Source organism: Novosphingobium sp. (genome assembly GCF_019748365.1).
Taxonomy (GTDB): domain Bacteria; phylum Pseudomonadota; class Alphaproteobacteria; order Sphingomonadales; family Sphingomonadaceae; genus Novosphingobium.
Window position 1 is genome coordinate 1 of sequence record NZ_JAIEPN010000089.1, and the last position, 47,022, is coordinate 47,022.

The window sequence follows — 47,022 nt, forward strand, 5'->3', positions numbered from 1 at the left end:
GATTTCGGGCGTCGGCATTCTTGCCGCGCTCGGCATCTCGCTCTTGCTCGCCGTGCTGTTCGGGCAAGGCAACGGCGTGGCGGATACCAAGGCTCTCGTGGCATTCGCGCTCTTCGTCACCGCCGTCGTCTTCGGCGTCGCCACCATTTCCAACGACAATCTGCAGGATCTGAAGACCGGCCAGCTCGTGGGCGCAACGCCGTGGAAACAGCAGATCGCGCTGGTGCTTGGCGTGGTGTTCGGCGCGATTGTCATCCCGCCGATCCTCGATCTGCTCAACCAGACCTTCGGTTTCGCCGGAGCACTGGGCGCGGGCAAGGACGCGCTCGCCGCACCGCAGGCCGCGCTGATCACGGCCATCGCGCAAGGCGTACTGGGAGGAAGCCTCGATTGGGGCCTGATCGGGATCGGCGCGGCCATCGGCCTCGCCACCGTCGCGCTCGATGCCGCCTTGCGCGCCGCCAAGCGCGGTTCCATGCCGCCGCTCGCTGTCGGCATGGGCATCTACTTGCCGATGCAGATCACACTGCTGATGATCGTCGGCGCTGTTCTCGGCCATTTCTACAACCGCTGGGCTGCGCGCCAGTCCTCTCCCGATTTCGCCGAACGGATGGGGGTGCTGACCGTGACCGGCTTGATCGTGGGCGACGGCCTGTTCAACATCGCCTATGCGGCCATGGTGGGGGCTACCAACAATCCCGATATCTTCGCCGTCATCCACGAAGGCCCCTGGACCATGCCGCTGGGCCTCGCGGTGTTCGCGGGTGTGGTCGCCTATGCCTATATGCGGATGCGGGCCAGCAGCGTGGCCGGGCCGGGCGGGGATGCGCTGCAAGATTAGCGCTGATGCTTGGCCTGATCGCATTCCCCTTTGCAGTGCCAGCCAAAACCACTTTCCTACATATCCCCGGTTCGGGCATGGTCCTCACAGCTCTTTGAACCGTGGTTCCCTATGGCCGCACCCGTCCCCCCTTCCGCGCGCGTCAGGCTGCATCACCAGTCGGCGCGAGGGCCGGGTTGGTGTGCTATACAGGCCGTTTCCAACACGCCGCTTTTTCCGCCGCTCGCCGACAGCGGCGCAACTCGGCCAAAAAGTCTTGAAATTCAAAGCAAAGGGCCGCCCAGTCCGGGGCTGAGACATTTCCCTCTGGACTGTGTCAACCGTGTCAACCTCTCAGCGGAACGGCGGCTCGTTGAACGCGCGCAGTTTGCGGCTGTGGAGGCGGGCACCTTCGGCGCGCAGCAGTTCGCAGGCGGTCGTGCCGATGGCGAGGTGGCTCGAGATCGCCTCCTCATAGAAGCGGTTGGCCTGGCCCGGCAGTTTCAGCTCGCCGTGGAGCGGCTTGTCCGAAACGCACAGCAGCGTCCCGTAGGGCACGCGGAAGCGGTAGCCCTGCGCGGCGATGGTGGCCGATTCCATGTCGATGCCCACCGCGCGGCTGAGGCTGAGGCGCTTGGCGGAGTGCGAGTACCTGAGCTCCCAGTTGCGGTCGTCGGTCGTCACGACGGTGCCCGTGCGCATGCGCCGCTTGAGGTCCGAGCCGCCCGCGCCGCTGACGAGCTCTGCCGCGCGGGCGAGCGCGACCTGCACTTCGGCGATCGCCGGGATCGGGATTTCGGGTGGCAGCACCGGATCGAGCACGTGGTCATCGCGCAAGTAGGCATGCGCCAGCACATAGTCGCCGATCTTCTGCGTGGGCCTGAGGCCGCCGCAGTGGCCGATCATCAGCCACGCCTCGGGCCTGAGCACGGCGAGGTGGTCGCAGATCGTCTTGGCGTTGGAGGGGCCGACGCCGATGTTGACGAGCGTGATCCCGCTGCGGTCCGGCGCGACGAGGTGATAGGCCGGCATCTGGTGCCGCCGCCACGCGGTGTCCGACATACGTTCGCGGGCGTTTTCGGTCGGCTCGGTCAGGTGCAGCCCGCCTGCACCCGAAAGCGCGACATATTCGCCCTTGCCCAGCTGCCCCGCCGCCCAGTCGACGAACTCGTCGACATAGCGGTGGTAGTTGGTGAAGAGGATATAGCGCTGGAAATCCTCCGCCGGGGTGCCGGTGTAGTGGACGAGGCGCGCGAGGCTGAAATCGGTGCGCAGCCCGTCGAACAGCGAGAGCGGGAGGGGGCCGCCCTCCGCGTTGTACTCGCCGTCCGCGATCTCGTCGCCGATATGGGCCAGATCGGCGTTCGGGAAGTACCGCGCCAGTTCCTGCGGGGTGACGCCCCCCATCTGCGCGCCGAGGCTGCCGTCGAGCACATAGGCAAACGGGATTTCCTGGCGCGAGACGGCGGCTTCCACGGTCACGTCGAAGCCGTGCAGGATGATCGCGAGCTGCTCGGCAAGGTAGTCGGCAAACAGCGCCGGGCGCGTGACCGTGCAGGCATAAGTGCCCTTCTGGCTCAGCCGGCCGAACGAATGCCCCGTCGGCTCGATGCTCGGCTCGCCGCCGAAGTGGATGCGCAGCTCGGGATAGCAATAGCTGCCATCATGCCGCCGTTCCTCGGGGGGCAGGGTGCCGGTCGCGGCAAAGGTCATGACATCCTCGCGCAGCCGGGCGACCGAGGCGGTGTAGATGCGCGAAAGCTCGTCGAGCACGGAGGCGATATGATCCATGCGTCAGGTGTACCTGCGCGGCGTGACCTTTGGAAGTCGGGTGATCAGCGCATTCGTCTGAGCACTTTGGTCGATACGACGTGGGCCTTCACGTCCTCGGGATAGAACCACACGTCGCGCAAGTCGCCGCGGGCATAGCGGTCCACCTGATCGGCGAAGTGGGGCGAGGCGGGATCGGCGCTGGTCCCGCCGATGCTCACCGCGCGGGCGCGGACTTTGGGGCCGAATTCGACCACCGCGACGAAGCTGTTGCCGCTGGTGCCGTACATCCGCTTGGTGCCCGGATAGCGCGCCGCGCCGAACGAGGCGAGGCTGCCCCAGTTGCCGCTGGCGAACGCGATCGGCGTGCTCGGCCTTGCATCGTCGAACACCTGGCCGATCGCGCCGTCGTTGCGCTGGTAGCGGTTGAGCGTGCCCCACTGCACCTGCCACGAGCCGAAATCGCCGACGAGCCGGTTCACCGCATCATCGAGCGCGGCGAGGCGCTGGGGATCGGTGATGCGATTGTTCAGCTGCTCCCACAGGCTTTCCTCGTCGCCATCGCTCATCGCGGAAACCCGCGCCCACAGTGCTTCGGCATAGCCGACCGCGAGGCTGGTGGCGGTGGAGGACAGCGCCCACTTGCGGTCCCACCCCTTGAGCAGCGCGATGGGCCCGTCGCGCCGGGCATCGGGCGCCGCCGCATGCGCGGCAAAGAGCGCGGGCAGCAGGCGGTCGAAGGCGGGGAGGGCGGGATCATAGGCGGCGGCCATCAGGCTTTCGAGCGTGAAGTCGCGCTTGTTTCCCAGCACGGCCCGTGCATGGGCTTCGCGGGCATTCTGGCCCACTTCGTCCATGTACCGCGGGAAGGCGTCCTGCTTGGGGCTGTCCGCTCCGGCAGCGGTCCATGGCGCGTTGTTGACGTTGAACACCCAGCCATTGGCGGGATTGAGTACGTTCGGCAGGCTGGCGATGGGGTGGATACCCTGCCACCGCGCGGCCGGATTGCTGCCGTCGACGGCCTTGCGCCAATCAAGGCTGTTGTCGCGGATCGGAACGAACTGCGGGTGGAGATAGGCGATCTCGCCCTTGGTATCGGCGAACAAGGTGTTGTTGCTGGAATTGGCCTGCAGGGCGGCCACCTTGAGGAAGCGCGCAAGATCGCCGGACTTGGTGCGCAGGAAGCTCTGCTCGAGCGCCGGGACCGGCCGGTTCATCAGGGCATAAGTGATCCACTTGCCGCCTTCCTCGCGCACCACGGGGCCGTGCTCGCTCGCCCAGGTGGTGAAGCTGTGCTGGCTCATCGTGCCATCGCCCTGTCGTACCGCAAGGGTCACGGTCCGGCTCCGAAAGGGCTTCACGGCATCGCCCACCTTGTAGGCGGGTGTCTGGCCGGGCAATTGCACCACGGTCTCGGCGAATTCGTCGACCCGGTCGGACCCGGTGGTGGTGTGCATCCACCCGGCGTGCTGGTTGAACCCCTGATAGATGAAGAACTGGCCCCAGGTCGCTGCGCCATAGGCGTTTAGCCCCTCGCCGCTGGTCACTTGCTGTTCGGCGCGGAAATAGAAGCTGGTGTGGGGGTTGATGAGGAGCAGCGCGTGGCCGTCCTTCGTGCGCGCCGGGGCGATGGCGATGCCGTTGGAGCCTTGCGGCTCCCGGAGGTGCCGCCCCAGCTCCTCATCGCTCATGGCGACCTTGCGGCTGCCGTAGAAGGCCTCGAGCTGCGACAACGGCACCCGCTCGATATCGCCGCCGATGCTGCCTTCGGTGAAGCTCAGCGCCATCCACGGCTCGAAATGCGTCAGGACTTTCGGCTTAACCTCGGGATGATCGGCAAGGTATGCATTGAGGCCGGAGGCCCAGGCATCCATCAGCCGCCGCAGCCAGGCGGGGCTCTTCGCATAGTCTGCCTTGAGCGCTGCGGGGTCGATCCAGAGGCGCTGGCGCAGGTCCTGCCACACCGCGCTTTCGCCCTCGGCTTCGGCCAGACGGCCGAGGCTGACGAGGTAGTTGCGCTCGATTCGGGGGAAATCATCCTCCGCCTGCGCGTAGATCATGCCGTAGATCGCATCGGCATCGGTCTTGCCCGAGACATGCGCGATACCCCATTCGTCGCGTTCGATTTTCGCCTCACCGATTATGTCAGACCTTTTCGCGGTGGCGTTAACGGGGACGGCTCCGATGAGGAGTGCCCCCACTGCGACGGCATGTGCACGCTTCATGATTTTCTCCCAACCAATCGTTCTCAGCATATGACTGCAAGTGCTTGGCATCAAATGCTGTTTCTTGAAACATTCAAAAAGTCCCACGCTCAGGCCAAAGAACAAGTCCTTAGAACATGGGTTAACTCCTTAGGGGCAATCCGCAGCCATTGTACTTAAAAGGTCCTTGGGCATGCTCTGCACATAAGGCGTCAAGCCAAGGGAGCAGCATGATGGGTATCACAGGGACTACCGGCACGGGACTCGACCGCGCCATCGATCTTGTTGCGGGCGATTACGGCCTGAACATGGGACTGTCCGGCGCGGCTATCCGCGAAGGGGCGGCCGCCGCCGATGCGATGAACGGATTGATCGTGAACGCGATCAGGAGCCTTGGCCTCGCCAATGATGGCGAGATCACGGTTTCCGATATCTACTCGCTCAATTCCTACTTGCGCTCGACGAGCCTTGCCAAGTTCAGCCTGCTCTACGGCACCGACAAGAACGGCATCGAGACCGGCTTCCAGCAAGTATCCCGCGATGGCGCGGTCACGCGCCTGTTTGGCGAGGCCGGTGTGGACCGCGTGCTCGACGGCATTTACAGCCTTGCCTTCGAGATCAAGGACGGCCACCTCACGTCCCCCACCAACTACTGGGGCCCGGGTGTCGACGATGCGGCGCACTGGCTGAACAGCCTGCTCGCGCCCGAATTGGCAGCAGGCACGCTCAAGAACAGCGCTGCCGATCCGCAGGCGCACGGCACCACCGGCACGGGCCTCGATCTCATCACCGAGCGGCTGCTCGACGATATCGGCCTCAACCACCGCATCTCGCAAAAGCAGATCAACGATGCCGCCAGGGCCGCCGACGGCATGGCCAAGATCATGCTCCAGGCGATCAAGGAAACCGGCGTCGCCGACGACAACAAGCTCGACCCGATGGACATGGTCGACCTCAACCGCTGGATCATCGTCAACAAGCTCGACGAATGGACCAGGCTCCACGGCGATGACAACGGCGCCTTCGAGAGCGGCCTGCACTATGCCCAGGGCGACGGCGGGCGCGCTTACATCTACGGCGACCTTTCGGTCGATACCGTGGCCGACGGCATCTACCACATCGGCTTCAAGATCAGCGGCGATCGCTTCGAGAACGAGGACGGCAACGCCAACCAGCGCATCAGCGACACGTCGGACTGGATCAGCCTGCTGCTGGCGAAGGACCTTGCCTCAGGCTCGCTCCGTTCGAACCATGCACCGGTCGATGCCACGACGCTCAAGCCCAATCTCGTGTTCAGCAGGGCCGGCCTTGTCACCGACGATGGGACCAAGGGTGCGTTGGAACTGGGCAAGCTGCCCGCCACCAGCGTCGCTGAAGGCACGATTGCGCTCGATTTCATGGCCAACCATGCCGACGACGGCCGCACCCACGTGGTGTTCTCCAAGGACGGCGCCTCGAATGCGGACGGCGACATGACCGCCTTCGTCCGCGACGGCCACCTCTATGTGGTCCTGCAGGACGGCACGCGGGACTGGTGGCTCCAGGCCGAGGACGTGACGATCGAAAGCGGGCGCCAGTATTCGCTGGCGATCACGTTCGGGCAGGACGGCCTCGGGCTGTTCATCGATGGCAAGCGGGTTGCCGCGAATGTCGACGCAACCAGCGGCCTTGGTCCGAACTTGCGCAGCCTCGTGCTGGGCGCAGGGACCTGGGGCCGCGACGCGAGCCATCCCAACCAGGTGGATAGCCACCTCGACGGCAAGGTGGGCAATCTTGCCGTCTACGACCGTATCCTCGATCCCTTCGAGCTGCGTGCGATCAACCACTCCGGCGACTTGCCGGCAGAGTGGACCGGCACCGCTGCGATCGAGGGCGATCAGGCGGCCGTGCGCGCAGGCACCGGCCTTACCGGTGAGGTGTTCGACCGCGGCACCCGATTCAATTCGATCAGCGATCTCATCGCCCAGACTGCAACCACCTCCGCCAACTTCCACCTGACCGCCAAGACGGTGAACTTCGGCGGGTTCAAGGAAGTCGCGACGCTTGGCCAGTTCCTCGATGGCAAGGCGCAGCTCACCGACGGCGGCGACAATACCGCGATGAACACCATCGGTCTGAGATTGCAGGGCTATATCTGGCTCGACAAGGGCCAGCATCTGGTCAACGTGCGTTCGGACGATGGCTTCCTGCTCAAGCTCGGCGGGGACACGCTGTCGAGCTTTGCGGGCGACCGCGGCTTTACCGGCACGAGCGAGACGATCGATGTCGCGAAGTCCGGGCTCTATGCGGTCGATCTCTACTACTTCGACAACACCGGTGCCGAAGGCCTGCGGCTGGAGCTCGACGGCGATCCGGTCGGCGCGGACCGGCTCTATGCCTCGGTCGACGATTACAAGGCCGCGCTGGCCGCCAACGGGCCGATGCCCGCCGGCGGGCTGCCTTATGCCTATGATGGCCCGGCCGGAACAACCGGGACCGGGCTCGACCAGCTGATCCAGATCATCGGCGAGGATGTCGGCCTCAGGAACAATATCTCGGCAACCCAGATCCGCGAAGGAGCGGCGGCGGCCGACAAGCTCAACCACATCATCATCGATGCGATCAACGCCACGGGTGCGATGGACGACGGGCATCTGACCGTTGCCGAGACCTATGACCTGTCCGACTGGATCAAGACCAACGAGAAGGCGGCATTCCTTGCGGCCCACGGCAACGACGAGAACATGATCGAAACCGGCTTCCACCTGATCCAGGGCGATCATGGGGCCAGCTACCTGCTAGGCGACAGCGCCATCGATACGGTGATGGACGGCATCTACCACATCGGTTTCGATACGCAGTGGGACCGCTTTCTCAACGAGGACGGCAATGCCAATGCCCGCGTCGAGACGGTCACCTACTGGCTCAACGAATTGCTCGGCACCACTGCGCTGCCGCCTCCGGGGCCGGGAACGGCACCGCTGGTCGGCAGCGCGGCGCAGCCCAGCGTCACGGTCACCGAAGGTCTCAACGTCCGCCTTGCATCGCAGGCCCTGAACCTGACGCTGGCGGGAACCGCGATGAACGGCATGGGCAATGGCGCCAACAACACGCTGGTCGGCAACAGCCAGGCCAATGTGCTTGAGGGCGGCGCGGGGGACGATACGCTCGTCGGCGGAAACGGGAACGACACCCTGATCGGCGGCACCGGCAACGATGTCTTGACCGGCGGCACGGGCGACGACACCTACTGGATCGACAGCCTGCGCGATATTGTCCGGGAGGGTTCCGAACCCAATGGCGGCATCGATACGATCTACCTCGCCGGCAACAGCATCACCAAGCTGACGATGGTGGGCAATGTCGAGAACCTGATCGTCTATACCGGCCTTGGCGAGACAATCGTCGGCAACGGCCTCGACAACACCATCACCGGCAATACCGGCAATGACGCGCTCTATGGCGGCGATCGCAACGACACGCTCCTTGGCGGCGGCGGCGATGACAACCTGGGCGGCGGTGCGGGCAACGACTGGATGGAAGGCGGCCTTGGCACCAATGTCATGGCGGGCGGCACGGGCGATGATACCTACGTGGTCTGGTCCGCCACCGACCGGGTTGTCGAGCGGCCCGGCGAAGGCACCGATACCGTCCGCGCTGCCGTGAACTACACATTGTCGGACAACGTGGAGAACCTCGAACTGCAGGGCAGTGCGGCCAATGCGAGCGGCAATGCGCTGGCCAACCAGATCACCGGCAACAATGCGGCCAACTGGATCGATGGCAAGTTCGGGGCCGATACGTTGGCGGGCAAGGGCGGGAACGATACCTACATCGTCGACAATAGCGGCGACAAGGTGATCGAGGAGGCCGGCCAGGGTACGGACTCGGTCAAGTCGAGCGTGTCCTTCACGCTGGGCGCCAATGTCGAAAACCTGATGCTGACGGGTACTGCGGCCACCACCGGCATCGGCAATGCGCTCGCCAACTGGATGAGCGGCAACGATGCGGCGAACCGGATCTTCGGCCTCGAAGGCAATGACACGCTGCTGGGCCTTGGCGGCAATGACGTGCTGGGCGGCGGACTTGGTGCGGACAGGCTCACCGGCGGAGCGGGGGCAGACAGCTTCGCGTTCTACGGGGCGGCCGATTCGACCGTGGCTGCCGCCGGGCGGGACACGATCACCGACTTCGCGCACAGCGAAGGCGATCTCATCGACCTGTCGAAGATCGATGCCAATGGCAGCGCTGCAGGCGACGGCGCCTTTTCGCTGGTGACCGCCTTCGACGGTTCCCGCGGCGCGCTGACGGCGACGGCGCAGGGGGGCAGCCAGTGGCTGGTGCAGGGCGACATCAACGGCGACAAGGCGGCCGACTTCGCGATCCTGGTGAACAGCGCAAGTGCGCTGGTGGCAGCCGATTTCGTGATGTGACAGACTGGCGCGGCGGACCCTCGCGTCCGCTGCGCTTCAGGCACAAGAAAAAGGGGCGCCTCCTTGCGGAAGCGCCCCTTTTTTGTGGCCGTATGACTTGAGCCAGAGGCTCAGGCCTCGGCGCCCTCGGCGCGGTCCTCGAGGAGGTCCGCCGGGATTTCACCCGGTTCCGCGTTGGGGTCGTAGGCTTCGGTGAAGCCGCCGACTTCGGTATCGAACATCGCGTCGATGACGTCGACGCCCTGCGACTGCAGCGCGGCTTCGTCGGGCGAGCGGGCAACGTTGACCTTGACCGTCACGCTCACTTCGGGGTGGAGCGCAACCTTCACGGTCGAAATGCCGATGCTCTTGATCGGGCGTTCCAGCACCACCATCGCCTTGGTGACCTTGGCGCCCTGTTCGACCAGCGCGTCGACGATGTCGCGCACCGAAACCGAACCGTAGAGCTGGCCGGCGTTGGACGAAGCGCGGATCAGCACGACTTCCTTGCCCTCGACGTTGCCGGCTTCGCCTTGCGCGTCGGCACGGCGGGCAGCGTTGTCGGCCTCGATGCGGGCGCGGTTGGATTCGAAGACCTTGCGGTTGGCTTCGTTGGCGCGCAGCGCCTTCTTGTTGGGCAGCAGGAAGTTGCGCGCGTAGCCGTCCTTGACGGTGACGACGTCGCCGATGGAGCCGAGCTTCTCGATGCGCTCGAGCAGGATGATCTGCATGGGTTCGCGCTCCTTACTTGACGATGTAGGGAAGCAGGCCGATGTGCCGGGCGCGCTTGATCGCCTGGCCCAGCTCACGCTGCTTCTTTGCCGAAACGGCGGTGATGCGCGAAGGCACGATCTTGCCACGCTCGGACATGAAGCCCTGCAGCAGGCGCACGTCCTTGTAGTCGATGACAGGGGCGCCCTTGCCCGAGAACGGGCACGACTTGCGGCGGCGGAAAAACGGACGAGCCATGGCTTATTCCCCTTCGCGTTCGCGGCGGCGGGTCCGCTCGCGGTCGTTCTTGCGCATCATCACCGAGGGGCCGGCTTCGTGTTCGTCGACGCGAACAGTCATGAAGCGGATCACGTCCTCGTTGATCGCGGTCTGGCGCTCGAGCTCCGCCACGACGCCAGCGGGGGCATCGATGTCGAGCAGCACGAAGTGCGCCTTGCGGTTCTTCTGGATCTTGTAAGCCAGCGAACGAAGACCCCAGGTCTCGGTCTTCACGACCTTACCGTTGCCCTGTTCGACGATTTCGGTGGCGGTGGCGGCAAGCGCGTCAACCTGAGCCTGGCTCAGATCCTGACGCGCAAGGAAGACATGCTCGTAAAGCGGCATGGGCCTTGCGTCCTTCATCAATCTAACCGATCGCTGGCTGATCCGCGGTATTGCGGGGCCCCTCCGGCTTTCTTCGAGTTTCCGCAGACGAGGCCGTCACCCCGCCCGCGGAAGCGCTGGCTCTTAGCGGGATCTGACGAAGATGCAAGGTGAAAGTGGGTTTTCAGGCCGCGTGACGCGCTGGCGGTACTTCGGGCTTGGCGCGGACTTCGGCGTCGGCCTCGGGCCGGCCCATCTCCAGCCGCTGCAGATGGCCGATCGCGAAATCGGCGACGAGATTGGCGAACACGTTCTCGTGCAGCGGCAATTCGAATTCGAGGCCCGAGGTCTTGTCCTTCGACCACACGACAAAGGCGAGCTTGGGCGCGAGTTCGGGCAGGAACAGGATGACGGTATCGCCGATGCGCTGGCGCGGAATGCCCTCGATCCGCGCGCCGTGGGTCGTCATGTCCTTAAGCATGACCGTTGACCGCGTCAGCCCGTGCTTGCAACGCACCGGAAGCTCGAAACCGACGCGCCGGGTGCGCCGGTGGTTGATGTTCTCCACGCCTTCGAATTCGTCGAACATGGCCTGCTCCTGCCGCCGGGATTTACCACTTGCATTCAGAACGGCGGCAATGCGGCGGGCTTCAGGCCCTACGCAATGATGCGGGTGGCTCAGGCGAAAAAGCGCATCGCCACGTCGCAGCGGGCATAGCGCGCGCCGTATTCCGCCATGATCCCGGCATCGTGGCGGAAGCCCAGTTTCTCGTAGAGGTGGATCGCCGCCGCGCAGGTCCTGTTGGTCAGTAGATAGAGCGGCTCGGCCCCGATCCGCCGCGCCCGCGCGATGATCGCCGCCAGCAGGAACGCACCCGCACCCAGCCCGCGCGCGCTTTCGAGGACGCCCATCTTGGTCAACTCATAGCCGCCGCCACCGGTGGGCTTGAGCGCGCAAGTGCCGACCACGCCCAGGCCCTCCGCTTCCACGAAAAGGATCGTGCCGCCCGGCGCGATGATCTTCTCGCGCGGGTTCTCCAGAACCTCCCGGTCGAGCGGCTCGAGCACGAACATCGCCTCGATCCACTCCTTGTTGATGTCATGGAAGGCCTGCGCAAGGTCGTCGCGGTATTCGAGCAAGCGGAGCCGCGTGCTGCGGGCGGGACCGACGCGGGCAAGCAGGGGCTTGGCGGCGAGAGCGTCCTCGATAAGGCCCACTTCGCCGAGGAAATCGCCAGGAATGCTCTCCAGCAGCGATTCCACCGCGCGGCCCATGCGCGGCCAGACATCGGTCAGCGCCGCCGCATGCGCTTCCTCGCCTGCAGGGGTCAGTGAGACGAGGCGCTGGCGCTGGTCGCGTCCGGCGACCGTATCGACCAGCCCGAGCTTCGCCAGCTGGCCCACCGCGCGGGTGACGCCCGGTTGGCTGGTGCCGATGGCGGCGACCAGTTGCGTCACGCTCTGCGGGCCCTTCGCCAGCGCGGCGATGAGCGCCATGTGGCCGGGCTGGCAGGGGAGGCCAGCCTCGGTGATGGCAATGGCTGCCTCTGCCTGCATTCGCTCGGCAAGCCGCTTGAGCCGGCTGCCGAGAAACACGGGCCCGGCGTCGCGCAAGATATCGGTCATGGCACCCTCATTCTCATAACGCGTTATATATCGCGTTATGAGAACCAGACTGTCAAGCCCTGAGCTGCTTCTCGACCAGCGCAATCGCCGCCGCGATGGCCGCATCGATCGGAAGCGCCGAGGTATCGAGCAATGCCGCGCCTTCGGCCTGGCGCAGCGGCGCGGCGGCGCGGGTGCGGTCGCGTTCATCGCGCGCGGCAAGGTCGGCCTCGATTTCGCCGCGCGTCACATCCTCGCCGCGCTTTTGCATTTCCGCCCAGCGCCGCAGCGCGCGCGCCGCAACGCTGGCGGTGACGAAGAGCTTGGCCTCGGCCTCGGGCGCGATCACCGTCGCGATATCGCGGCCATCGAGCACTGCGCCGCCGGGCTGGCGCGCAAAGGCCTGCTGCCGCGCCAGCAGCGCGGCGCGCACCGGCGGATGGACCGAAACGCGGCTGGCCAGCGCGCCGGTCGCCTCGCTGCGCAGTTCGGGATCATCCAGCAGGCTCTCGGGGAAATCGGCCGCGGCCAGCGCATGGCCCGGATCGTCCGGGTTTCCACCCGACAGGAACACCTGCCGCCCCACAGCGCGATAGAGCAGCCCCGTATCGAGATGCGGCAGGCCGAAATGCGCGGCGAGGGCCTTGGCGATCGTGCCCTTGCCCGAAGCGGTCGGGCCGTCGATCGCGATGATCATGCGGCCCCGCTTGCCTTGGCCAGCAGCGCCTCGAACACCGGGAAGCTGGTGGCAATCGGGCGCGTGTCGTCCACTTCCACGCCGCCGTGGCTGGCAAGCCCCGCCACAGCCATGCTCATGGCGATCCGGTGGTCGAGATGCGTCGCAACCGCGCCGCCCTCGGGCGTGCCGCGCAGGGGCTCTGAGCCGGTTCCTTCGATAATCAGGCCATCCTCGGTTTCCGTGACCACTGCACCGGCCAGCTCGAGCGCTGCGCGCATCACGGCGATGCGGTCGCTTTCCTTGACGCGCAGTTCCTCAAGGCCGCTCGTCACCGTCCGTCCGCTGGCAAGCGCCGCCGCCACGAACAGCACTGGAAACTCGTCGACCATGCTCGGCACCACCGCCGGATCGACTTCGATGCCGGTCAGCGCGGAATGCCGCACACGCAGGTCCGCCACCGGTTCGCCGCCGACATCGCGGCGGTCCAGTTCCTCGATCTGCCCGCCCATGTCGCGCAGCACGCCGAACAGCGCGGCGCGGGTAGGGTTGAGGCCAACGTTCTCGACCACAAGGTCCGAGCCCGGCACGAGCAGCGCCGCCACGACGAAGAACGCGGCGGACGAAGGATCGCCCGGCACTTCGATGGTTTGCGGCCTGAGCTCCGCTTCGCCGACGATCTGGATCGTGCGGGTGCCGTCAGCCGCAATCTCGACAGTCAGCTCGGCGCCAAAGCCGCGCAGCATGCGCTCGGAATGGTCGCGCGTCGGGATCGGTTCGATCACCGTGGTCGTGCCCGGCGTATTCAGCCCCGCCAGCAGCACCGCGCTCTTCACCTGGGCCGAGGCGACCGGCAGCCGGTAGCTGATCGGCACGGCCGGGGCGATGCCGCGCAGCGTCAGCGGCAGGCGGCCACCCGGTGCAGCGGTGAAATCGGCGCCCATCTGCGAGAGCGGATCGATCACCCGGCCCATCGGACGCTTCGAAAGGCTGGCATCGCCGATAAACGTCGCGGTGATCGCATGGCTGGCAACGAGGCCCATGAGGAGCCGCGTCGAAGTGCCCGAATTGCCCATGTCGAGCGCCTGCTTCGGCTGGAGCAGCCCGCCCACGCCCACGCCGTCGATGATCCATTCGCCGCTGTCGAGCCGGTCGATTGTTGCGCCCATTGCGCGCATCGCGGCGGCGGTTGCCATCACGTCCTCGCCCTCAAGCAGCCCCGTCACCCGCGTGCGGCCCACTGCCAGCGCGCCGAGCATGATCGAGCGGTGGCTGATCGATTTGTCGCCGGGGACGCGGATCCGCCCGGTCAGCGGCCCGGCGGCGATGAAGCGGCGAGGGCGCGGGGCGGACGTATCGGCTGACTGCACGGGGGGAGGTTCTTTCGGGGTTCAGGTGCGGGTTGAAGCGGGCGCGCTTTTGACAGCGCCCCGCGCCTATGGCAAGGCGCGCGCCGCGCTTGATTCTAAGGACCCGTGTCCCCATCAAGCAATGCCATTGAGCCGTCCGCATCTGCCGCGGGCGCCAGATTTAAGGAATTCGCATGGTCAAGCCTGAATGGGGCGCAAAGCATGGCTGCCCGAAGTGCGGCACCCGCTTCTATGACATGGGCAAGGACGATCCGGTCACCTGCGTCGAGTGCAAGTATACCTGGACGCCCGAGCCGGTGCTCAAGTCCAAGCAGCCGATCCCTTATGAGGAGATCCAGAAGGAGAAGGCCGACGTCGTGCCCGACGTCGATCTGGCCGACGAGGATCTCGATATCGACGAGGATGCCGATTCGCCGGACAACGACGTCGATCTGGGCGGCGATGACGATCTTGGCGTCCCCGGCCACGACGGCGAGGACGAAGAAGTCTGATCTCTCCGCACGCCGGACCGCAGGCGGCATTGCGCCACATGCGGTCCGGCGGGGAATGCGCGCTGGTGCAAAAATGTGTTGCCAGCGCGCTGGGCCTCGCATAAAGGCGCGGTCCTCCGGCGCGACGCTGCCGGTGCAGGGTGCCTCCCGCGGCACCTCTGACAAGAATTGTGGGGCCTTAGCTCAGCTGGGAGAGCGCCTGCATGGCATGCAGGAGGTCAGCGGTTCGATCCCGCTAGGCTCCACCAATTCCCCCTGATATCGGGATATTTTTCATCCGCTTGGGATCAGCCGCACTTGCAGGCCGAAGCCGTTTCCGGCCGCCGCGCTGAACCGGATCACGCTTGAAGGGTGCCCCCTCCCTTCCGGCCTGTGCCGCTTTGCGAAAGCCTCTGGTCCCATGTCCGCCTCCGCTTCCCCGGTACCCGCTGTCGGGATCGATTTCGGCACGACCAACTCGGTTGTCGCGCGCACAGCCGGCGATGGCGCGGTCGATCTTGCCGAGTTCGCCGCCCCCGGCCAGACCGGGTCGGTGTTTCGCTCTGCCTTGTGCTTCTGGCAGGAAGATGCGGTTCGCGGCGGCCTGGCGCATGAAGCCGGGCCCTGGGCCATCGCCGAGTTCCTCGGCTTTCCGCAGGGCTCGCGCTTTATCCAGTCGTTCAAGTCGGTCGCCGCCAGCACCACTTTCGAACATGCGCAGATCTTCACCAAGCGGCTGCGCTTCGAGGATCTTGGCCGCACGTTCCTCGAGCATCTGACCGCGCACGCCGGAGACACGCTCAGGAATCTGCCCGAGCGCATCGTGGTCGGCCGCCCGGTGCGCTATGTCGGCGCGCGGCCCGATCCGGCGCTTGCGGCCACACGCTACGGCGCGATGTTTGCCGGGCTGGGGCGCGAAATCCATTACGTCTACGAACCGCTCGGCGCGGCCTACAGCTTTGCCTCGCGCCTCACCGATCCGGCGACCCTGCTCGTGGCCGATTTCGGCGGCGGCACGAGCGACTTCTCGATCGTCCGCGTGGAAGCGCCCGATGCGCCGCGCCGCTGCGTGCCGCTTGCTTCGGCGGGTGTCGGCATTGCAGGTGATCGCTTCGATTTCCGCATCATGGATCAGCTCGTGCTGCCGCTGCTTGGCAAAGGCGGCACCTACCGCTCGTTCGACAAGGTGCTTGAGATTCCGCCGGGGCACTTTGCCGATTTCAGCGATTGGTCGCGCCTTGCGCTCATGCGCAACAAGCGCACGCTCGATCAGCTTGCCAAGCTGCGCCACGCCGCGACCGATCCGGCGGCGATCGACCGCATGATCGCGGTGGTCGAACAGGAACTGGGTTACGGCCTCTACGAAGCGATCGGCGCGGTGAAGCGCGCGCTTTCCAGCCAGGCCCATGCCAGCTTCACGTTCGAGGGGGAGGGGCTCAGCGTCACCGCAGAGGTCAGCCGCGCCGATTTCGAACGCTGGATCGCGCCCGATCTCGCCGAGCTCGAGCGCGGCGTGGACCGCGTGCTGGCGCGCGCCGGACTGGCGGCAGACAATATCGACCATGTCTTCGTGACCGGCGGCTCCTCGCTGATCCCGGCGGTCCGCCAGCTGTTCGAGCGGCGCTTTGGCGAAAGCCGCATTGCCAGCGGCGATGAATTGACGTCCATTGCCCACGGCCTTGCGCTGATCGGCAGCGCGCCAGATCTCGCCGAATGGACGGTCGAGGAAGTGGAGGAAGCATGAGCGTCGCATTCCGCCGCGAAAGCGATGACGAACATCTCGAGCCGAAGTTCGAGCTGCCGATTCCGCCGGGACCCAACCTTGTCACCAAGCGCGGCCTTGCGCTCATCGCGGCGCGGGTCGAAGCGCTGGAAGCGGAGCTGGCTGGCCTCTCGGACGAAAACGAGATCAAGCGCGTGAAGCGGGACCTGCGCTACTGGCGCACCCGTCAAGCGACGGCGCAGCTCATGCCGGTGCCGGAGGTCGCTGCGGTCGCCTTCGGTTCCACCGTCACCTTCCGCATGGGCGGCAAGGAACGCACGGTGACGCTGGTCGGCGATGACGAGGCCGATCCGGCGGCGGGCCTGCTCTCGTTTACCGCGCCGCTCAGCCGCGCGCTGATGGAAGCCGAAGTGGGCGACGAGATCGATTTCGGCGGGAAAACAGCGGCAATCGTGGTGCTGGACATCGCCGGGTAGCACCGGATTTTCCTACAGCGGCCATTTCTGCGATACCGGTGCCGGTGGGAGGCGCGCTTCCCCCGGCTCCTTGAAATTGTCAGGCATCATGCGCAAGGCCCAAATGCATGCATATGTAACTTTGTCGCCATGACTTATTTTACTGTTATTTATCAGGTGTTTGAATCGCATTCTTGTAGGTGACACGGTGTCACTTGTGTCACCCTCGATCTGTCCCGCAGCGGGTCACACCTTCAGGCCGATCTCGCGCAGCCGCTCGTGGAGATAGTCGTCTGCGGTGATCGGCACCGGATAGCGGTCCGGGTTTTCCGCGCTCACGCAACCCGGCAGCGTGCGGATCGCGAAATCGCTGCGCAGGTGGAGGAAGAACGGCATCGAATAGCGGCTGTGCGCGGCGCGGGCGCCATCGGGGTTGCGCACGCGGTGCGTGGTCGAGGGCAGGACGTGGTTGGTCAGGCGCTGCAGCATGTCGCCGATATTGACCACCAGCGCGCCGGGCGGGGGTGAGGCGGGGATCCAGCGGCCTTCGCGCGTCAGCAGTTCGAGGCCCGCTTCCTCGGCGCCCAGCAGCAGCGTGATGAGGTTGATATCCTCATGCGCCCCGGCCCGGATCGCGCCGCCCGTCTCGCCGGGGATCGGCGGATAGTGCAGCAGCCGCAGGATCGAATTGCCGCCTGCGATAGCCGGATCGAACCAGTCGCGCGAAAGGCCCAGCCACACCGCGATGTGCGAGAGGATCTGCGCGCCGATCCGGTCGAACTCGGCAAACAGGGCCGTGAAGGTCTCGCGGAAACCTTCGGGCGAATCGGGCCAGACGTTGGCCGGCATCGTCGCCCCAAGCGGATCGCCTGCGGGCACTTCGCGTCCGACATGCCAGAATTCCTTGAGGTCGTGGTGCGCCGCGCCCTTGGCAATTTCGGTGCGGAACGGGGTGTAGCCGCGCTGCCCGCCGCCGCCGGCCACATGCCAGCGCCGCTTGGCTGCTTCGTCCTGCGCAAAGAACGCGGCGGTCAGGTCCCACCCGCGCGCCACCAGCGCCGGATCGAGCCCATGGTCCGAGACCAGCGCGAAGCCGAAGCGCTGGAAGCTGCTGCCCAGATCGTCCGAAAGCCTGCCCGAAGGGGCCGACAGCGAAAGCACGGGTAGGGTATCGAGGTTCATGGCTTGCACGTGTTCCATCAGCGATTATGAGCCTCCCATATCCCGATCCCGGAAGGCATGCATGACCAAAATCAAGGCGACCGAACAGGCTTGGCTGATGAAGTCGGAACCTGACGTCTACGGTTGGGATGACCTGATCGCAGAGGGCGAGGGCACCTGGGACGGCGTGCGCAACCACCTCGCCGCGCGCAATCTGCGCACCATGAACGTGGGCGATCTGGCCTTCTTCTATCACTCCAACATCGGCAAGGAGATCGTTGGAATCGTGGAGATCAGTGTCGCCGGCCTCACCGATCCGACCGATCCCGAAGGCAAGTGGGCGGCCGTGAAAGTCAAGCCGGTCGCCAAACTCAAGACGCCGGTCACACTGGCCGCGATCAAAGCCACGCCGACGCTGGCCGAGATGGAACTGTTGCGGCTCTCGCGCCTCTCGGTGTCGGCGGTGCGTGGTTCCGAATGGGATATCGTGCTGGAGATGGCGGGCGGCACGATCTGATCGCTTGCCCCTCCGGCTGTGCCGGATCGGAACAGTCCCGCTTTGATCCTGCATGGGGCGATTCGCAGCCTCCCTGCATAGTAAATAAAGCGTTACCACTGCCGCCATGCTCAGACGGCGTGCCCCGAATCCCGAACTTGCCGGCCATCCCTTTCGCCGCACCCTGCCCGCGCACGTGCTGCGTCCGCTTCCCGCGTTCGAGCCTGAAGTGGAAGCGGCGATGAAGGCATTGCAGCTGCCAGAAGGCGTGCGTTCGGCGCCGGTCGATCCCAGGCGGATCACGCGGCAGGATGTGATGGATTTCCTGCTGGCCTACTGCGCCTGCTTCCTGGCGGTCTCGGTCTTCATCTTCTGAGGCTTACGCCTACTCGAACGTGTGTTCGATTTCGCCAACGTGAGCCTTCTCGGCCTTGTGGAGCACGCGCGCCAGCCACGCGGCAATGAGGCACATGGCCGCGCCCAGCAGGAGCTGATCGGCGAGCGGTACGCCTCCGGCGCTGAGGCCCACGGCAATCAGCGAACCCACCACCATGGCGCCGGCATTGACGATATTGTTCGCCGCAATGGTCCGCGCGGTTTCCGCCTTGTCGACCACCGTCGTCAGGAACGCGTAGAGCGGCACGACGAACATGCCCCCCGAAATCGCGATGCCGAGCAAGGTCAGCAGCAGCGGCACCGCCAGCGGCTCCATCACGAACTGGGGGACGTTCAGCAGGGCAGTACCGGCTTCGTGCGGCCACATCTTGCACACCACATGGAAGGCCACGATGAACAGGCCCATCACGATCACCGACACCGGGCCGAAGCGCGCCGAAACAGTGCCCTTGAGCAAGTGATTGATCGAGACCGAGCCGATCGCGACGCCGATCGAGAAGACCACGAGGAACAGGCTCGCCACTTCCTTGCTCGCCGAAAGCACGTTCTTGGCAAGCGGCGGGAACTGGATGAACAGCACCGCGCCGATCGTCCAGAAGAAGCTGATCGCCGCGATGGCGAGGAACACGCGCGGGTGCCGCGTTGTCATCCGAACCAGCGTGATCGAGGAGCGGATCACGTTGAAATCGAGCGGGACGGGCTCCATCTGCGGCGGCGCGGGCGGCACGAACTGTGCGGTGCAGAAGCCGACGACCGCAGTGCCGATGCAGATGACGGCGGCCCATTCGACCGGGATCCAGCCCGCAAAGATCGTGCCCGCAAGGATCGAGATATAGGTCCCCGCCTCGACCAGGCCCGTGCCGGCCAGAACCTCTTCGGGATGCAGGTGCTGCGGCAGGATCGCGTACTTGATCGGGCCGAAGAACGTGGAATGCACCCCCATCGCGAGCAGCGCCGTCAGCATCAGCGGGATCGCCACGATCTGCACCGCCATGCCGCGCCAGGCCATGAACAGGCCAGCCGCGCCGACGAGCATAATCCCGATCTCCGCCGCCTTGACGATACGGATGATCCGCGCCTTGTCGCGCATGTCCGCCAGCTGGCCCGAAAGTGCGGAGAGCATGAAGAACGGCAGGATGAATACGGCCGAAGCAATCGCCGAGAAGCGCGCTTCGGCGGCCTCCGAATGGTATACGGTGTATACCACGTAGAGGATCATCGCGTTCTTGTAGAGGTTGTCGTTGAACGCGCCGAGCAGCTGTGTTGCAAACAGCGGCAGGAAGCGGCGTCTCCGGATGAGCAGCGCGGTTGTCGTCATGCAGGCGATGTCATTCGGGTTTTGCCAGCTTTCGCATCTTCGGACCTTCCCATAGCGCGGTGCACGGGGGGGACAAGGGGCATGGTGAACAACTTGCAGTTTCTTCGTATCGTCATCGTGCCTATGGTGACCCTACGATGCTGACACTTCCCAATCTGCTAACGCTGTCCCGCATTGTCACCGTGCCTTTGCTGGCGGGCCTGCTGTGGTGGCCCGAATGGCAAGCCGGCTATGCGATCGGCTTCGCGGTCTATGCACTGATGGGCGTGACCGACTATTTCGACGGCTACCTTGCGCGCGCGCAGGGCACGGTCTCCAAGCTCGGGATCTTCCTCGATCCGATTGCCGACAAGATCATGGTCGCTGCCGTGATTCTCGTCCTCACCGCGCAAGGCGTACTCACCGGCCCCTACGTAGGCGATCTCCACGTGATTGCAGGCCTCATCATCCTGATCCGCGAGATCGCGGTTTCGGGCTTGCGCGAATTTCTGGGCGGCATTCAGGTTTCGGTGCCTGTCTCCAAGCTCGCCAAGTGGAAGACGACCTTCCAGTTCATCGCGCTGGGCGCGCTGATCCTCGGGCAGGGCGCGCCGGGCTGGACCATGCTCATCGCCGGGATCGATGCGAACGTGCCGCATACGGTGGGCCTCGTCACGCTGTGGGCGGCCGCGGCGCTGACGGTGATCACCGGCTGGGATTATCTGCGCGTCGGCCTCAAGCACATGGACTGATCGGCCCTCAGCCCGCGCCAGCCTTCGAGAAAAGGTTGAGCACCAGAACGCCGGCCATGATCAGGCCGATCCCCGCCAGCGCTGGCAGATCGAGCTGCTGGCCATGCACAAGCCACGCCAGCGCCGTGATCAGCACGATGCCCACGCCCGACCAGATCGCATAGGCGACGCCGGTCGGAATGCGCTCCAGCGTCAGCGACAGGAAGAACAGCGCGATGGCATAGCCTGCCATGCTCACCGCCAGCGGCAGCAGCTTGCTGAATCCCGCCGATTGCTTGAGCGCGGTCGTCGCGATGACTTCGGCTACAATCGCGATGGCGAGCGAGAGATAGGGTGGTAGGTTCATGGGTCAGGGAACCTCGCTTGGTAGTCGGTAGCGCCGTGGAGGATATGGATCACGTAGATCGTATCCTCCTCGATCTTGAAGAATATCAGGTAGTTGCCGTGCAGGGCCTTGCGGATCTCGCCGCGCTTGTCGTGGTGCACCACCGGATATCGTCGCGGGAATGTGGTCAGTCGTTCGCAGGCTTCGCGCAATTCCGTGATAAACAGGAGCGCTTGCCGAGGGCTATCCCGCGCTATGAAATCGGCAACAGCTTCGAAATCGGCTTCGGCCTCTGCCGCAAATTCGAGCTTCACTTCGCGTTTTCGATCATCGCGCGATATTTGCGCTCCAGGCGGTCAAGCACCTCGGTTGCGGGTTTCGTATGCCCTGCATCGACATCGTCCAGTCCGCGCTGGATCGCCGCATCATAAGCAGCCAGCCGGGCTTCACGGTCCTGTATCAGCCGCACGCCTTCGCGCAGCACTTCGCTTTTCGAGTTGTAGCGACCGGTCGCGACGAGGGCGGTCACGAATTCCTCGAGCTTTGGTCCCAGATCGGCGCTGATCATGTCTGCCTCGGAGCAAGAAAGGGGGGAGGCCGGAGACTATCCCTCTTATCAACTATTATCAACCTGCCGCCAGTTCGTTCGCCAGCAGGCGGAATTCCTCGGCGCGGGGGGAGTTCTTGCGCCATACGAGTGCGATCTCGCGGCTGGCGTGCTCTGATTCCAGCGGGCGGGCGACGATCTGGGTGCCCTGCAGGATGCCCGCTTTCACCGCCATTTCGGGCAGCATGGTGAGGCCGAGGCCATTGTCCACCATCTGCACCAGCGTGTGCAGGCTGGTTCCAATCACGCTCGCGCTGGCACGCAGTTCGGGGCGGTTGCATGCGGCCAGCACGTGGTCCTTGAGGCAATGACCGTCTTCGAGCAGCAGCAGGCGCGCCTCGTCGATCAGTGCGGGCGCGATGCTCTGCGGCGGATCGCGCGGGTCATCCTTGGGAAAAGCAACGAGCAGGCGGTCGTGGAACAGATGCGCCGCTTCCACCTCGCCGGTCGCGAAGGGGAGCGCGAGCAGCACGCAGTCCGCGCGGCCGTGATGCAGCGATTCGACCGCCGCCGCGCTGGGCTCCTCGCGCAGGAAAAGCTTAAGGGAAGGGCGTTCACGGCGCAGACGGGGCAGGATTCGGGGCAGCAGGAACGGTGCAATGGTCGGGATCACGCTCATCCGCAGCTCGCCCGAAAGCGGCGCGCCGTGCGCCTGCACGAGCGCCGAGAGTTCCTCGCCCTCGCGCAATAGGCGGTGTGCCTTGGCCACCACCTGATCGCCGAGCGCGGTGAAGCGCACCACGCGCCGCGTGCGCTCGACCAGGGTTACCCCGAGCAGCGTTTCCAGTTCGCGCAGGCCTGCCGAAAGCGTCGACTGCGAAACGAAGCAGGCGTCCGCCGCACGCCCGAAGTGGCCATGCTCGTGCAGCGCGACGAGGTATTGCAACTGCTTGAGAGTGGGGAGGTAGGTGGTCATGGCAGATGGACTTCAGTCGGGACCTTCGATGTCGTCACCGGCATCGGGCGGGTTGAAACCGTCGTCTTCCACCGGCTCAGGCAAGGGCGCCTCGTCGCCGCTGCCCGCAATCAGATCGATATGCGCCATCTTGAGCCGGCCGTTCACGACCGCGAAGGCCAGCTTGCCTTCGACGAGTTCGAGCGCATCGCGGCCGAACTGATCGAAGCGCCATCCCTCGAGGATCGGCAGGCCCTTGCGCTGGCCCGCAGCAAGCGCTTCCAGATCGTCACTGCGCGCAAGCAATCGCGCTGCAATATCAATCTCGCGGCTGCGGATCTTGAGCAGCAGCTTGAGCAAGTCCGCAACGAGCGCGCCTTCCTTGCCGAGTGGTGCGCCGCGCGGGGCGCGCGGGGGGAGTTCGGAATCGCTCATCGGCGTCGCATCGGCAATGGCCTGCATCAGGCGGCGTCCGATGTCGTTGTCCTTCCACCCGGCGGAAAGCCCGCGCACCTTGGCGAGTTCATGCTGTTCGCGCGGCGGATGGCTGGCGATATCGGCCAGCGTCTCGTCGCGCATGATGCGGCCGCGAGGGATGTTCTTGTCCATCGCCTCGGTCTCGCGCCAGGCGGCAATCGCCTTGAGCCTGCCGAGCACCGCCGGGTTGCGGCTGGGCGCGCGGATCTTTTGCCAGACCACTTGAGGATCGGAGCGGTAGTTCTCGGGATCGGCGAGTTTTTCCATCTCGGCATCGAGCCATTCGCCGCGCCCCGTCTTGATCAGCCGCTTCAGCATGCGCGGGAAGATCTTGGAAAGGTGCGTGACATCGCCGATGGCATATTCGATCTGCCGCTCGGTCAGCGGGCGGCGCGACCAGTCGGTGAAGCGGGCGCCCTTGTCGATCGAGAAGCCAAGCCAGCTTTCGACGAGATTCGAATAGCCGATCTGTTCGGACTGGCTGATCGCCATCATCGCGATCTGGGTATCGAAGATCGGGTGCGGGGTGCGCCCGGTCAAGTTGTAGATGATTTCGACGTCCTGCCCGCCGGCGTGGAACACCTTGAGCACGTCCTCGTTATCGACCAGCAGTTCGAGCAGCGGGGCAAGATCGAGGCCGGGCGCCAGCGGATCGATCGCGGCGGCTTCCTTATCGTCGGCGATCTGCACCAGGCACAGTTCCGGCCAATAGGTGTTCTCGCGCATGAACTCGGTATCGACCGTGATGAAATCGGCCTTGGAGAGACGCTCGCACAAGTCGGCCAGAGCCGGGGTTGTCGTGATCAGCGGGTGTATCTTCATCGTGCTTTTCTGCTTGCGCACCGGCCAAACCCTCATGCCCGATCGATGCTGGTGGTGGCCCCGTCCGGGGCCTGCGGCTTGACAAATTCGCGGCCATCGCCTCTTGGCCGCGATCATTCCCTGCCCGAATGCTGGGCGATTGACCAGCCAAATTGGAACCGAGCCACATGCACCCTTATCGTTCCCACACCTGCGGCGCGCTGGCACAGGCGCAAGTCGGGCAGAACGTGCGCCTCTCGGGCTGGGTGCACCGCAAGCGCGACCATGGCGGCGTGCTGTTTGTCGATCTGCGCGACCATTACGGCATCACCCAGATTGTGGCCGACAGCGACAGTCCGGCGCTCGCGATCCTTGAATCCACCCGCGTGGAAAGCGTTGTGACGATCGAGGGCGAGGTCAAGGCACGCAGCGCGGGCACGGTGAACCCGAACCTCGCGACCGGCGAGATCGAAGTCTATGCCCGCGCCGCGACGGTGCTGTCTGCCGCCGAGGAACTGCCGATGCCGGTGGCCGGCGAGCAGGAGTATCCCGAGGATATCCGCCTGCGCTACCGCTTCCTCGACCTCCGCCGCGAGACGCTGCATGCCAACATCATGACGCGCACCAGGGTGATCCGCGACATGCGCACCCGCATGGAAAATGCCGGCTTCACTGAATACTCGACGCCGATTCTCACCGCCTCCAGCCCTGAGGGCGCGCGCGATTTCCTCGTGCCGAGCCGCATTCATGCCGGCAAGTTCTATGCGCTGCCGCAGGCGCCGCAGCAGTACAAGCAGCTGCTCATGGTGGCGGGCTTCGACCGCTACTTCCAGATCGCCCCCTGCTTCCGCGACGAGGACCCGCGCGCTGACCGCCTGCCGGGCGAATTCTATCAGCTCGACCTCGAGATGAGCTTCGTGACCCAGGAAGAAGTCTGGGAGACGATGGAGCCGGTGATCGGCGGCGTGTTCGAGACCTTCGCCAACGGCAAGCCGGTGACGCCCTCGGGCAGTTTCCCGCGCATCGCCTATGACGATGCCATGCTGAAGTATGGCTCGGACAAGCCGGATTTGCGCAACCCGCTGATCATCAGCGACGTCGCCAGCTACTTCACCACTTCGGGCTTCGGCCTGTTCGAGAAGATCGTCGCCGGCGGCGGCACCGTGCGCGCGATCCCAGCGCCGGGCACGGCAGACAAGAGCCGCAAGTTCTTCGACGATATGAACGAGTGGGCGCGCAGCGAAGGCCATGCTGGCCTCGGCTACGTGACGCGCAAGGGCGGCGATTTCGGGGGCCCGATCGCGAAGAACCACGGCACCGAGGGCATGGAAGCGCTCTATGCCGCGCTCGGCCTTGGGCCCGATGACGGCCTGTTCTTCGCCGCGGGCAAGCCGGAGCAGGCCGCCAAGCTGGCCGGCGCGGCGCGTACACGCGTTGCCGAACAGCTCGGCCTCATCGACAAGGACCGCTTCGAGCTATGCTGGATCGTCGATTTCCCGTTCTACGAATGGGATGAGGACGCCAAGAAGGTCGAGTTCGCGCACAACCCGTTCTCGATGCCGCAGGGCGGGATGGACGCGCTGACGGGGCAGGACCCGCTGACGATCAAGGCCTTCCAGTACGATCTCGTCTGCAACGGCTACGAAATCGCCTCGGGTTCGATCCGCAACCAGTCGCCCGAGTTGATGGTCAAGGCGTTCGAACTGGTCGGGCTTTCCAAGGCGGACGTCGAGGAGCGCTTCGGCGGGCTCTACCGCGCGTTCCAGTATGGCGCCCCGCCGCACGGCGGCATGGCGGCGGGTGTGGACCGCATCGTCATGCTCGTTTGCGGCGCGCAGAACCTGCGCGAAATCACGCTGTTCCCGATGAACCAGCGCGCCGAGGATCTCTTGATGGGTGCGCCTTCGCCAGCGACGAACACCCAGCTGCGCGAATTGCATCTGCGGACGGTGGAACCCTCCAAGGGGTGAACCGGTCAGGGGGGCAAGCGCAAACCTGTGGATTGTGCACCTGCCCGTCCGCTCGGTTCACCGCTCGTCACGCATCACGCACACTTCGTCCACATAGCTGCTATGCATCGCGCCACTTGCCAGCCCGCAATCCGGACATTAGGGCGAAGGCCGGATTTGATTATACCAACCCAGTTCCTTGAAGGGGCAAAAGAATGAGCGATACCGCCGACCGCGTGAAGAAGATCGTTGTCGAGCACCTCGGGGTAGAGGCCGACAAGGTCACCGAAGACGCGAGCTTTATCGACGATCTCGGTGCCGACTCGCTCGATATCGTCGAGCTGGTCATGGCGTTCGAAGAAGAATTCGGTGTCGAGATCCCTGATGACGCGGCCGAGAAGATCGCCACCGTGTCGGACGCGATCAAGTACATCGACGACAACAAGGGCTGATCCTTTCGGATTGCCAAACCGTCCGCACTTTCTCGTCCTGTGCCCATCGCGGCGCATGACGGGAACGTCGGTCGTCCCCCGGCCTTGATCAGCCGGGGCTTCGACAGGCTCGGTCCCGCGAGGGGTCTGGGCCTGTTGTGCTTCATGGTTCGTTCGCCGGTTGCGGGCGGACGTTTCGGAGACTGAAATGCGCCGTGTCGTCATCACAGGACTTGGCCTCGTGACCCCGCTGGGGGCCGATGTCGAAACCACGTGGGCCAATCTCATTGCCGGCAAATCGGGTGCGGGGCGGATCACGCGCTTCGATACCGCAGGCCAGAAGTGCCTGATCGCCTGCGAAGTGAAGCCGGCTGACCACCCCTATGGCTTCGACCCCAACAAGCGTGTCGATTTCAAGGTCCAGCGGCAGGTCGATCCCTTCATCGTCTACGGCATCGATGCTGCGGGCCAGGCGCTCGAAGACGCCGGCCTGACGGACATGGACGATGCCCTCAAGATGCGCACCGGCTGCTCGATCGGTTCGGGTATCGGCGGCCTGCCGGGCATTGAAAGCGAATCGATCGTCCTGCACGAGAAGGGCCCGGGCCGTGTGAGCCCGCACTTCGTGCATGGCCGTCTGATCAACCTCATCTCGGGTCAGGTCTCGATCAAGTACGGTCTGATGGGCCCCAACCACGCCGTCGTCACCGCCTGCTCCACCGGCGCACACTCGATCGGCGATGCCGCGCGCATGATCCGCGACGATGACGCTGACATCATGCTGGCTGGCGGTTCGGAAAGCACGATCAACCCGCTGGGCGTCGCCGGCTTTGCCCAGGCGCGCGCGCTCAACTGCAGCTACAATGATCGCCCCGAACAGGCGAGCCGTCCTTACGACAAGGACCGTGATGGCTTCGTGATGGGCGAAGGCGCGGGCGTCGTCGTGCTCGAGGAATACGAGCATGCCAAGGCGCGCGGCGCGAAGATCTATGCCGAAGTCGTCGGCTACGGCCTCTCGGGTGATGCCTACCACGTCACCGCGCCGCACCCCGAAGGCAAGGGCGCCGAACTTGCAATGCGCATGGCGCTGCGCAAGGCAGGGATGGGCCCGGGCGACATTGATTACATCAATGCGCACGGCACCTCGACCATGGCCGACACCATCGAACTTGCCGCGATCAAGCGCGTGCTGGGGCCCGATCTCGCGGGTGCTTCGATGAGCAGCACCAAGTCGGCCATCGGCCACCTGCTCGGCGGTGCCGGCGCGGTGGAAGCGATCTTCTGCGTGCTGGCGATCCGCGATCAGATCGTGCCGCCCACGCTCAATCTGGATAATCCGGACGAGGGCTGCGAAGGCGTCGATCTGGTGCCCAAGGTCGCGAAGAAGCGCGTGGTGCGCGCGGTGCTGAACAACTCGTTCGGCTTCGGCGGCACCAATGCCAGCGTCATCATGAAGGCGATTTGAGCCGGCGCGGCAGGAGGCGGCGTTCCATGCAGAAGGCAGGCCGGCTCAGAATCATCGCGCTGGCTGTGCTGCTGGTGGTGGGCGCTTATGGCGTCCACTTCCTCTACGGCTGGTACGGCAGCGGTCCGCTGGTCAAGGACGCAACGTTCTCGGTGCCCGAGGGTGCGACGCTCGCCAGCGTTGCCCAGCGGCTTGAAGCGGAAGGCGTGGTCGCCTCCGCTGATACCTTCCGCATCCGCGCACGCCTGCTGGGCGGCAGCGAGCCGCTCAAGGCCGGCGAGTATGCGATCCCCGCGCATGCCAGCGGCTCGGCCGTTCTGGCGATCCTGCAGGGCGAGGGCGGCGAAGTACGCCGCATGGTCACTGTTCCCGAAGGTATGCCCTCAATCATGGTGGAGGAGCGGCTCGCCAAGGTCACTCTGCTGACCGGCCCTGTGCCCACGCTCGCGGAAGGTTCGGTCCTGCCGGACACCTATGCATTCCAGCGCGGGGAGAGCCGCACGGCAGTGGCCACCCGGATGCAGCAGGCCATGGCCCGCACGCTGGCCAAGCTCTGGACAGACCGCGGACCCGATACCGTCGCGCGCAGCCCCGAAGAAGCCGTGATTCTTGCCTCGATCGTCGAGAAGGAGACCGGCAAGCCTTCGGAACGACGCATGGTTGCAGGGCTCTATTCCAACCGCTTGCGGCAGGGGATGATGTTGCAGGCCGATCCCACGATCATCTATCCGATCACCCGCGGCAAGCCGCTCGGCCGGCGCATCCGCCAGTCCGAGATCCAGGCGGTCAATTCCTACAACACCTACACGATGGTCGGCCTGCCCAAGGCCCCGATCACCAATCCGGGCAAGGCCGCGATCGAAGCGGTGCTGCATCCGGCCAAGACCGATGCGCTGTTCATGGTCGCTGACGGCAAGGGCGGGCACGTCTTTGCTGCCACCCTGCAGGAGCACAACGCCAACGTCGCCCGCTGGTTTGCGCTCCGCCGCGCCCGCGGGGAGCTCTAGACCGCCGTGCGTGCGCCGCTGGTGGTGACCGCCGAGCTGCCGCCCGCACTCCAGAGCCGCGCCGAAGCGCTGCGCCGCGCGCATTATCCCTCAGACCGCAACCTGGTGCCGGCGCACGTGACCCTGCTGCGCGCGCTGCCGCCGTTCGTGGAAGAGGAGGCGCGGGCGCTGCTGGCCTCGCTTGCCGCCGAACTGCCACCGCCGCCCGCGCAGCTCACAGGGCTTATGGACCTCGGCAGCGGCACCGCGCTCGCCATCGAAAGCAGCGCTCTGCTGGATGTCCGCGCCATGATCGCCGAGCATTTCCACGGCATGCTAACGCTGCAGGACGAGGGCGTGCCGCGCCTCCACGCCACCGTGCAGAACAAGGTGCTGCGGGCAGATGCCAAGGCGTTGCAAGCCGTGCTTGCCCCCACCGTGCAGCCAGAGCGCTTTGCCTTCACGGCCCTTGCGCTGCACCGCTACCTTGGCGGTCCGTGGGAGTCCGTCGGTCGCTGGCCATTCCGCGGGCGCATCCGGCACTAGGCCATGCGCCGCAAGGCTGATTCCCCTGTTGACCCCGCAGGCAGCCTTGCCTAATAGGCCCGCCTGCCCTGCCGCCGGATACATCCGCCGCCGGGCCAGAACCCTTCGGGGCGGAGTAGCTCAGCCGGTTAGAGCAGCGGAATCATAATCCGCGTGTCGGGGGTTCGAGTCCCTCCTCCGCTACCAATCCTGTTTCCGGAGACCTCCACGAAGGTCCGGATTTTTCCAAAAATCGGCAGAAAAGCAGAGGGTTGCGGGTGATTCGCGTCCGCATGCGCCCTGTGCCTTCCACGTGCAGCCAGATTTGGTTTCCCGGCCATCGGCAGCATGTCCATTCACGAAATCACCGCGCCCGGCGTGCTCGCCTTGATCCGGGAGATCGAAAAACGCGGTGCGCTCGACATCAGCCGCCGTGCCAAGCAGGGTGTCGGTCAGGCTTTCCAGTTCGCTATCGCATGTGGTCTGGCTGCCAATAATCCGACGACGCACCTTCGCGGGGCCTTGAAGCTCCGGCCCCGCGTTCAGCACATGAGCCGCCTGCCGCTGAGTGAACTCCCGGCATTTCTCGAAAAGCTGCGAGGCTATCAGGAGCGGGCGAGCGGCGCTCGGCGATCACGCGTGATGCGGTCATGTTTGCTTTGCTGACTTGGGTGAGAGCCAAGGAACTCCGTTTCGCTGCCAAGTCTGAGTTTGAGGGGCTGAATACGACCGAACCCATATGGCGCATTCCAGCGAACAGGATGAAGATGGGGCGCGAGCACCTTGTGCCGCTTTCTGTTCAAGCCGCTGCTATTGCCAAAAAGATGATCGCCTCAGCGGCTGGCGACTACCTCTTCCCGGGCACTCAAGGGCGTCTTCATCGATGTGCTGAACGAAGAGCATGTGACCAAGTCGTTCGCGGACCTCAACAACCGTACCGGTCCCGGCGCGGCGAACCGCACGCTCGAGATTCTCAAGAACATGCTGGGCAAGGCCGAGGTCTGGGGGTACCGGCTTGAGAACACCAACCCGTGCCGCTCGGTCAGGCCGAACAAGCGCAGACAGTGCGAACGGTTCCTATCCGCCGAGGAACTGGCCCGGTTTGGTGAGGTGCTGCCCGATTTGCGCGCCAGCGACAATTTGACCATCCGCTCTGGATGCGCGGTCATCACGTTGCTGTTGCAGACTGGCTGCCACTACCGCGAAATCCTTACCCTCCAATGGCGGGACGTGAAGCGCAACCGTTTGCTCCTGCGCGACAGCAAGACCGGTCCTCGCACGGTTTGGCTCGGTTCGGCTGCACAGGAGGTCATCGACAATCTGCAGCGCCATCCGAAGATTTCCGGGCTGTTTTGGAACTACCAGTATCGCAGGCCGATCAGCTCCATCCAGCATCTCTGGCCGACGATCCTTCAACGGGCTGATCTCGGCAAGCTGCGCATCCACGACCTGCGTCATACCTTCGCCAGCCATGCCGCCATGAGCAAGGAAACTCTGCCCATGATCGGACGGCTGCTCGGCCATGCAAACCATCAATCGACTGCCCTTTATGCCCACCTCGATGACGAGCATGTGCTTGATGCCACGCAGCAGATCTGGAATGCGGTTCAACACCTTCTGGCGTGACTGTCTTGGCTCCACTGATTGTCGAGGTGTGCCCATCTCGGTGAATCACATTACGCCGCCGGGCCTTCGCCAGACCGTCCCTGCCACCGCGGCGATTTCGCGAAGTCTTCGGTCCGGAAAGGTATCTCGTTGAAGATGTAGCGGTAATAGAAATGCCGCAGCGCTGCGTGGAAGGCGCGGATGCGATCCTGATAGGCAAGCTGTGCGCCAAGATCGGTGCGCGCCAGGCGGTGGATCGCGACCTGCACGCCGACTGACGGCAGGACGACACCGATCCGACGCGTCCAGGCATCTCTCGCTTCGAGCCCGCTGCGATAGGCCTTGACCTTGTTGGCCACCGACCGGTCGCCAAGGTAGTGGAAAGCGAAGTACCATTTCCAGTGGAAGCCGCCCTTGAACGCGGCCTTGTCTTTCCATTCGGGATAGTCGCGCAGGAAGGCCTGCATGGTGGCATCCTTGGGCTTGTCCCAGCCGCCATGGACGGCTTCACGCTGGGCGAGCGTCAGCTCGACGCCCTGCTGCACCGGTATGGCGTGATTGATCGCCAGCAGGGCAAGGCCGGGGAGGACCGGCGTGATCGCCAGCCAGACCACGGCGAGCGAGGCGGCATTGGCCAGTGATCCCAGTTTCATCCGCCCCACAACAAGGCACAGCGCGATCCAGAACAGGAAATAGGCTGCGGCAATGCCAGCAATGAGCGCGGTTGCGGCAGCGCCGGTACCGGAAAGCGCCGCGCCGACTATGAACGGCAGCACGAGCGCCAGCAGCAGCAGGCCAGCTCGCAGCACGATCCGCCGGAACCACAGTCCGCGGGGTGACTGGGCCATCACGTCGAGCAGCACGGCGCGCCCGGCCTCGCGTTCGCCGGAGAACAGATCGTGGAGCAGCGCGATCAGCAGCAGCGGGGCGAGATAAGTGAGGACGAAGGCCCAGTCGAACCGCCCCGGCAGCGCCAGCTCGGCGTTGTAATTCTCGCTCTCGTTGATCTGGCCCTCGATCGGCAAGGCGCGCACGCGCAGCACGAACGGGGCAACATCGCGCATGCCAAGCGCGGCGAAGGCGAGCGAAGATGGCGCATCCCACGTGGCGTGGAAGGTGTAGTAGGCCGCGTTCCCGGCATCGCCTTCCTTGCCCGCCCATGCCGCAATCGCCGCCTCGTCGCTGGCCTGACGCGGCTGAATCCGCGCGATGACCTCATGTTGCCGCGCCACTTCGGCAAGCCCTGCCCAGACGCTCGCGCCGGAAAGCACTGCCATCAGCAGCAACGCCGGCAGCGCGATGCGCTGGCGCAGGAACAGCCGCAGTTCATGGGGCCAGAGTCGCATCACAGCGCTTCCCCCACCCGGCGCGCGGCAAGGCGCAGCATCAAGACTCCGGCCAGAAACCAAAGCAACAGCATCGCCATGCCCGGAATCGCGGCCTGCACGCGTTCGCCCAGCGTGGCCGACCGGTAAGCGAAATCGGGAACTTCGTGCCAGTGCTTCGGATCGATCCGCACGCGGCGGGCTGCTTCGGGATCGCTGTTGCGGTTGCCATCGTCGGCATAGGTCACGGCTTCGGCCTGAAGCCGGTTCAGGGCCTGCACGATCGCGTAGCGATAGGCTTCGGCCTGCTCAAGGAAGCGTTTGTGGCCGTCAAGGTCGGTGCCGGACAGCGCCATCGACGCGCTGCGCAAGGCAATCGCCGGGCTCAGCAGGCCAAAGCCTGTTGCCATGCTGCTCTGCTGTTTCTGGCTGGCGAACTGGGCGTTGCTGTAGCGGTCAAACAGCTGCGAGGTGATCTTCTCGCCCTCCATCGCCACCAGGCCGCGATAGTTGACCGGAAGATCTTCCACCCGGCTGACACCGTAGCGCTTGAGCGTTGCTGCCTTGAACGCGGCGAAATGGGGGTCGTCTGGATTGTGACTATCACCGATGCGGCGCAAGTCTTCATGAATGGCAATATCGGTTTCGAGGCGCGTCGGCAGCGGCGTGGCGGCAAGCGCGATGTCGGGCGCGATGCGGGGCACCAGCACCGTCGCAAGTGCCCACAGACCAAGCAGCGACAGCAAGGCCGACCGGGCATCGCGCGCCATGGCCGAGACAGCCACGACCGCAAGCACCCAGAACAGCAGGTAAAGGCTATAGCAAGCCGCCAGCAGCACTGCGCCTGGCAGCGGCGCCGCTTCGCCTGCAACCAGCCAGCCCAGCGACAGCAGTGCTGGCAGCAGAATCACCGCAGCAATGCCGCCCAGCGCCAGCGTCTTGCCGGCAATCAGCCTGGGCGCAGAGAGCCCCTGCGCCTTGAGAAAGCGCAGAGTGCCGCTTTCCCGTTCGCGCGCAATCGCGCCGAAGCCGACGAAGACCAGCACCAGCGGCCCCAGCACCTGCAGCACGAAAGCCGGGGTCAACTGCCCGAAGCGCGCCAGCAGCGACGATTGCCGCACATCCCCGAAGTTGGCGCTGTTCTGGCGGTGCCCTTCGAGGAAGATCGTGTTTCCGGTAAAGCCATCGACACCCGGATCGAACGCGGCCAGCGCGGGCAGAGGGCGGAACACGAAGTGGCCATAGTGCACCATGCGGTGCGGATGGCGCGCAGGCTGGCCATCGAATTCGCGATCTGCTTGTGCCTGAAAGCGCGCGCGCAGTCCATCGCTCTGATCGCGATGCGCGATCGAGGTCAGGGCTGCGAGCGCCGACAGCGCAATGACCATGACGAGGGCGAGGCGCGCCACATGGCTGCGCCACATCAGCCGCCATTCCTGCGCGGCAACCAGCCGGACCGGGTTCATGCCGCCGTTCGCTCGCCGTAGCGGTGGTGGAGGGCCAGCACGTCGATGCCGTCGCCAGGCTGTACTTCGTCGACAATCCACCCTTGTGCCAGAAAGCCGATCCGGTCGGCGCAGTCCGCGGCCCCGAGCAGATCATGCGTGACCATCAGGATCGCCGTGCCGCGCGCCTTGAGCACGCCCAGCAGTGCGTTGAAATCCGCCGTGGCGCGGGGATCGAGCCCGCTGGTGGGCTCGTCGAGCAGCAGCACGGGCACATTGCGCAGAACCGCCATGGCAATCGCCACCTTCTGCCGCATGCCCTTGGAAAATCCCGAGACCCGCCGGGCGCGGGCTTCATGCTGAAGCCCGGCGGCGTCCAGTGCGGCGTCCATCTCCGCCGGTCCAGGTTCGCGTCCGCCCAGCGCCAGAAAGTAGGCCATGTTCTCGTAGGCGGACAGTTGATCGTAGAGCGCCACATTCTCTGGCAGATAGGCGACGAGGGCGCGGGCGCTGTCCGGTTGCCGCACCGGATCGAGCCCGCAGACCTGAACGGTCCCCGCATCTGGTTCGAGAAAGCCGAGAAGGGCCGACAGCGTGGTCGACTTGCCCGCACCGTTGCCGCCGAGCAGGGCATAGACTTCCCCCGCCGCGACGGTCAGCGACAGGCCGTCGAGCACCGTCCTGCCGCCTCTGGCCAGCCGCAAGCCATCGATTGCAATGGGGAAACCAGCCTGCTGCGTGCTGCGGTTCTGGTCAGGCGAAGGGGTGGGGGCTTGGGTGGAGCTCATGCTGCCCTGTTGTGCCATGCCATGCGCGCTGTCAATGTCATGGTATACTATCACATTGACTCTCGCTGCGATCTTCCGCAAGGCGATTCCGCGATACATTGTATCATCAATCCGGCCTTAGGGGGCAACGTGCGATCATTGAAATTTGCAATCGGCTGCCTGCTGGCGGGTGCCGCTCCGCTGGCAACTGCCCGCGCCGAAGAAGCCGCTCCCGCTGAGGAGCTTGTCGTTACCGGCGTTCGCCAAGCCTACCGCGGTGATTTCGCGCAGATCGAGATCCCCCAGTCGATCGCGGTAATCGACCAGCAAGTGCTGCGGGACAACAATATCCTGCGGCTGACCGATGCGCTCGATCTCAATGCCGGCGTCGCCCGGCAGAACAATTTCGGCGGTCTGTGGGATGCCTATGCCGTGCGCGGCTTTGCGGGGGATGAGAACCTGCCCAGCGGCTACCTGGTCAACGGCTTCAACGGCGGTCGCGGATTCGGTGGTCCGCGCGATGTTTCGGGGATCGAGCGGATCGAAGTGCTCAAGGGCCCGAATGCGGCGCTGTTCGGCCGGGGCGAGCCGGGCGGCACGGTCAACATCGTTACCAAGCAGGCGCAGTTCGGTGCCACGCAAGGCACGGTTTCGGCCAGTTATGGCAGCTTCGATGCGTTCCGCGCCGATGCCGATCTCAACCTTGCTGCAGGCGACAAGATCGCTGTGCGTCTGATCGGCTTCTACGAGAATGCCGACAGTTTCCGCGATACAATCGAGACCGAACGCTACGGCTTCATGCCCACGGTAGGGATCAAGCTGGGCGAAGCGACGCGGCTGACCTACAATCTCGAACTCACGCGGCAGAAAGTTCCGTTCGACCGCGGCATTGTGGCCATCGGCGGCAAGCTGGATGCGATCCCGCGCAGCCGCTTTCTGGGCGAACCGGGCGATGGCCCGATCGAGGCCAACGTGACCGGCCACCAGCTCCAGTTGCAGCACGATTTCAGCAATGCGTGGAGCCTGCTGGTGGGCGGAAGCTACCGCCAGAGCAGCCTCGAAGGGTTTTCGACCGAGGCCGAATTGGCCGCCGCGCGGCAGAAACTGTTCGTCGATGGCCGCTCGCTTTCGCGCCAGCGCCGCTTCCGCGACTATGACGCGGACCATTACGTGCTGCGTGCCGAGCTTTCGGGCGATTTCAAGGTTGGAGGGCTGCGCAACCGGCTGCTGTTCGGCGCGGATTTCGACCAGTTCGAGAACAGCCAGCTCTTTCTGCGCTTCCGCCCGCCAGCGGTCAGCGGCAACCCGTCTGATCTGGCCGCCAACATCATTGATGTGACCGCGCCGGTCTATGGCCGCTTTCCGCTGCGCACCCCTGGTCCGCAGACCAACCGGCTCGATGTGCAGAATGCCTATGGCATCTATCTGCAGGACCAGATCACGCTTTCGCCAAAAGTGCAGGTGCGCTTCGGCGGGCGTTTTGATCGCTTCTCGCTGCGCACGCTAAATCGGACGAGCAATGTCGATCAGCGCCGCACGGTCGAGCGTTTCAGCCCGCAAGTGGGCGTGGTCTGGACGGCCAGCAGTGCCTTGTCGCTGTTCGCGACGTACGGCGAAGGCTTCCGTTCGAACATCGGGGCAACGGCCAGCGGCACGATCTTCGATCCCGAAACCACCCGTTCGTTCGAAGCCGGGGCGAAGTTCGGCCTGCTGAACAACGCGCTGACCGGAACGATCGCCTATTTCCGCCTCAACAAGACCAATGTCCTTGCCGCCGATCCGAACAACCCCGGCTTCTCGCTGCCCATCGGCAAGGCCCGCAGCCAGGGCATCGAGTTCGATCTCAACGGAACGCTGCCTGGCGCTATCGACGTGCTGCTGTCCTATGCTTTCGTCGATGCGGAGGCGCGGTCCGATGTGCGAGAGCCCAATTTCGGCCTGGCCGTCCGCGTGGGCGACCGGCTGATCAACGTGCCGCGCCATTCGCTGAACCTGCAGGCCTCGCGCAAGTTCGCCGTTGCTGGCACCGAACTGCGGCTGGGCGCCGGGGTGCAGCATGTGGGCGAACGTCTGGGCGAAACCGGCACCACCTTTGAACTGCCTGCCTATACCCTGACTCGCCTGTTCGCCAACTGGCATCCAACCGATGCGATCGAGGTCTTCGGCCAGGTCAGCAACCTGTTCAACGAAACCTACTACACCAACAGCTTCGCCAGCCTGTGGGTCCAGCCCGGCGCGCCGCGCACGGCGTCCGGGGGTGTCAGGGTGCGGTTCTGACGATGCTTGATACCATCGACACGGCCTGTGCGACCGACTGGCAGACAATCCGGCACGCGGACTGCCCGATCCTTGTCGAGCCCCGCACGCTGGCGGGGCTTGCGGCCCTTGCCGAACCGCTGGCCCTCTCCGCGCCGTTCGAACTGCGCGGAGAGGGCCCGGTGGGGGAAGCCGTGCGGGCGCTCGGCGAAATCCCGGCCGAACTGTGCGAGGATATCCGTGATCTTGCCACCCGCTTTGCCGCGCTGATGGGCGTGCCTGCGGTGCGCATCCGGCTTGAGGGGATCAACACCAACGCCTGCCGCAAGGTGCATGCGGACTACACCGACTTGCGGCTTATCACCACCTATTGGGGGCCGGGGACCGATTATGTTCCCGCCGGACAGGAACCGTCCGATGCCGGGCTTGTGCGGCTGCCCGCCGGCCATGTCGCGCTGTTCAAGGGGCGGCTGTTCGGCGAAGGCCACGCCCCCTGTTTTCACCGATCACCCCCGGTAGGCGATACGGGCGAGCGGCGGCTGGTGCTGGTGATCGATACGCCGCTCGATGAATCGCGCATGGGCCACGTGCCGCCTCCCGCTTCGTGCTGAAGGACGCGCGCGCCCTCATCATCGCATCCGCATTCGCATTGGCCTCAGCCGAAGCGCATGCCCAGCGCGCGACCGAGAATGCGGCGACGGCGGCGGACGATGGCTTCGGCAAAAGCGTCGGCAGCGAATCGGTTGGAATCTACGCCAATGGCGAGGTCCGGGGCTTTTCGGCCAGTGATGCGGGCAACGCTCGGATCGAGGGGCTATACTACAACAGATCGGGCGCGATCAGCGATCTGTTCGTGGCGACAAGCGATATCAAAGTCGGGCTGACTGCCTTCGGCCAGCCTTTCCCTGCGCCCACCGGCCTCGTCGATGCCAACCTGCGCCGCGCCGGTGACCGGACGATTGTGACCGCGCGGCTCAACGCCGGGGATTATTTCGGTGTTGACGCCACGATCGAGGCTGGCGTCCCGCTGACATCGAACCTGGGCATCTATCCTGCCATTGGCTACTTCGATGATCGCTATGCCGATGGCGTCAACGCCTGGTTCGTCAGCTATTGCAACGTCGCCCGATGGCGGCCCGCACCGCACACCGAACTGACGGCGTTCTTCAGTCGCTATGACTATGGCGACGAGGAACAGGGGCCGCTGATCTACACCTCCGGACCGTTCCTCCCCAAGGAGATCAAACGGCGGCGCTTTTTCGGACAGGATTGGGGGCAGTGGTCGGGCCACAGCCAGAACTTCGGCGGTCTGGCCAAGACCGCGCTGGGCCCATGGAGGCTCGAAGCGGGCCTGTTTCGCAGCAGTTTCACCCAGGATGATTTTGCCAGCGCCTGGTTTGCTGGCGTGGACCGGGACGGCATCGGCGAGCGCTTCATCCTGTCCGGCCGCGATCAGGCTTATGTATCCTGGTCCGGCGAAGCGCGCGTGGTGCGCGATTTTCGCGATGGCCCGCGCCGCCACCGCCTGATCGCCTCGGTGCGCGGCCGCAAGGTCGATGCGCGCTATGGCGGCTTCGATCTGGCCGCCATAGGTCCTGGCCGGATCGGCGTGCCCTATCCCGTGCCTGAACCGGTGCGCGAATATGGCGTGCTGACCGATGATCGCGTCCGGCAGATGCTGCTGTCGGCGGGCTATGATCTGGTCTGGCAGGATCGCGGCGAGCTAAACCTGGGCGTGACCCGCAGCGATTACCGAAAGTCCATCGACAGCCCCAGTCTGCCAAGCTTCGCGCGCCGGGATCGCAACTGGCTGTGGAATGCCGCGCTGGCGGTAAAGGTCACCTCGGGCCTGACGGTCTATGCCGCCACCACGCGCGGGCTGGAGGAGGCAGGCACCGCTCCCGTCAACGCCGCAAATGCCAATGAAGTGCTGCCCGCCTTGCGCACCCGGCAGGTCGAGGCTGGTCTGCGTCTTGCCCTTCCGGGAAACATCCGCGCGGTCGCTTCGTGGTTCGACCTGCGCAAACCCTATTTCGAGATAGACACAAGGGACAACGTCTATCGCACCCTGGGCGAAGTGCAGCACATGGGATACGAGTTTTCGCTCTCAGGAAAGCCGGCCAAGGGCCTCAGCTTCGTTGCCGGCGCGGTATTGATGGACCCGCGCGTAGCCGGGGAGGCGGTAAGGGATGGCCGCCTTGGCAGCCGCCCCATCGGCCGTACGCGCACGCTAATCGATGCCAGCATCGACTGGATGCCGGCCTCGCAACAACGCTGGTCGATCGATCTGCGTCTGCTTTATGAAGGTGCGCGCGCGGCTGACGCGCTGAACCGCTTTGCCATCCCGCAACGCCTTACCGCCGATCTTGGCGCGCGCTACCGCTTCAAGATCCGCAAGAGCGACGCGATTCTTCGGGTCAAGCTGGCCAACCTCAGCAACGTCTTCGGGTGGCGCGTATCGGGCGGCGGGGGATTCAGAACCAATGGTCCGCGTCGGCTGACTGGATCGATCATCGCCGACTTTTAGGCTTTGCAGCATACTGGGCACAACGGGGTGCGCAATTCGCGGACACTTGGCGTGAATGACTGTTTCCGCATCATCCCATAGCAAATGTCCGAGGGTTGGAAGCCAGCTGGCGCGCGCAGATTGTTGGTTAGAGGCCCGAGGCATGATTTCATTCCCATACGACGGGATCGCCCTTTCATGATGGTTATCTGGTCCCCAATCGCGAACAAAGTGGGTCTGTGCCTGCTAGCAATGCCCCCCAATGGACCCCGTAGTTTGATCGCTCAGATGCCGCTCATCGGCGCAAGATTACTGCGGATTCAAAACCATGACAGGAGTGGCGGTGGGCGTGAAAAGCTGGGGCGACAGGCTCAGTTTGAAACAGGCTTGACCGGCACACCGTACGCGACTTGTCGGTGGTCGTAAGTATCTAAAATAGATGCCAAAATTTTTGATTTCGATCCCTCTGGCGCTTTCCCGTCTGACGAGCATTACCGATTTGTAATCTGGCCGAAACCGTTCGGCAGACGCAGCGTGCTATGCTGTTGGAATGAATGGCTCCTTCCATCCTCGTCATACACCATTCATCGCGTGGGCATTTCCGCTTGTGGTCTTGTCTGTCTGTGCCGTCGCCGTGCTGATGGTTCATCTTGCGGGCGCGCCGGAGCACACAGGGCTGGCCGGGCTGACGTTCGAGGCAGCCAGCGAGGGCCCGGGCGATGCCGTTGGTGGCGATCGAGGCAAAGCATCCAGCCGGCTGATCGTCACCAGCGTGAAAAGCGGAGGTCCTGCAGAGGCCGCAGGCATCCGCGCCGGAGACGTTATCGAGCAGATCGACGGCGTGGAAATCCACTCCGTTGGGGACGTAGATCGGGCACTGACCCCAAATCCGGCCCGGCCCGTGCATCTGCAACTGGGCAGGCCGGGCATTTTGCTTGAAGCAGAGTTGCCAAATGGCTCCGATCTAGCGAAATAGGGGCCATGTCGCGAAAGATATTGATCGTCGAAGATGACCTGCGCACGGCGGATTTCATCGCCAAGGGCCTTACTGACGAGGGGTATGTCGTCGATAAGGTGGCTGACGGTCGCGACGGTCTCTTTCACGCGACTGATGGCAGTTACGATGCGATCATCCTTGATCGCATGCTTCCGGGCATGGACGGCATGGCGGTGCTGGCCGCTATGCGTGCCGCGAAAGTCGAGACACCGGTGATCATCCTCTCTGCGCTGGGCTCTGTCGATGCGCGGGTTGAGGGGCTGACGTCCGGGGCCAACGACTATCTCTCCAAACCTTTTGCGTTTTCCGAACTGCTCGCGCGGCTCAAGCTCCTGATGACCAAAGGCCGGGGGCAAGGCGAGGTGGAAACGACGCTTTCGTTTGGCGATCTGGAAATGAACCTGCTCAACCGGCAGGTGCGCCGCTCCGGTCAGAAGATCGATCTGCAGCCGCGCGAGTTTCGCCTGCTGGAGTACCTGCTCAGGCACAAGAACACCGTCGTCACCCGCACGATGATGCTCGAGGGCGTTTGGGAATATCATTTCGATCCCGGCACCAATGTGGTCGATGTCCACATGAGTCGGCTGCGCCGCAAGCTTGAGGATGGTTTCGAGGTTCCGCTGATCCACACGATCCGCGGGGCGGGCTATATCCTTGGTGATCCTGCTTGAAACGCCTGCCGGACAGGTTGACCTGACGGGATGAGACGCCGCCTCTTCCACAGCACCAGTATAGCCCGCTTTGTCCTGATCTTTGCGCTGGCCCAGTGTGCGTCACTCGGGCTGGGCTTGTACCTGATGTTCGGCCTTACCAGCCAGACCATCCTTGGAGATGCACGCCGCGCTGCCGAGCTTGCCCGAGACAACATCGCCCGCGATTTTCGTGATGCGGGTCCGGCGCGGGCCACCGCGAGAATTGCAGAGGAGATGCAGGCCACCGAGAACCACGATTTTGTCGTATTCCTGCGCGGGCCGGACGGCACCCGGGTGGTTGGCAACCTCGGTGCCTGGCCAACAACGGTGAGCGATCGGGAACACTGGCGCACGATCAGCCTGTACCGCGAGGAATCGCGTGCGCCCGAGCAAATGGGCGTGGTGACCACACGCCTCAAGGGCGGTTACACCTTGCTCACCGGTCAGGTTCTTGAAGGACAGCTGGCGCTGGTGCAGGCCAGCGAGACGGCCATGTTCTATGCCATGGCGATGAGCCTCGCTCTTGCAGCGGGAATCGCCTTCTTCTTCTCGCGCTTTCTCGAGAATCACATTGACCGGTTTTCCGGCGTGGCGCGGGCCGTCGATAGCGGCAACCTTTCGGCGCGGGTCGAGCGCAATGGAACAGGCGATTCTTTCGATCGGCTCGGACTAACGATCAACCGAATGCTCCAGCGCATCGAACGTCTCGTGCAAGAGCTGCGGATGGTCACTGATTCCATGGCGCATGATCTGCGCTCGCCAGTCTCACGCTTGAAATCGACGCTGGAGCGCGGCCTTGGCCGGACGCGTGATCCGGCCGCTCTTGCGGTGCTCGGTGAGGCAATCGAGGAGGCCGATGGCCTGCACCGCATGCTCAACACGGCGCTGCAGATCAGCCGGGCCGAAGCGGGAATCGGGCGTGACCAGTTCACCCGCTTCGACCTTGCCCAGGCGCTGGACAACCTGGTCGAAGTCTATGGCCCGGTGGCGGAGGATGCCGGGTTCGTCCTCGGCTCTGATGGCGATGCGCGGCTGCCGGTCGTCGCGCATCGCGATCTGCTCAATCAGGCGCTGAGCAACCTGATCGACAACGCGCTGAAGTATGCCAAGGGCGGGCAGCACATCATGCTGCACGCCGAGATTGCCGGCGACGAGGTCGAGATCACGGTGCGCGATGATGGTCCGGGCATCCCCGCCGAACGCACCGAGGAGGCGTTGAGGCGCTTCGGGCGCCTTGATGCGGCGCGCACCGAAAGCGGTTCGGGACTGGGGCTTTCGCTCGTGAGCACGATCGCGCAATTGCATGGCGGCGTGCTGACGCTTGGCGCTGCCGATCCGCAAGGGCTTGTCGTCACCCTGCGGTTGCCCATCCTGCCGGACCGCTAGAGCACTTTCCGACCAATCTGGCTCACCGTGACGGAGCCGATTTTGGCCCAGCGCGAGGCGAGAGGAGGGAGCTATGCTTGCCCATAGTGACCGACGATCAAAGCTGCGATGGGCCAAAAGCGGCCCGCCCCTTCGGGGTCGCGTCAGGAAGCCCCTCGGCCAATGAGACTCAGGCAGCGTCGCGCCGCTGGCACGGGCTACCAGCCCGCACTGCGCGGCGCTCCTTGCCGAGAAGCTTCCTGACGCAATCACGATGAGCCAGATTGGTCGGAAAGTGCTGTAGTTGTCTGGCCCCGAAGGGCCGGCGTACGCCGGAGCTGCAGGCCCGGCCCTGCCGTCGGCGCAAGCATCGCAGGCCGTGCCGCACTGGACCGACCGCCTCCGACCAGCGCCTGCAGATCAATCATCGCACGGGCCATGCCGAGGCCGAACGGCCCCGCAACATAGCGCGGTTCCCAGACCGGAGAAAACTTGTCCTTGAAGGCCCGCAGCCCTTCGAAGCCGTAGAAATCCTCGCCGTGGCGGTAAAGCAGCGCGCCAGCCTTGGCCCAGATCGGTGCCAGCTTGCGCGCCTCGATCCCCGCGAGCGGCGACACGCCAAGATTGAACCAGCGATAGCCTTCCTCCTGTGCCCACGCCATCAGGCGCAGGAACAGGAAATCCATTGTGCCATAGGGCAATCGATCAAGGTGACGCATGAGGTCCACCGAGATCTCGTCCTTGCTCCGGGTCGACCAGATATTGGCAAAGGCGACGATCCGGCTCTCCCAGCGCACGACCGCGCAATCGAAGCGGACCAGGTAGGCCGGATCGAACCGGCCGACGCTGAATGCCTTTTCCGTATGCCCTTTTTTGGCAAGCCAGCAGTCGGAAACGGACCGGAGTTCGGGTAAAATGGCGGGCACTCTCGCCGCAGGAATGATCTCGAAGCTGGCACCATCGCGCAGGGCACGCCGCTCGGCATAGCGCAGGCCCTTGGCTTCCGGCCCGGCCAGCGAGAACCGGGCCAGATCAACATTGGCATCCTCGCCGTATTTGACGATCTGAAGGCCGAGATCGATCGCGATCGGGAGGGCCTCTGCAGTCAGTTGATAGAGCATGAGCCGGCCCTGTGCGGCATCGGCGCGCTCGCGCAGCTGCCAGAGCAGATCGGCCCATGCCGCTTTCGGGCCGACCGGATCGCCCATGACGATCCAGGTATGGCCCTGGATCTGGTACATCACGAAGGCGGTTTCGTCTGCCGAGTAGAGGAACCGCTTGTCACCCGTCCAGGCGAGCAACGCACAGGTCCTCGTGGAGTGCTGCAGCGGTCCTGAGGAGCGAGGCAGTCCAGGGCAGCCCTCCTCACGATCCTCGATGGCGGGCCCGAACAGCCAAGCCAGAATGGTGCAGATGACCAGAACGGCAGCGGCCACACTGGCGCGCAGGAAACGGGACGCATCACCGTTCCATGCGAATTGCCACCAGAGGTCATCAGCATAATCGACATGCTTGAAGGCAAAGAAACCGATCCAGATGGAAAGACCGAGCGCGCAGGCCACTGCAGCCATCCAGATCGGGGTGAAGTAGCGGACCGTCAGCGCGGTTCGGCGGTAGAAGGCTCTCCGCGTTGATTGAAGAACGGCAGCGATCACCAGCAGGATGACGGCTTCCTCATAGTCGAAGCCCTTGAGCAGCGAGAAGATCGCACCCGCCAAAAGGACCGCGCGGGTGAGCAGAAACGCACCGTCGAGCCGCCTGTAGAGCCCGGGGGCAAGGAGCAGGAGTGCGGTTCCCGCAAGACTTGCGGCAATGTGGGAGGCTTCGATGAACGGTAGTGGCACAAAGCTGCGCAGCGCAAGGAGGCGATCGGGAATGCCGGGCAGGGACCCGGAAAGCAGCAGCATCAGGCCGCCCGTGAAGGTCAGAGCCGCGAGGCAGCGAGGTGCCATGACAGCCAGCACCGCTTGCGAGGCATCGAGCGCAAGAACGACTGGTTTGCGCCAGACGCTGCGTTCGTGAACCGCCAGCATCAGTGCTGCGACGAGCAGCGGCAAAAGATAGTAGATAGCCCGGTAGGCAATGAGCGCGGCCAGCATCGCAGGCTTTGCCACATCCGGCACCGCGGCGATGATCACGGCTTCGAACACCCCCACACCGCCCGGAACATGCGTTACTAGCGCGGCGATGATGGCAAGCGCATAGGCCAGAAAGAACAACGGGAATGCCTGCGGGGAAAGGGCGGGCACCAGCACGAAAAGTGCGGCGCTCGCTGCCAGCAGATCGAGGCTGGCCACACTGATCTGGATCATGGCCTGCCGCGCGGAGGGCAGGGGCAGCGCCCAGCGGCCCAGGCGCAGCTTCCGCCCGCCAGCCCGCGCAGTCCACAGCAGCCCTGCCAGACCTGCTAGGAGTGCTGCGCCGACAAGGCTTTGCAGCGCAGGCTCGATCAGGACCGGGCCCATTGGCAAGGCCGCCGGGTGTAGGACGAGCGCCAGGGCGGCCATGACGATCACGCCGCTCCAGAAGGCGAGACTGGCATTCGCGATCACCCGCATGACATCGGCCGCATCGAGCCCGCTGCCGCTGTAGATGCGGTATCGCGCCGAGCCGCCGGTAATCAGCGAAAGCCCGAGATTGTGGCTCAGCGTATAGCTGGTGAACGAGGCAAGCGCGGCTGTGCGCCAAGGCAGCCGCTTGCCGATGACCTGCAAGGCCAGCACGTCATGGAACGTCAGCAGCACATAGCTGGCGGCGGTGAGAGCGAGCGCGCAGGCCCAGCGCCACGCATTGAGCTGCCGCAGCGCCGCGCTCACATCGCGCAGGCGCACCTGATCCAGCAGGCCGTGCAAGGCGAACAGGCCGATCCCCGCCAGCGCCAGCACGGCACCGAGATGGACTGCAGTCCGGTGTCGGCGATACAGACTGCCGAAGCTGCGGACGAGCGCGGTCTCCGGTCTCACGCGCGGTGCCATAGCTGCGACTTGCAGATGAAGCCGCCCAGAATGCAGCCGCTGATCTTGAGCGTGTTCTCGTCAGGCCTGGTGATCGTGGAATAGAACGTGCGCCCCATGTCCGGCACGAAGACGTGGCCTTCCCAGGCATTGGGCCCGGTTTCGCGATAGTCGTAGAGCAACTGGGTGCCGACAAGTTTGGCGGTGCCAGCTTCGCGCGCTTCTGCTTCCGCCTCGGGCGTTGCCCACACGACCCAGCCACACAGCTTGCCGCCGCAATCGCCTGTTTCGACTTTCACGTCGTTGTAGGGGTTGATCCAGGCGGAACGGGCAGTTGGGGATGATGCAGGCTGCGCGTGGGTCTGAACCGCGGTCAGCGCGGCAAGGCCAAGCGCGAGGCCGAGCGCCAGGCTGGTCGATAGGCGTGAAGCAGGCATGACGGGTCCCCTGTCATTCAAAACTGGAGCGGGACTTATCGGGCCTTGGCTGACAGCTGGATGAGAGGCTCCTGAAACTCTTGTAATGCTTTGCGGGGTGCCGAGGCATCTATGCCGCCCAGCACCGCAGCGTGGACCGCGTGCATGTCCCAGTCGAGAGCATGGCCGCCGGGAAGCGGCACCCGGCGGACATTCTTTCCGGGCAAGAGAGGGCATGGACTGTCAGTTTCATCCGCGCCGTAGATGCAGGTCAGCGGTGCCCAGTCGAGCTGCCGCAGCGTTGGCAGCGTTGGCCCGTCGGGCTTGCCCCAATCGAGCATCTCTCCAAGCGAAATCTGCAGATAGAGCGTGTTTGTCGGCACGATCAGAACGACACCCTGCACTTTCGCACGCAATGCCGGCGCAAGGCCGGGCAGGCTGGCCTGCAACGCATCGGCACCGAGCGAATGGCCGATCAGCACGACCTTGTCCGCATGACCGAAGGCGAGGGCCTTGCGGATCGCTTCGGCGGTGAGGGCGGAGACTTCGGTCAGCGAGCGGTGTTGGCGAAAGTAGGCAAGGGAATTGACGGCCAGAACAGGAATGCCGTCGGCGGCAAGGCGCGATCCGATCGCGCTGCCCATTGCGATCCGGTAGCCGACGTCGCCCGAGACATACACGACCGCAAGCCGTGCGCGCCGCGGGATTGGTGTGCCGGTCGCCGGGACGGGCACGAACACTTCGCGGTCGAAATAGCCCGCCACGATCAGAAACCCCGTCAGCGCGAGCAGGAGGGCCAGCATGGCCCCGAGCAGGCACTTCACAGCGGTGCGCTGCAGTTAGCACAAGGGCGCATCAGTTTCTCCGGCCAGAGTTAGAATCGACCGCCCCTTTCGCACACCGCTTTGCCGCGCTGAATGGAATGAGGGTTACCGTTTTGACAGATCCGGCCAGTGGGCGAACTGCAAGCGCCAGCGGACCGGCAGGCCGATGGCCTTGCCAAGCGTGGCCATCGGTTGGAGCGCCTTGTCGGGCCGGTTCCGTAACCGCTTCGACGATTTGAACGTACTGCTTTGATCCGGATGTAAAAATCAGAATGAAAATTTCTTAATGTGCCGGAAAGCTGCCTGATCGCGGCGCTGGACTAGGGAGATGTCAACCAAAAAATTCGTTCTGAGGATCTGACGGGTTGCGTTCGTCTGGAGATACTATGAGAAACTTCCAAAATATTGCTCGCTTTGGAATTTGTACGCTGGCGGCTGTCAACACCGGGATAAAAACGGGCCAGGCACCGGTTTAAAAAGGGGCCAGTTGGGTTGAATAAAAAGCCCCA

At 64.6% G+C, this 47,022-nt stretch carries 44 protein-coding genes and 2 tRNA genes; 24 read left to right on the forward strand and 22 right to left on the reverse strand.

Features of this window, described 5'->3' with window-relative positions; translation table 11 throughout:
- Positions 1-841: oligopeptide transporter, OPT family (locus K5Q19_RS10985; protein WP_292944831.1), on the forward strand; the 841-nt coding region annotated here is incomplete at its 5' end.
- 333 nt (positions 842-1,174) lie between these two features.
- Here K5Q19_RS10985 and K5Q19_RS10990 read toward each other — a convergent pair.
- A complete protein-coding gene (locus tag K5Q19_RS10990; RefSeq protein WP_292944833.1) occupies positions 1,175-2,611 on the reverse strand; it encodes an AMP nucleosidase in 1,437 nt (478 codons plus the stop codon).
- Positions 2,612-2,655: 44 nt separating this feature from the next.
- The gene (locus K5Q19_RS10995) at positions 2,656-4,815 is read right to left on the reverse strand and encodes a penicillin acylase family protein (protein ID WP_292944836.1); all 2,160 of its coding nucleotides are present in this window, start codon (positions 4,813-4,815) and stop codon (positions 2,656-2,658) included.
- A 209-nt stretch (positions 4,816-5,024) separates the two neighbouring features.
- Here K5Q19_RS10995 and K5Q19_RS11000 point away from each other — a divergent pair, with 209 nt between their 5' ends.
- Positions 5,025-9,206 carry a LamG-like jellyroll fold domain-containing protein gene (locus K5Q19_RS11000; protein WP_292944839.1) on the forward strand — a complete coding sequence of 1,394 codons (4,182 nt, stop codon included), beginning with the start codon at positions 5,025-5,027 and terminating at the stop codon, positions 9,204-9,206.
- Positions 9,207-9,316: 110 nt separating this feature from the next.
- Here the strand turns inward: K5Q19_RS11000 and rplI are convergent, their stop codons facing one another.
- The 7 genes from rplI to aroA form a co-directional block, all read right to left on the reverse strand.
- Complete coding sequence (gene rplI / locus K5Q19_RS11005) at positions 9,317-9,916, reverse strand: 50S ribosomal protein L9 (protein WP_292944842.1); 600 nt, start codon at positions 9,914-9,916, stop codon at positions 9,317-9,319.
- Between the two features lie 13 nt (positions 9,917-9,929).
- A complete protein-coding gene (gene rpsR, locus K5Q19_RS11010) occupies positions 9,930-10,154 on the reverse strand; it encodes a 30S ribosomal protein S18 (RefSeq protein ID WP_054121790.1) in 225 nt (74 codons plus the stop codon).
- Positions 10,155-10,157: 3 nt separating this feature from the next.
- Positions 10,158-10,520 carry a 30S ribosomal protein S6 gene (gene rpsF / locus K5Q19_RS11015; protein ID WP_292944846.1) on the reverse strand — a complete coding sequence of 121 codons (363 nt, stop codon included), beginning with the start codon at positions 10,518-10,520 and terminating at the stop codon, positions 10,158-10,160.
- 163 nt (positions 10,521-10,683) lie between these two features.
- Positions 10,684-11,088, reverse strand: coding sequence for a PilZ domain-containing protein (locus tag K5Q19_RS11020; RefSeq protein WP_292944847.1), 405 nt, complete (start codon positions 11,086-11,088; stop codon positions 10,684-10,686).
- Positions 11,089-11,177: 89 nt separating this feature from the next.
- Positions 11,178-12,125, reverse strand: a complete 948-nt coding sequence (locus K5Q19_RS11025) for a bifunctional helix-turn-helix transcriptional regulator/GNAT family N-acetyltransferase (RefSeq protein ID WP_292944849.1) — start codon at positions 12,123-12,125, stop codon at positions 11,178-11,180.
- Between the two features lie 52 nt (positions 12,126-12,177).
- The gene (locus tag K5Q19_RS11030; RefSeq protein ID WP_292944851.1) at positions 12,178-12,801 is read right to left on the reverse strand and encodes a d(CMP) kinase; all 624 of its coding nucleotides are present in this window, start codon (positions 12,799-12,801) and stop codon (positions 12,178-12,180) included.
- On the reverse strand, positions 12,798-14,150 hold the full coding sequence (aroA, locus tag K5Q19_RS11035) for a 3-phosphoshikimate 1-carboxyvinyltransferase (protein WP_292944853.1): 1,353 nt from the start codon (positions 14,148-14,150) through the stop codon (positions 12,798-12,800). Before aroA ends, K5Q19_RS11030 begins: the two co-directional genes overlap by 4 nt.
- A gap of 173 nt (positions 14,151-14,323) precedes the next feature.
- Here aroA and K5Q19_RS11040 point away from each other — a divergent pair, with 173 nt between their 5' ends.
- From K5Q19_RS11040 to K5Q19_RS11055, 4 genes are all read left to right on the forward strand, one after another.
- A complete protein-coding gene (locus K5Q19_RS11040; protein ID WP_292944855.1) occupies positions 14,324-14,641 on the forward strand; it encodes an FYDLN acid domain-containing protein in 318 nt (105 codons plus the stop codon).
- A 172-nt stretch (positions 14,642-14,813) separates the two neighbouring features.
- Positions 14,814-14,889 (forward strand) — tRNA-Ala (locus K5Q19_RS11045).
- A 152-nt stretch (positions 14,890-15,041) separates the two neighbouring features.
- Positions 15,042-16,364, forward strand: a complete 1,323-nt coding sequence (locus K5Q19_RS11050; RefSeq protein ID WP_292944857.1) for an Hsp70 family protein — start codon at positions 15,042-15,044, stop codon at positions 16,362-16,364.
- On the forward strand, positions 16,361-16,819 hold the full coding sequence (locus K5Q19_RS11055; protein ID WP_292944859.1) for a GreA/GreB family elongation factor: 459 nt from the start codon (positions 16,361-16,363) through the stop codon (positions 16,817-16,819). Before K5Q19_RS11050 ends, K5Q19_RS11055 begins: the two co-directional genes overlap by 4 nt.
- A gap of 225 nt (positions 16,820-17,044) precedes the next feature.
- Here K5Q19_RS11055 and K5Q19_RS11060 read toward each other — a convergent pair whose 3' ends face one another.
- The gene (locus K5Q19_RS11060; RefSeq protein ID WP_292944939.1) at positions 17,045-17,980 is read right to left on the reverse strand and encodes a 2OG-Fe(II) oxygenase family protein; all 936 of its coding nucleotides are present in this window, start codon (positions 17,978-17,980) and stop codon (positions 17,045-17,047) included.
- Between the two features lie 61 nt (positions 17,981-18,041).
- On the opposite strand from K5Q19_RS11060, the gene K5Q19_RS11065 reads away from it, so the two are divergent.
- Both K5Q19_RS11065 and K5Q19_RS11070 read left to right on the forward strand, forming a co-directional pair.
- Positions 18,042-18,476, forward strand: a complete 435-nt coding sequence (locus K5Q19_RS11065; RefSeq protein WP_292944861.1) for an EVE domain-containing protein — start codon at positions 18,042-18,044, stop codon at positions 18,474-18,476.
- 106 nt (positions 18,477-18,582) lie between these two features.
- Complete coding sequence (locus tag K5Q19_RS11070; RefSeq protein WP_292944864.1) at positions 18,583-18,831, forward strand: hypothetical protein; 249 nt, start codon at positions 18,583-18,585, stop codon at positions 18,829-18,831.
- Between the two features lie 9 nt (positions 18,832-18,840).
- Here the strand turns inward: K5Q19_RS11070 and K5Q19_RS11075 are convergent, their stop codons facing one another.
- The gene (locus tag K5Q19_RS11075) at positions 18,841-20,169 is read right to left on the reverse strand and encodes an MFS transporter (protein ID WP_292944866.1); all 1,329 of its coding nucleotides are present in this window, start codon (positions 20,167-20,169) and stop codon (positions 18,841-18,843) included.
- A 137-nt stretch (positions 20,170-20,306) separates the two neighbouring features.
- On the opposite strand from K5Q19_RS11075, the gene pgsA reads away from it, so the two are divergent.
- Complete coding sequence (gene pgsA, locus K5Q19_RS11080) at positions 20,307-20,900, forward strand: CDP-diacylglycerol--glycerol-3-phosphate 3-phosphatidyltransferase (RefSeq protein ID WP_292944868.1); 594 nt, start codon at positions 20,307-20,309, stop codon at positions 20,898-20,900.
- 7 nt (positions 20,901-20,907) lie between these two features.
- Here pgsA and K5Q19_RS11085 read toward each other — a convergent pair whose 3' ends face one another.
- The 5 genes from K5Q19_RS11085 to rnd are packed head-to-tail and all read right to left on the reverse strand — an operon-like array spanning position 20,908 to position 24,026.
- On the reverse strand, positions 20,908-21,246 hold the full coding sequence (locus K5Q19_RS11085) for an SMR family transporter (RefSeq protein ID WP_292944869.1): 339 nt from the start codon (positions 21,244-21,246) through the stop codon (positions 20,908-20,910).
- Positions 21,243-21,539 carry a type II toxin-antitoxin system RelE/ParE family toxin gene (locus K5Q19_RS11090; protein WP_292944872.1) on the reverse strand — a complete coding sequence of 99 codons (297 nt, stop codon included), beginning with the start codon at positions 21,537-21,539 and terminating at the stop codon, positions 21,243-21,245. Before K5Q19_RS11090 ends, K5Q19_RS11085 begins: the two co-directional genes overlap by 4 nt.
- Positions 21,536-21,793, reverse strand: a complete 258-nt coding sequence (locus K5Q19_RS11095; RefSeq protein ID WP_292944875.1) for a type II toxin-antitoxin system ParD family antitoxin — start codon at positions 21,791-21,793, stop codon at positions 21,536-21,538. Before K5Q19_RS11095 ends, K5Q19_RS11090 begins: the two co-directional genes overlap by 4 nt.
- Before the next feature lie 58 nt (positions 21,794-21,851).
- Positions 21,852-22,748, reverse strand: a complete 897-nt coding sequence (locus K5Q19_RS11100) for a hydrogen peroxide-inducible genes activator (RefSeq protein WP_292944878.1) — start codon at positions 22,746-22,748, stop codon at positions 21,852-21,854.
- A gap of 12 nt (positions 22,749-22,760) precedes the next feature.
- Positions 22,761-24,026, reverse strand: a complete 1,266-nt coding sequence (gene rnd, locus K5Q19_RS11105; RefSeq protein ID WP_292944881.1) for a ribonuclease D — start codon at positions 24,024-24,026, stop codon at positions 22,761-22,763.
- Between the two features lie 167 nt (positions 24,027-24,193).
- Between rnd and aspS the strand changes: the two genes are divergently transcribed.
- From aspS to K5Q19_RS11150, 9 genes are all read left to right on the forward strand, one after another.
- Positions 24,194-25,975, forward strand: a complete 1,782-nt coding sequence (gene aspS / locus K5Q19_RS11110) for an aspartate--tRNA ligase (RefSeq protein WP_292944884.1) — start codon at positions 24,194-24,196, stop codon at positions 25,973-25,975.
- A 194-nt stretch (positions 25,976-26,169) separates the two neighbouring features.
- Positions 26,170-26,406 (forward strand): acyl carrier protein, encoded by a 237-nt coding sequence (locus K5Q19_RS11115; RefSeq protein ID WP_054121351.1) that lies wholly within the window; start codon positions 26,170-26,172, stop codon positions 26,404-26,406.
- A 187-nt stretch (positions 26,407-26,593) separates the two neighbouring features.
- Positions 26,594-27,850: a beta-ketoacyl-ACP synthase II gene (fabF, locus tag K5Q19_RS11120; protein ID WP_292944888.1), complete on the forward strand. Its 1,257-nt coding sequence runs from the start codon at positions 26,594-26,596 to the stop codon at positions 27,848-27,850.
- A gap of 26 nt (positions 27,851-27,876) precedes the next feature.
- Positions 27,877-28,857: an endolytic transglycosylase MltG gene (gene mltG, locus K5Q19_RS11125; RefSeq protein ID WP_292944891.1), complete on the forward strand. Its 981-nt coding sequence runs from the start codon at positions 27,877-27,879 to the stop codon at positions 28,855-28,857.
- A gap of 6 nt (positions 28,858-28,863) precedes the next feature.
- Positions 28,864-29,382, forward strand: a complete 519-nt coding sequence (locus K5Q19_RS11130) for a 2'-5' RNA ligase family protein (protein WP_292944894.1) — start codon at positions 28,864-28,866, stop codon at positions 29,380-29,382.
- 109 nt (positions 29,383-29,491) lie between these two features.
- A tRNA-Met gene (locus tag K5Q19_RS11135) sits at positions 29,492-29,568 on the forward strand.
- A gap of 141 nt (positions 29,569-29,709) precedes the next feature.
- Positions 29,710-30,027: a hypothetical protein gene (locus K5Q19_RS11140; RefSeq protein ID WP_292944897.1), complete on the forward strand. Its 318-nt coding sequence runs from the start codon at positions 29,710-29,712 to the stop codon at positions 30,025-30,027.
- Positions 30,012-30,380 carry a hypothetical protein gene (locus tag K5Q19_RS11145; RefSeq protein ID WP_292944900.1) on the forward strand — a complete coding sequence of 123 codons (369 nt, stop codon included), beginning with the start codon at positions 30,012-30,014 and terminating at the stop codon, positions 30,378-30,380. Before K5Q19_RS11140 ends, K5Q19_RS11145 begins: the two co-directional genes overlap by 16 nt.
- A complete protein-coding gene (locus K5Q19_RS11150; protein WP_292944903.1) occupies positions 30,265-30,987 on the forward strand; it encodes a site-specific integrase in 723 nt (240 codons plus the stop codon). Before K5Q19_RS11145 ends, K5Q19_RS11150 begins: the two co-directional genes overlap by 116 nt.
- A 50-nt stretch (positions 30,988-31,037) precedes the next feature.
- Here the strand turns inward: K5Q19_RS11150 and K5Q19_RS11155 are convergent, their stop codons facing one another.
- Genes K5Q19_RS11155 through K5Q19_RS11165 form a run of 3 tightly spaced genes read right to left on the reverse strand, consistent with a single transcriptional unit; the run spans position 31,038 to position 34,524 of the window.
- Entirely contained in the window at positions 31,038-32,312 is a 1,275-nt protein-coding gene (locus tag K5Q19_RS11155; RefSeq protein WP_292944906.1) for a DUF3526 domain-containing protein, read from the reverse strand.
- On the reverse strand, positions 32,312-33,757 hold the full coding sequence (locus K5Q19_RS11160) for a DUF3526 domain-containing protein (protein ID WP_292944910.1): 1,446 nt from the start codon (positions 33,755-33,757) through the stop codon (positions 32,312-32,314). Before K5Q19_RS11160 ends, K5Q19_RS11155 begins: the two co-directional genes overlap by 1 nt.
- On the reverse strand, positions 33,754-34,524 hold the full coding sequence (locus K5Q19_RS11165) for an ABC transporter ATP-binding protein (RefSeq protein ID WP_292944913.1): 771 nt from the start codon (positions 34,522-34,524) through the stop codon (positions 33,754-33,756). Before K5Q19_RS11165 ends, K5Q19_RS11160 begins: the two co-directional genes overlap by 4 nt.
- A 129-nt stretch (positions 34,525-34,653) precedes the next feature.
- On the opposite strand from K5Q19_RS11165, the gene K5Q19_RS11170 reads away from it, so the two are divergent.
- The 6 genes from K5Q19_RS11170 to K5Q19_RS11195 all read left to right on the forward strand — a co-directional run bounded on the left by K5Q19_RS11170 (position 34,654) and on the right by K5Q19_RS11195 (position 42,340).
- A complete protein-coding gene (locus tag K5Q19_RS11170; RefSeq protein WP_292944916.1) occupies positions 34,654-36,780 on the forward strand; it encodes a TonB-dependent siderophore receptor in 2,127 nt (708 codons plus the stop codon).
- A 2-nt stretch (positions 36,781-36,782) separates the two neighbouring features.
- Positions 36,783-37,370 carry a DUF1826 domain-containing protein gene (locus K5Q19_RS11175; protein WP_292944918.1) on the forward strand — a complete coding sequence of 196 codons (588 nt, stop codon included), beginning with the start codon at positions 36,783-36,785 and terminating at the stop codon, positions 37,368-37,370.
- A gap of 38 nt (positions 37,371-37,408) precedes the next feature.
- On the forward strand, positions 37,409-39,286 hold the full coding sequence (locus K5Q19_RS11180) for a TonB-dependent receptor (protein ID WP_292944920.1): 1,878 nt from the start codon (positions 37,409-37,411) through the stop codon (positions 39,284-39,286).
- A gap of 529 nt (positions 39,287-39,815) precedes the next feature.
- Positions 39,816-40,241, forward strand: coding sequence for a PDZ domain-containing protein (locus K5Q19_RS11185; RefSeq protein WP_292944922.1), 426 nt, complete (start codon positions 39,816-39,818; stop codon positions 40,239-40,241).
- Positions 40,242-40,246: 5 nt separating this feature from the next.
- Positions 40,247-40,933, forward strand: a complete 687-nt coding sequence (locus tag K5Q19_RS11190; RefSeq protein ID WP_292944924.1) for a response regulator transcription factor — start codon at positions 40,247-40,249, stop codon at positions 40,931-40,933.
- A 30-nt stretch (positions 40,934-40,963) separates the two neighbouring features.
- Positions 40,964-42,340: a HAMP domain-containing sensor histidine kinase gene (locus tag K5Q19_RS11195; protein ID WP_292944927.1), complete on the forward strand. Its 1,377-nt coding sequence runs from the start codon at positions 40,964-40,966 to the stop codon at positions 42,338-42,340.
- 248 nt (positions 42,341-42,588) lie between these two features.
- On the opposite strand, the gene mprF is transcribed toward K5Q19_RS11195, so the two are convergent.
- Genes mprF through K5Q19_RS11210 form a run of 3 tightly spaced genes read right to left on the reverse strand, consistent with a single transcriptional unit; the run spans position 42,589 to position 46,453 of the window.
- The gene (gene mprF, locus K5Q19_RS11200; protein WP_292944930.1) at positions 42,589-45,282 is read right to left on the reverse strand and encodes a bifunctional lysylphosphatidylglycerol flippase/synthetase MprF; all 2,694 of its coding nucleotides are present in this window, start codon (positions 45,280-45,282) and stop codon (positions 42,589-42,591) included.
- Entirely contained in the window at positions 45,279-45,710 is a 432-nt protein-coding gene (locus tag K5Q19_RS11205; RefSeq protein ID WP_292944933.1) for a DUF2147 domain-containing protein, read from the reverse strand. The genes mprF and K5Q19_RS11205 overlap by 4 nt, the downstream gene beginning before the upstream one ends.
- Positions 45,711-45,745: 35 nt before the next feature.
- Positions 45,746-46,453, reverse strand: a complete 708-nt coding sequence (locus K5Q19_RS11210; RefSeq protein ID WP_292944936.1) for an AcvB/VirJ family lysyl-phosphatidylglycerol hydrolase — start codon at positions 46,451-46,453, stop codon at positions 45,746-45,748.
- Between the last annotated feature and the right edge of the window lie 569 nt (positions 46,454-47,022).

What these genes read in the sequence shown, in the direction of transcription:
- K5Q19_RS11100 (WP_292944878.1), bottom strand. Translation starts at nt 22,748, where the DNA reads ATGACCACCTACCTCCCCACTCTCAAGCAGTTGCAATACCTCGTCGCG.
- K5Q19_RS11075 (WP_292944866.1), bottom strand. Translation starts at nt 20,169, where the DNA reads ATGACGACAACCGCGCTGCTCATCCGGAGACGCCGCTTCCTGCCGCTG.
- K5Q19_RS11000 (WP_292944839.1), top strand. Translation starts at nt 5,025, where the DNA reads ATGATGGGTATCACAGGGACTACCGGCACGGGACTCGACCGCGCCATC.
- K5Q19_RS11140 (WP_292944897.1), top strand. Translation starts at nt 29,710, where the DNA reads ATGTCCATTCACGAAATCACCGCGCCCGGCGTGCTCGCCTTGATCCGG.
- K5Q19_RS10995 (WP_292944836.1), bottom strand. Translation starts at nt 4,815, where the DNA reads ATGAAGCGTGCACATGCCGTCGCAGTGGGGGCACTCCTCATCGGAGCC.
- K5Q19_RS11025 (WP_292944849.1), bottom strand. Translation starts at nt 12,125, where the DNA reads ATGACCGATATCTTGCGCGACGCCGGGCCCGTGTTTCTCGGCAGCCGG.
- K5Q19_RS11145 (WP_292944900.1), top strand. Translation starts at nt 30,012, where the DNA reads ATGTTTGCTTTGCTGACTTGGGTGAGAGCCAAGGAACTCCGTTTCGCT.
- K5Q19_RS11195 (WP_292944927.1), top strand. Translation starts at nt 40,964, where the DNA reads ATGAGACGCCGCCTCTTCCACAGCACCAGTATAGCCCGCTTTGTCCTG.
- K5Q19_RS10990 (WP_292944833.1), bottom strand. Translation starts at nt 2,611, where the DNA reads ATGGATCATATCGCCTCCGTGCTCGACGAGCTTTCGCGCATCTACACC.
- K5Q19_RS11160 (WP_292944910.1), bottom strand. Translation starts at nt 33,757, where the DNA reads ATGAACCCGGTCCGGCTGGTTGCCGCGCAGGAATGGCGGCTGATGTGG.
- K5Q19_RS11050 (WP_292944857.1), top strand. Translation starts at nt 15,042, where the DNA reads ATGTCCGCCTCCGCTTCCCCGGTACCCGCTGTCGGGATCGATTTCGGC.
- K5Q19_RS11020 (WP_292944847.1), bottom strand. Translation starts at nt 11,088, where the DNA reads ATGTTCGACGAATTCGAAGGCGTGGAGAACATCAACCACCGGCGCACC.
- K5Q19_RS11065 (WP_292944861.1), top strand. Translation starts at nt 18,042, where the DNA reads ATGACCAAAATCAAGGCGACCGAACAGGCTTGGCTGATGAAGTCGGAA.
- K5Q19_RS11190 (WP_292944924.1), top strand. Translation starts at nt 40,247, where the DNA reads ATGTCGCGAAAGATATTGATCGTCGAAGATGACCTGCGCACGGCGGAT.
- pgsA (WP_292944868.1), top strand. Translation starts at nt 20,307, where the DNA reads ATGCTGACACTTCCCAATCTGCTAACGCTGTCCCGCATTGTCACCGTG.
- K5Q19_RS11060 (WP_292944939.1), bottom strand. Translation starts at nt 17,980, where the DNA reads ATGAACCTCGATACCCTACCCGTGCTTTCGCTGTCGGCCCCTTCGGGC.
- rnd (WP_292944881.1), bottom strand. Translation starts at nt 24,026, where the DNA reads ATGAAGATACACCCGCTGATCACGACAACCCCGGCTCTGGCCGACTTG.
- mltG (WP_292944891.1), top strand. Translation starts at nt 27,877, where the DNA reads ATGCAGAAGGCAGGCCGGCTCAGAATCATCGCGCTGGCTGTGCTGCTG.
- K5Q19_RS11155 (WP_292944906.1), bottom strand. Translation starts at nt 32,312, where the DNA reads ATGCGACTCTGGCCCCATGAACTGCGGCTGTTCCTGCGCCAGCGCATC.
- K5Q19_RS11165 (WP_292944913.1), bottom strand. Translation starts at nt 34,524, where the DNA reads ATGAGCTCCACCCAAGCCCCCACCCCTTCGCCTGACCAGAACCGCAGC.
- rplI (WP_292944842.1), bottom strand. Translation starts at nt 9,916, where the DNA reads ATGCAGATCATCCTGCTCGAGCGCATCGAGAAGCTCGGCTCCATCGGC.
- rpsF (WP_292944846.1), bottom strand. Translation starts at nt 10,520, where the DNA reads ATGCCGCTTTACGAGCATGTCTTCCTTGCGCGTCAGGATCTGAGCCAG.
- K5Q19_RS11095 (WP_292944875.1), bottom strand. Translation starts at nt 21,793, where the DNA reads ATGATCAGCGCCGATCTGGGACCAAAGCTCGAGGAATTCGTGACCGCC.
- K5Q19_RS11085 (WP_292944869.1), bottom strand. Translation starts at nt 21,246, where the DNA reads ATGAACCTACCACCCTATCTCTCGCTCGCCATCGCGATTGTAGCCGAA.
- K5Q19_RS11055 (WP_292944859.1), top strand. Translation starts at nt 16,361, where the DNA reads ATGAGCGTCGCATTCCGCCGCGAAAGCGATGACGAACATCTCGAGCCG.
- K5Q19_RS11185 (WP_292944922.1), top strand. Translation starts at nt 39,816, where the DNA reads ATGAATGGCTCCTTCCATCCTCGTCATACACCATTCATCGCGTGGGCA.
- K5Q19_RS11030 (WP_292944851.1), bottom strand. Translation starts at nt 12,801, where the DNA reads ATGATCATCGCGATCGACGGCCCGACCGCTTCGGGCAAGGGCACGATC.
- K5Q19_RS11205 (WP_292944933.1), bottom strand. Translation starts at nt 45,710, where the DNA reads ATGCCTGCTTCACGCCTATCGACCAGCCTGGCGCTCGGCCTCGCGCTT.
- fabF (WP_292944888.1), top strand. Translation starts at nt 26,594, where the DNA reads ATGCGCCGTGTCGTCATCACAGGACTTGGCCTCGTGACCCCGCTGGGG.
- K5Q19_RS11175 (WP_292944918.1), top strand. Translation starts at nt 36,783, where the DNA reads ATGCTTGATACCATCGACACGGCCTGTGCGACCGACTGGCAGACAATC.
- aspS (WP_292944884.1), top strand. Translation starts at nt 24,194, where the DNA reads ATGCACCCTTATCGTTCCCACACCTGCGGCGCGCTGGCACAGGCGCAA.
- K5Q19_RS11115 (WP_054121351.1), top strand. Translation starts at nt 26,170, where the DNA reads ATGAGCGATACCGCCGACCGCGTGAAGAAGATCGTTGTCGAGCACCTC.
- K5Q19_RS11070 (WP_292944864.1), top strand. Translation starts at nt 18,583, where the DNA reads ATGCTCAGACGGCGTGCCCCGAATCCCGAACTTGCCGGCCATCCCTTT.
- rpsR (WP_054121790.1), bottom strand. Translation starts at nt 10,154, where the DNA reads ATGGCTCGTCCGTTTTTCCGCCGCCGCAAGTCGTGCCCGTTCTCGGGC.
- K5Q19_RS11040 (WP_292944855.1), top strand. Translation starts at nt 14,324, where the DNA reads ATGGTCAAGCCTGAATGGGGCGCAAAGCATGGCTGCCCGAAGTGCGGC.